At 71.5% G+C, this 56,775-nt stretch carries 48 protein-coding genes and 1 pseudogene (2 of these 49 only partly in view); 23 read left to right on the top strand and 26 right to left on the bottom strand.

Annotated elements, in window-relative coordinates; genetic code table 11:
• Positions 1–621 carry the 5' portion of an ANTAR domain-containing protein gene (locus ABZ906_RS03120; RefSeq protein ID WP_361198134.1) on the bottom strand. The gene continues 93 nt to the left of window position 1, outside the view, so the window shows 621 of its 714 coding nt (coding positions 1–621); its start codon is at positions 619–621; its stop codon lies beyond the left edge, outside the window.
• 75 nt (positions 622–696) lie between these two features.
• On the opposite strand from ABZ906_RS03120, the gene ABZ906_RS03115 reads away from it, so the two are divergent.
• The gene (locus ABZ906_RS03115; protein WP_361376643.1) at positions 697–1,875 is read left to right on the top strand and encodes a PAS domain protein; all 1,179 of its coding nucleotides are present in this window, start codon (positions 697–699) and stop codon (positions 1,873–1,875) included.
• On the opposite strand, the gene ABZ906_RS03110 is transcribed toward ABZ906_RS03115, so the two are convergent.
• The gene (locus ABZ906_RS03110; RefSeq protein WP_361376640.1) at positions 1,872–2,669 is read right to left on the bottom strand and encodes an RNA polymerase sigma factor SigF; all 798 of its coding nucleotides are present in this window, start codon (positions 2,667–2,669) and stop codon (positions 1,872–1,874) included. The two genes, ABZ906_RS03115 and ABZ906_RS03110, sit on opposite strands and share 4 nt — an antisense overlap.
• Before the next feature lie 354 nt (positions 2,670–3,023).
• On the opposite strand from ABZ906_RS03110, the gene ABZ906_RS03105 reads away from it, so the two are divergent.
• Positions 3,024–3,395: a CBS domain-containing protein gene (locus ABZ906_RS03105; RefSeq protein ID WP_361198125.1), complete on the top strand. Its 372-nt coding sequence runs from the start codon at positions 3,024–3,026 to the stop codon at positions 3,393–3,395.
• A gap of 380 nt (positions 3,396–3,775) precedes the next feature.
• On the opposite strand, the gene ABZ906_RS03100 is transcribed toward ABZ906_RS03105, so the two are convergent.
• The 3 genes from ABZ906_RS03100 to ABZ906_RS03090 all read right to left on the bottom strand — a co-directional run bounded on the left by ABZ906_RS03100 (position 3,776) and on the right by ABZ906_RS03090 (position 7,120).
• Complete coding sequence (locus tag ABZ906_RS03100) at positions 3,776–4,777, bottom strand: AraC family transcriptional regulator (RefSeq protein WP_361376637.1); 1,002 nt, start codon at positions 4,775–4,777, stop codon at positions 3,776–3,778.
• 45 nt (positions 4,778–4,822) lie between these two features.
• Positions 4,823–5,434, bottom strand: a complete 612-nt coding sequence (locus ABZ906_RS03095; RefSeq protein ID WP_361376634.1) for a TIGR03086 family metal-binding protein — start codon at positions 5,432–5,434, stop codon at positions 4,823–4,825.
• A 66-nt stretch (positions 5,435–5,500) separates the two neighbouring features.
• On the bottom strand, positions 5,501–7,120 hold the full coding sequence (locus ABZ906_RS03090) for an ATP-binding cassette domain-containing protein (RefSeq protein ID WP_361376631.1): 1,620 nt from the start codon (positions 7,118–7,120) through the stop codon (positions 5,501–5,503).
• Positions 7,121–7,306: 186 nt separating this feature from the next.
• Between ABZ906_RS03090 and ABZ906_RS03085 the strand changes: the two genes are divergently transcribed.
• The 3 genes from ABZ906_RS03085 to ABZ906_RS03075 all read left to right on the top strand — a co-directional run bounded on the left by ABZ906_RS03085 (position 7,307) and on the right by ABZ906_RS03075 (position 9,991).
• Positions 7,307–8,764: a phosphatase PAP2 family protein gene (locus ABZ906_RS03085; protein WP_361376628.1), complete on the top strand. Its 1,458-nt coding sequence runs from the start codon at positions 7,307–7,309 to the stop codon at positions 8,762–8,764.
• A gap of 107 nt (positions 8,765–8,871) precedes the next feature.
• Positions 8,872–9,687 carry a class I SAM-dependent methyltransferase gene (locus tag ABZ906_RS03080; protein WP_361376625.1) on the top strand — a complete coding sequence of 272 codons (816 nt, stop codon included), beginning with the start codon at positions 8,872–8,874 and terminating at the stop codon, positions 9,685–9,687.
• Between the two features lie 133 nt (positions 9,688–9,820).
• Positions 9,821–9,991, top strand: a complete 171-nt coding sequence (locus ABZ906_RS03075) for a hydrophobic protein (RefSeq protein WP_361198108.1) — start codon at positions 9,821–9,823, stop codon at positions 9,989–9,991.
• Between the two features lie 71 nt (positions 9,992–10,062).
• On the opposite strand, the gene ABZ906_RS03070 is transcribed toward ABZ906_RS03075, so the two are convergent.
• Together ABZ906_RS03070 and ligD are read right to left on the bottom strand one after the other, a co-directional pair.
• A complete protein-coding gene (locus ABZ906_RS03070) occupies positions 10,063–10,815 on the bottom strand; it encodes a GvpL/GvpF family gas vesicle protein (protein WP_361376622.1) in 753 nt (250 codons plus the stop codon).
• A gap of 61 nt (positions 10,816–10,876) precedes the next feature.
• A complete protein-coding gene (ligD, locus tag ABZ906_RS03065; RefSeq protein ID WP_361376619.1) occupies positions 10,877–11,809 on the bottom strand; it encodes a non-homologous end-joining DNA ligase in 933 nt (310 codons plus the stop codon).
• Positions 11,810–11,971: 162 nt separating this feature from the next.
• Here ligD and ABZ906_RS03060 point away from each other — a divergent pair, with 162 nt between their 5' ends.
• On the top strand, positions 11,972–12,463 hold the full coding sequence (locus ABZ906_RS03060; protein ID WP_361376616.1) for a hypothetical protein: 492 nt from the start codon (positions 11,972–11,974) through the stop codon (positions 12,461–12,463).
• A 12-nt stretch (positions 12,464–12,475) separates the two neighbouring features.
• Here ABZ906_RS03060 and ABZ906_RS03055 read toward each other — a convergent pair whose 3' ends face one another.
• Positions 12,476–14,323 carry a transketolase gene (locus tag ABZ906_RS03055; RefSeq protein WP_361376613.1) on the bottom strand — a complete coding sequence of 616 codons (1,848 nt, stop codon included), beginning with the start codon at positions 14,321–14,323 and terminating at the stop codon, positions 12,476–12,478.
• 307 nt (positions 14,324–14,630) lie between these two features.
• On the opposite strand from ABZ906_RS03055, the gene ABZ906_RS03050 reads away from it, so the two are divergent.
• The 6 genes from ABZ906_RS03050 to ABZ906_RS03025 all read left to right on the top strand — a co-directional run bounded on the left by ABZ906_RS03050 (position 14,631) and on the right by ABZ906_RS03025 (position 20,252).
• Complete coding sequence (locus ABZ906_RS03050; protein WP_361198093.1) at positions 14,631–15,731, top strand: enolase C-terminal domain-like protein; 1,101 nt, start codon at positions 14,631–14,633, stop codon at positions 15,729–15,731.
• A 28-nt stretch (positions 15,732–15,759) separates the two neighbouring features.
• Complete coding sequence (locus ABZ906_RS03045; protein ID WP_361376610.1) at positions 15,760–16,332, top strand: hypothetical protein; 573 nt, start codon at positions 15,760–15,762, stop codon at positions 16,330–16,332.
• A gap of 10 nt (positions 16,333–16,342) precedes the next feature.
• Positions 16,343–16,696, top strand: a complete 354-nt coding sequence (locus tag ABZ906_RS03040; RefSeq protein ID WP_361198087.1) for a VOC family protein — start codon at positions 16,343–16,345, stop codon at positions 16,694–16,696.
• Positions 16,697–16,764: 68 nt separating this feature from the next.
• On the top strand, positions 16,765–17,472 hold the full coding sequence (locus tag ABZ906_RS03035; protein ID WP_361376607.1) for a GntR family transcriptional regulator: 708 nt from the start codon (positions 16,765–16,767) through the stop codon (positions 17,470–17,472).
• A 162-nt stretch (positions 17,473–17,634) separates the two neighbouring features.
• The gene (locus ABZ906_RS03030; RefSeq protein WP_361198081.1) at positions 17,635–18,918 is read left to right on the top strand and encodes an amidohydrolase family protein; all 1,284 of its coding nucleotides are present in this window, start codon (positions 17,635–17,637) and stop codon (positions 18,916–18,918) included.
• Between the two features lie 35 nt (positions 18,919–18,953).
• A complete protein-coding gene (locus ABZ906_RS03025) occupies positions 18,954–20,252 on the top strand; it encodes an amidohydrolase family protein (protein ID WP_361198078.1) in 1,299 nt (432 codons plus the stop codon).
• A gap of 38 nt (positions 20,253–20,290) precedes the next feature.
• Here ABZ906_RS03025 and ABZ906_RS03020 read toward each other — a convergent pair whose 3' ends face one another.
• From ABZ906_RS03020 to ABZ906_RS02980, 9 genes are all read right to left on the bottom strand, one after another.
• Positions 20,291–22,270: a DUF5107 domain-containing protein gene (locus ABZ906_RS03020; RefSeq protein ID WP_361198075.1), complete on the bottom strand. Its 1,980-nt coding sequence runs from the start codon at positions 22,268–22,270 to the stop codon at positions 20,291–20,293.
• Between the two features lie 80 nt (positions 22,271–22,350).
• On the bottom strand, positions 22,351–22,914 hold the full coding sequence (locus ABZ906_RS03015) for a GNAT family protein (RefSeq protein WP_361376604.1): 564 nt from the start codon (positions 22,912–22,914) through the stop codon (positions 22,351–22,353).
• 68 nt (positions 22,915–22,982) lie between these two features.
• Positions 22,983–23,234 carry a LapA family protein gene (locus ABZ906_RS03010; protein WP_361198069.1) on the bottom strand — a complete coding sequence of 84 codons (252 nt, stop codon included), beginning with the start codon at positions 23,232–23,234 and terminating at the stop codon, positions 22,983–22,985.
• Between the two features lie 131 nt (positions 23,235–23,365).
• Positions 23,366–25,111 carry an alpha/beta fold hydrolase gene (locus ABZ906_RS03005; protein ID WP_361378034.1) on the bottom strand — a complete coding sequence of 582 codons (1,746 nt, stop codon included), beginning with the start codon at positions 25,109–25,111 and terminating at the stop codon, positions 23,366–23,368.
• A 226-nt stretch (positions 25,112–25,337) separates the two neighbouring features.
• The gene (locus ABZ906_RS03000; RefSeq protein WP_361376601.1) at positions 25,338–26,261 is read right to left on the bottom strand and encodes an LD-carboxypeptidase; all 924 of its coding nucleotides are present in this window, start codon (positions 26,259–26,261) and stop codon (positions 25,338–25,340) included.
• Positions 26,258–28,264: a prolyl oligopeptidase family serine peptidase gene (locus ABZ906_RS02995; protein ID WP_361376598.1), complete on the bottom strand. Its 2,007-nt coding sequence runs from the start codon at positions 28,262–28,264 to the stop codon at positions 26,258–26,260. The genes ABZ906_RS03000 and ABZ906_RS02995 overlap by 4 nt, the downstream gene beginning before the upstream one ends.
• Before the next feature lie 15 nt (positions 28,265–28,279).
• Complete coding sequence (locus ABZ906_RS02990) at positions 28,280–29,668, bottom strand: M20/M25/M40 family metallo-hydrolase (protein ID WP_361376595.1); 1,389 nt, start codon at positions 29,666–29,668, stop codon at positions 28,280–28,282.
• Complete coding sequence (locus tag ABZ906_RS02985; RefSeq protein ID WP_361376592.1) at positions 29,661–30,494, bottom strand: M55 family metallopeptidase; 834 nt, start codon at positions 30,492–30,494, stop codon at positions 29,661–29,663. The genes ABZ906_RS02990 and ABZ906_RS02985 overlap by 8 nt, the downstream gene beginning before the upstream one ends.
• A 6-nt stretch (positions 30,495–30,500) precedes the next feature.
• On the bottom strand, positions 30,501–31,943 hold the full coding sequence (locus ABZ906_RS02980) for an MFS transporter (protein ID WP_361378031.1): 1,443 nt from the start codon (positions 31,941–31,943) through the stop codon (positions 30,501–30,503).
• 227 nt (positions 31,944–32,170) lie between these two features.
• Here ABZ906_RS02980 and ABZ906_RS02975 point away from each other — a divergent pair.
• A pseudogene (locus ABZ906_RS02975) lies at positions 32,171–33,034 on the top strand (LysR family transcriptional regulator); the annotation flags it as partial.
• 26 nt (positions 33,035–33,060) lie between these two features.
• Here the strand turns inward: ABZ906_RS02975 and ABZ906_RS02970 are convergent.
• From ABZ906_RS02970 to ABZ906_RS02950, 5 genes are all read right to left on the bottom strand, one after another.
• The gene (locus ABZ906_RS02970; RefSeq protein WP_361376589.1) at positions 33,061–33,999 is read right to left on the bottom strand and encodes a tellurite resistance/C4-dicarboxylate transporter family protein; all 939 of its coding nucleotides are present in this window, start codon (positions 33,997–33,999) and stop codon (positions 33,061–33,063) included.
• A 100-nt stretch (positions 34,000–34,099) separates the two neighbouring features.
• Entirely contained in the window at positions 34,100–34,819 is a 720-nt protein-coding gene (locus tag ABZ906_RS02965) for a class I SAM-dependent methyltransferase (protein WP_361198051.1), read from the bottom strand.
• A 149-nt stretch (positions 34,820–34,968) separates the two neighbouring features.
• Entirely contained in the window at positions 34,969–37,422 is a 2,454-nt protein-coding gene (locus ABZ906_RS02960; protein ID WP_361376586.1) for a SpoIIE family protein phosphatase, read from the bottom strand.
• Positions 37,423–37,597: 175 nt separating this feature from the next.
• Entirely contained in the window at positions 37,598–40,012 is a 2,415-nt protein-coding gene (locus ABZ906_RS02955) for an MFS transporter (protein ID WP_361376583.1), read from the bottom strand.
• Between the two features lie 242 nt (positions 40,013–40,254).
• Positions 40,255–40,698 (bottom strand): SRPBCC family protein, encoded by a 444-nt coding sequence (locus tag ABZ906_RS02950; RefSeq protein WP_361198041.1) that lies wholly within the window; start codon positions 40,696–40,698, stop codon positions 40,255–40,257.
• 156 nt (positions 40,699–40,854) lie between these two features.
• Between ABZ906_RS02950 and ABZ906_RS02945 the strand changes: the two genes are divergently transcribed.
• Positions 40,855–41,901: an Rv2578c family radical SAM protein gene (locus ABZ906_RS02945; protein WP_361376580.1), complete on the top strand. Its 1,047-nt coding sequence runs from the start codon at positions 40,855–40,857 to the stop codon at positions 41,899–41,901.
• Positions 41,902–41,913: 12 nt separating this feature from the next.
• Here the strand turns inward: ABZ906_RS02945 and ABZ906_RS02940 are convergent, their stop codons facing one another.
• Positions 41,914–42,483, bottom strand: coding sequence for an adenylosuccinate lyase (locus tag ABZ906_RS02940; RefSeq protein ID WP_361376577.1), 570 nt, complete (start codon positions 42,481–42,483; stop codon positions 41,914–41,916).
• 344 nt (positions 42,484–42,827) lie between these two features.
• On the opposite strand from ABZ906_RS02940, the gene ABZ906_RS02935 reads away from it, so the two are divergent.
• From ABZ906_RS02935 to pssA, 9 genes are all read left to right on the top strand, one after another.
• Positions 42,828–44,609, top strand: a complete 1,782-nt coding sequence (locus tag ABZ906_RS02935) for a 3-hydroxyacyl-CoA dehydrogenase family protein (RefSeq protein WP_361376574.1) — start codon at positions 42,828–42,830, stop codon at positions 44,607–44,609.
• Between the two features lie 124 nt (positions 44,610–44,733).
• A complete protein-coding gene (locus ABZ906_RS02930; protein ID WP_361376571.1) occupies positions 44,734–45,546 on the top strand; it encodes a TetR family transcriptional regulator in 813 nt (270 codons plus the stop codon).
• A 401-nt stretch (positions 45,547–45,947) separates the two neighbouring features.
• Positions 45,948–47,285, top strand: coding sequence for a crotonyl-CoA carboxylase/reductase (gene ccrA, locus ABZ906_RS02925; RefSeq protein WP_361198023.1), 1,338 nt, complete (start codon positions 45,948–45,950; stop codon positions 47,283–47,285).
• A gap of 17 nt (positions 47,286–47,302) precedes the next feature.
• Positions 47,303–49,330 (top strand): methylmalonyl-CoA mutase family protein, encoded by a 2,028-nt coding sequence (locus ABZ906_RS02920; protein ID WP_361198020.1) that lies wholly within the window; start codon positions 47,303–47,305, stop codon positions 49,328–49,330.
• A complete protein-coding gene (locus ABZ906_RS02915; protein ID WP_361198017.1) occupies positions 49,327–50,292 on the top strand; it encodes a CoA ester lyase in 966 nt (321 codons plus the stop codon). The genes ABZ906_RS02920 and ABZ906_RS02915 overlap by 4 nt, the downstream gene beginning before the upstream one ends.
• A 1-nt stretch (position 50,293) precedes the next feature.
• On the top strand, positions 50,294–50,806 hold the full coding sequence (locus ABZ906_RS02910; RefSeq protein ID WP_361376568.1) for a MaoC family dehydratase: 513 nt from the start codon (positions 50,294–50,296) through the stop codon (positions 50,804–50,806).
• Between the two features lie 2 nt (positions 50,807–50,808).
• A complete protein-coding gene (locus ABZ906_RS02905) occupies positions 50,809–52,014 on the top strand; it encodes an acyl-CoA dehydrogenase family protein (protein ID WP_361198011.1) in 1,206 nt (401 codons plus the stop codon).
• 170 nt (positions 52,015–52,184) lie between these two features.
• Entirely contained in the window at positions 52,185–52,850 is a 666-nt protein-coding gene (locus tag ABZ906_RS02900) for a phosphatidylserine decarboxylase (protein WP_361198008.1), read from the top strand.
• Complete coding sequence (gene pssA, locus ABZ906_RS02895) at positions 52,837–53,691, top strand: CDP-diacylglycerol--serine O-phosphatidyltransferase (RefSeq protein WP_190080876.1); 855 nt, start codon at positions 52,837–52,839, stop codon at positions 53,689–53,691. Before ABZ906_RS02900 ends, pssA begins: the two co-directional genes overlap by 14 nt.
• A 110-nt stretch (positions 53,692–53,801) precedes the next feature.
• Here the strand turns inward: pssA and ABZ906_RS02890 are convergent, their stop codons facing one another.
• The 3 genes in view from ABZ906_RS02890 to ABZ906_RS02880 are tightly spaced (at most 46 nt apart) and all read right to left on the bottom strand, a layout consistent with a single transcriptional unit that may run on beyond the window.
• Complete coding sequence (locus ABZ906_RS02890; RefSeq protein ID WP_361376565.1) at positions 53,802–55,052, bottom strand: ABC transporter substrate-binding protein; 1,251 nt, start codon at positions 55,050–55,052, stop codon at positions 53,802–53,804.
• Positions 55,053–55,081: 29 nt separating this feature from the next.
• Positions 55,082–56,143: a branched-chain amino acid ABC transporter permease gene (locus ABZ906_RS02885; RefSeq protein WP_361198307.1), complete on the bottom strand. Its 1,062-nt coding sequence runs from the start codon at positions 56,141–56,143 to the stop codon at positions 55,082–55,084.
• Positions 56,144–56,189: 46 nt separating this feature from the next.
• Positions 56,190–56,775, bottom strand: the 3' portion of a protein-coding gene (locus ABZ906_RS02880) for a branched-chain amino acid ABC transporter permease (protein WP_361198002.1). The gene runs 305 nt beyond the window's last position; only the last 586 of its 891 coding nucleotides appear in the window; its start codon lies off the right edge, out of view; it ends in the stop codon at positions 56,190–56,192.

The raw sequence follows: 56,775 nt of genomic DNA, 5'->3' as shown, positions 1-56,775 counted from the left end.
GGTGGTCTGGGAGATGCGGCGCAGCATCGTGAAGGCCTTGTCCGCGTCGCAGGCCAGGGCGTGCATGATGATGCCGCAGGCCTGGTCGATCACGGGGCGGGTGCGCAGGGCCGTGCCGAGGTGGTCCAGTTCGGTGAGGGCCGCGCGGTAGCGGCGGTCGCGGACCAGGCCCGTCGTGGCGAGGTCGCCGAGCGCCTGAGCGGGGCCGTGCCGGACGTCGTCCAGGGCGCCGGGGCGGAAGCTGAACAGGGACAGGGTGACCGTGAGCCCGGCGCGCTGGAAGGGGAGCGTGATGCTGGAGCGCACGCCCGAGTCGAGCGCCATGGCGCGGTATTCAGGCCACCGTTCGTCCCGCAGCAGGTCGCCGGTCTGCACCGGCGCACCCCGCTCCTGCGCGGCCGGTATGGGCCCGTCGCCGGAGCGCAGCTGCACGGAGACGAGCCCCGCCAGGTCGGGATGGGTCACCGCCGCGGGGTGCTCGCTGCCGCCTTCCGATACGGTCGTGCCGGCGCCGCAGCATGCGCTGGTGCAGCGCACGGCCTGTTCGGCCAGTTCGGAGAGCCTGCGTCCCGGCATCGCTGATTCCGGTCCCGCCAGGTCCGGTTCGGGTACGAGGGCCATGATGGTTTCCTCCTCCTTAGCACCGCGTTCCCGTGACGCCCTCCGGAAAACGGCCCCAGCGGATACGTTCGGCACATGGCCAAAACGGAGGAGTTCGGTGAAGACATCGCCGATTTCGTGCGCCGCGTCACCGAGTTGAAATCAGCTCGTTCCGTGCCGACGGACGATCTCGGCACGGTCCTCGACGCGGCGATCTTCGAACTCGACCATGTCGCCGAGCACTTGATGCCCCTCTACGAACAACTCGCCGCCGAAGGGCATCTGGGCGGCAGTGTGCCCGACCGGGACGAGCAGCGGCTCCTGCGGGCCATTTTCCAGCGCCTCCCCCTGCCCGTCGTCCTGGTCGACCGGGAGTCGGTGGTCCGGCGGATGAACGTCGCGGCGACCGGCTTCACGGGCGCGCGCTCCGGCTATGCGACCGGCAGACCCCTGACCGGGTTCCTGCTGCACGCGGACCGGGTCGCGTTCCGCTCGCAGACCGCCGCGGTCGCACGCGGCGACGGCGACCGCAGCCTCACCGTCCATCTCCAGCGCGCACCGCATCTCCCGGTCCGTGTGACGCTCACCGCGCTGCGGCCGGGCGCGGAGCCGCGTACGGCGGTGCTCGTGGTGTTGCAGCCGGGCGTGCGGCCCAGCGGCGCGCGCGGGGCGCCGCAGGAGACCTTCCGGGCCCACGCGCCCGCCCCCGACCTCGGCGAGGCGACCCGGCACGCGGCCCGTCTCGACCTCTCGGACGCCATGACCACCGCCCTGCTCACCGCTCCCGCCGGGGATGGTGCGGCCGTGCTCGATCGCGCGGCCGGTGTGCTGCATCCCCGGTTCGCGGACTGGGTGATAGCCGACGAAGGGGCCGCGCGGCAGCGGCGTACGACCGTCCTCGGACCGAAGGACGCACCGGTCGGCGACGTCCTCGCACAGGACCCCGCCGCGTGCCCCCTCGTCGCCGAGGCGGCACGCGGCGGAGCGCCCGCGCTCCAGGTCCGTCCGGAGGACCCGGAGTCCTTCGGCCGGGACGCCTCCGGCGCCCCCGTGCTCGTACGGGCGCAGGTGACGTCCCTGCTGTGCGTGCCGCTGAGGGAACGTCCGGACGCTCCGGTGCGGGGTGTCCTCACGCTGTTCAGGAGCGGGGCGCGGCTGGCCTTCTCGATGGCCGAGGCGCAGGCGGTCGACGTGATGTCCCGCCACATCGCGCTGGCCATGACCCGGCGTGCGGGGCGCCGGGCCGCCGACCGGGGCAAGTCGGCCGCGAATTAGGCCGCGTCCTGCATGACCTGGTCGCGCAGGCGGTCGCAGCAGCGGCTGATGAGCCGCGAGACGTGCATCTGGGAGATGCCGAGCTGCTCGGCGATGCGGCTCTGGGTCATGTCGCCGAAGAAGCGCATGTAGAGGATGTCGCGTTCCCGCTCCGGCAGCGCGGCGATGCGCGGCTTGACGGCCTCGCGGTCGATGACGACGTCGAGGGCGGGGTCGGGCGCGCCGATCGCGTCCCGCAGCGCGTATCCGTCCTCGCTGCCCGGCAGTTCGGCGTCCAGGGAGAGCGCGGTGAAGCTGTCGAGGGCTTCGAGTCCGGCGGCCGCGTCCTCCTCGGACAGCTGCGCCTTCTCGGCGACCTCGACGAGGGTCGGCGCGCGGCCGGGGACGGTCTGGGCCAGCTCCTGGCGGGCGAACCGCACCCGGTTGCGCAGGTCCTGTACGCGGCGCGGCACGTGCAGGGTCCACATGTGGTCACGGAAGTGGCGCTTGATCTCGCCGGTGACGGTCGGCACGGCGTAGCTCTCGAAGGCGCTGCCGCGCTCGGGGTCGTACCGGTCGACGGCCTTGACCAGGCCGAGCGCCGCGACCTGGCGCAGGTCGTCGAGGGGTTCGCCGCGGTTGCGGAACCGGCCCGCGAGCCGTTCGGCCATCGGCAGCCAGGCCTTGACCAACTCCTGGCGCAGTGCGTCACGTTCGGGGCCGTGCGGCATCTCGGTCAGCCTGCGGAACGCGGCTGCCGTGTCGGGGGCGTCGTCGTGCGGACGGCGCTTCGTGTGTGGCGCGTCGGATCGCATGATGCGTCGCAACTCCCTTGTGGGGTGCCTTGGGTTGAAGGGTCACCGTGGGATGCGCGCGGGGCCGCGACGGGCACACCCGGGCGAGCGGAGCCGCTCCCACGGACGTGCCTCCGGTCCGAAGCACTGTCAAGTTCGCCTGCCCCGAGCCTCCGGGGACAAACACACGCGTGCCGCGCGGGCGGTGCCCGCCGGGAGCGGGCACCGCCGAGGCGCCGTCATGGGCAGTGCTCCGGCCGGGTCCCCCCGCCGCCCCGGGACAAACCCCGTGTTCCCCGGGAGATACCCCGCATGGACCCGCCGTACATGGGTACTGCGGCGGGACCCGGACACTCCCACAGAAAGGGCCCAGCCATGGCTGTTGTCGTAAGGGACGTCATGACACCGGGAATCGTGGCGGTCGGACCCGATGCCTCACTGGTGGAAGCGGCGCAGCTGATGCGCGCGCAGGGCACCGGCCATGTCCTGGTGGCCACGGCCGGCCGGGTGGTCGGGGTGCTCACCGACCGGGACATCGCGCTGCGGGCCGTCGCCGACGGGGCCGATCCCCTCACCGTCAGCGCGCAGGCCGTCTGTACGCCCGATCCCGTGACGGTGGCCCCGGATGACGCGGTGGCGTCGGCGGTCAGCCTGATGCTGCAGAACGCCGTGCGCAGGCTGCCCGTCGTCGAGGACGGTCAGCCGGTGGGCATGGTGACGCTCACGGATCTCGCCGCGTCGGCCTGAAGCCGGGCGGAGCCCGGTGAACCCCGGTGCCCCCGTGGAGCACGGGGGCACGGAGCACGGGCCCTGCCCTCGGACCGGGCGGGGTCCTGGCCCGGTCCGGAGGGAGCGGGTCCGGTTGCACGGGTGGTGCAGGGGGAGCGACCGGACCCGCGGCGCGGGCCCGGCCCGGCCTGAGGCCGGGCCGGATCGTCCCCGGAGGTTCCGTCACGGTCGTTGCCCCCGGGGCGGGTGATGGACCCACGGGCAGCGACCGGCCCAGCCGGTGACAGGTGAAACGATAAATCCCGCGCCCCCCGGGGCACGATCCGCTGAGCGCAGCCACTGTCCGCAGAGCGCACGGCCCCTGCGCCGCGCGCACGAACCCGCCCGTCACCGGAGGTTCAGCTCCGCAGCGTCTCCGACGGCAGCTCCCCGAACCGGGCGTGGTACTGCTCGGCGAACCTCCCCAGATGGCTGAAGCCCCACCGGTGCGCCACCTCGCTCACGCTGAGCGCGCCGGGCTCCGCCTCCCGCAGTTCGTCGCGCACGCGGGTCAGCCGCACGTCCCGTACGTACGCCATCGGCGACATGCCCACATAGCGGCGGAACGCCTCCTGGAGCCAGCGCACCCCGACCCGCGCCTCGGCGGCGAGCCCCGCGGGCGTGAAGGGATGCTCGGGCCGCTCGTGCACGGCGTCCATGGCACGTTTCACCGGCGTCGGGCGCAGTCTCCCGGCAGGAGCGGCGAGTTCGGCGCGGAAGGGATGTTCGACGGCGAGCAGCAGGCCGCTCAGGATCGCCTCCTGGAGGGGCGCCGCCACCAGCGGCGACGTGTAGAGCGACGGCTGGCCCCGCGCCCCGGCGGCCGGCTCCTCCAGCAGATCCTGCATGACCGTCGTGACGAGCCTGCTCCAGCCGCGGCCCGGGCCGCAGGTGGTGTCGAGTTCGGGGGCGAGCGTCAGCGGGGCGCGGACGGGCCTGCCGAGGAGCTGTTCGAGACGCTGCTCAAGGGCCTCGCGGCCCATCTTCACCGCGAGCACCCGGCAGTCTCCGGTCCACCGCTCCACCACCGTGTCGCCGACGGGCTGGAAGACCCCGGCCCGCTCGGCCGTCGCGACGGTGCCCGCGCCGCGGCCCTGCCGGAAACTCATGTGCCCGCCGAGCGGGATGTTCACGTGGTAGGCGCCCAGTTCGCCGAGCCGCATCCGCACGTCGGCGCCGCAGCTCAGCTCGCCGACGGTGAGCGCACCGAGCTGCCCGATGTCGAACTCGGCCCGGAAGGTCCGCGGACCCTCGATGACATCCATGTAATTGCTGTAGAACGCGGCACCGATCATCAGCCGTGCCTCGTTCACGTCCGCGGTCCTGAAGGACGTATTCACGTTCAATGCCTCAGCACTCACGCGTGACCCACCCGCTCCCCCGACGCCACTCGTGCTCCCCCGCGGCTACACCTCGCGCCCCAGCAGACTCAGCAGCTTCGTCTGCTCGTCGGCGCCCTGTGGTGGTTCCACCGCCGGGGCGAAGAGCCCGGTCTTCGCCAAGTCCGCAGCGTACGGCTTGATTTCCCGCAGCGAGAAGGAGACGAGGTCATCCGGAAGCTTTTCTTCCGCGCCGATCGCCCGGGAGAGGTCCCAGGCGTGCACGACGAGGTCGCTGATCATCTGCCCGCAGTAGAAGTCCGCGTCCGACGCGCCGGAGGAGAGATGGACCGTGCGGTCCAGGGCACCTGGCTCGCGAAACGCCTCGCGGGACGCCTCGGCCGCCGTGTCCCAGGAGGCCACCGGGTCGGGGCCGAGCATGTCGCCGTCGAAGGCGTCGCCGACCGAGTCGATGGTGGCGCCGTCACGAACGAGTGAAGGCACCCACAGCTGTTCGGTGGTGAGGTGGTTGACGAGGTCGTGCACGGACCAGTCGGTGCACGGCGTGTCCGCGTCCCACTGGTCGCCGCCGACCGCGTGCACGCGGTCGGTGAACAGGTCGAGGGCGGCCGCGTGCCGGGCGAGGAGCGAGTGGCCCGCCTGGTCGGGCGGGCCCGGTGTGCCAGTCGTGTCTGCCATACCCGCCATTGTCCTCCCGGCGCCGGGAGGCGCTACCGCTTGCCGTCCCGCCGCAGCCGGATGGCGCTACCGCGCGCGCTCCACCCGCCGCTCGTCCCACACCGGCTCCTGCGTCTCGCGCACGAGACCGTCGCTGCCGAAGACGAGATAGCGGTCGAACGAGCGGGCGAACCAGCGGTCGTGCGTCACGGCGAGCACCGTGCCCTCGTACGCCTCGAGGCCGTCCTGGAGCGCCTCGGCCGATTCCAGGTCGAGGTTGTCCGTGGGCTCGTCGAGCAGCAGGGCCGTGGAGCCCTCGAGCTCCAGGAGCAGGATCTGGAAGCGCGCCTGCTGGCCGCCCGAGAGCCGCTCGAAACGCTGCTCGGCCTGCCCGGTGAGCTCGTAGCGGCGCAGGCGCGCCATGGCGGGCCCCTTGGCCTGGGCGTGCTCGCGCCACAGGATGTCGAGCAGCGTGCGGCCGAAGAGCTCCGGGTGGGCGTGGGTCTGCGCGAAGTGGCCCGCCACGACCCGCGCGCCGAGCTTCCACTCGCCGGTGTGCGCGACGTCGCCGCCCGCCAGAAGGCGCAGGAAGTGCGATTTGCCCGAGCCGTTCGAGCCGAGGACGGCGACCCGCTCGCCGTAGAAGACCTCCAGGTCGAACGGCTTCATCAGGCCGGTCAGCTCAAGGCCCTTGCAGGTGATCGCCCGGATGCCCGTGCGTCCGCCGTGCAGGCGCATGGTGATGTCCTGCTCGCGCGGCGGCTCGGGCGGCGGCCCCGCCTCCTCGAACTTGCGCAGGCGGGTCTGCGCGGCGGCGTACCGCGAGGCGAGCTCATGGCTGACGGACGCGGCCTGGCGCAGGCTGAGCACCAGCTTCTTCAGCTGGGCGTGCTTCTCGTCCCAGCGCCTGCGCAGCTCCTCGAAGCGCGCGAACCGCTCCTTGCGCGCCTCGTGGAAGGTGGAGAAGCCGCCGCCGTGCACCCAGGCGTCGGCGCCCGCGGGCCCCGGCTCGACGCTGACGATCTTCTCGGCGGCGCGGGAGAGGAGTTCGCGGTCGTGCGAGACGAAGAGGACGGTCTTGCGCGTCTCCTTCAGCTTCTCCTCGAGCCAGCGCTTTCCCGGTACGTCGAGATAGTTGTCCGGCTCGTCCAGGAGCAGCACCTCGTCGCCGCCGCGCAGCAGGGCTTCGAGCACCAGGCGCTTCTGCTCGCCGCCGGAGAGCGTGCGGACCTCGCGGAACTGCGCCTTGTCGTACGGGATGCCGAGCGCGGCGGTGGTGCACATGTCCCAGAGCGTCTCGGCCTCGTAGCCGTGCGCCTCGGCCCAGTCGGAGAGCGCCTGGGCGTACTGGAGCTGGGCGGCCTCGTCGTCGACGGTCATGATCAGGTGCTCGGCGACGTCCACGGCCTTCGCGGTCTCGCGGATACGGGTGTTGGACACGGAGACGAGCAGGTCGCGCACGGTCGTCTCGTCGCGTACGGAGCCCACGAACTGCGGCATGACGCCGAGGCCGCCGCTGACGGTGACGGTGCCGCCGTGCGGCTGGATCTCGCCGGAGATGAGGCGGAGCAGCGTGGTCTTGCCCGCGCCGTTGGCCCCGACCAGGGCGACGACGGCGCCCTCGCCGACCCGGAAGGAGACATCGCCGAGCAGGGCTCGGCCGTCCGGCAGGTAGTACTCGATGTGCGCGGCTTCCAGATGTCCCATGCGGGGATTGTCCGTGGGCGGTGCACGTTGCTGCAAATGCGTTTCGCCTCCCCTCTCCCTGGCCGGGTCCCGCTTTCCCGGCCCGCCGGACGCCGGGTGGGTCGGTTTTCCGACGTATCGGGCGGCGCTTTGCGACGTATCCGGCGGCGCGGGCGAGGAACCCGCCCTCCGGGGTACTCGCCGTCCATGCCTCTGCGAACCCGTCTCATCGCCCTGGACCACCGGACCTTCGACGCCGTCGCCACCCGGCACTGGCCGGGCGCCGACCGCTTCCTGCCCCGGCTCAGCCGCAGCGCGAACCACGGACTGCTCTGGTTCGGTGTGGCCGCCGGGATAGCGGCGACCGGCTCGCCCCGCGCCCGGCGTGCCGCGCTGCGCGGGAGCTCGTCCCTCGCGCTCGCCTCCGCCGCCGTCAACACCCTGGGCAAGCGCTCGGTGCGCCGGGCGAGGCCGCTGCTGGACGGGGTGCCGCTGATGCGTCAGCTCAAGCGCCAGCCGGTCACCACGTCCTTCCCCTCGGGGCACTCCGCGTCGGCCGCCGCCTTCGCCACCGGTGTCGCGCTGGAGTCGCGGGGGTGGGGCGCGGGCGTCGCTCCCGTCGCCGCCGCCGTCGCGCTGTCCCGCGTCTACACCGGCGTGCACTTCCCGAGCGACGTCCTCGCGGGGGCCGCGCTCGGCGCCGGTGCGGCCTTCGCGGTGCGCGGCATGGTGCCGACCAGGGATCTGCTGCCGCCGCCGGGCAGGCCCCGGGTCGACGCCCCCGCGCTGCGGGGCGGCGAAGGCCTGGTGCTCCTGGCCAACACCGCCGCCCGTGCCCCGGAACGCACCGAGGCGCTGCTGGAGGCGCTGCCGCTCGCCGAGGTCGTGCGGTGCGGGCCACAGGAGCTGGGGGCCGAGCTGGAGAAGGCCGCCGGGCGGGCACGCGTGCTCGGGGTGTGCGGCGGGGACGGCACCGTCAACGCCGCGGTGCCGGTGGCCCTGCGGCACGGGCTGCCGCTCGCGGTCCTGCCGGGCGGCACCCTCAACCACTTCGCGTACGACATCGGGGTCGAGGACCCGCGGGATCTGTGCCGGGCCGTCGAGGCGGGCGACGCGGTCGCCGTGGACGTGGGGCGCTTCAGCTCCGAGGGCGGCCCGCAGGGCTACTTCCTCAACACCTTCAGCCTGGGCGTCTACCCCGAGCTGGTGCGGCTGCGCGACCACTGGGCCCACCGCATCGGCAGCCGGGCCGCCGCGGTCCTCGCCGCCGCCCGGCTCCTGCACTCCGACCGGCAGCCGCTGAGCGCCGAATTCCGCGGCAGGCAGCGGGCGTTGTGGCTGCTCTTCGCCGGTAACTGCACCTATCACCGGCTCGGCTTCACCCCGGGTCGCAGGCTCGACCTGGCCGACGGGCTGCTCGATGTACGCATCGTGCACGGCGGCCGCAAGCCGGGCACGCGACTGCTCGCCGCGGCGCTCGCGGGGCCGCTCAGGCGCTCGCCCGCGCAGGCCGCCGCGCGGCTGTCCGGGCTGCGCGTCGACGGCCTGGAGGAGGGGACCGTGGCGACGTACGACGGTGAAGTGACCGCCGTACGCGACGGGTTGCTCATCGACAAGCTGCCCGAGGCGCTGACCGTGTACCGACCCCTCCCCGCAGGGCGGTGAACACAGGGCGTTGACCACATATTGATACACGGGTCTCATTATTCGACATGGCGGCGTAGCGTTCGGTGCACCGCAGCGAGCGGCAGCGAACGCGAAGGAGTCCCGCCATGCCGGAGGAGACCGCCGTATACACGCACGGACACCACGAGTCCGTGCTGCGCTCCCACACCTGGCGGACCGCCGCCAATTCGGCCGCCTATCTCGTCGGATCGGTGAAGCCGCACATGCGGATCCTGGACATCGGCTGCGGCCCCGGCACCATCACCGCCGACCTGGCCGAGCTGGTCCCCGACGGCCATGTCACGGGCGTCGACCACGCACCCGGCATCCTGGACCGAGCCCGCGCGACGGCGGCCGAACGTGGCCTGGAGAACGTGGAGTTCGCGGTCGCCGACGTACACGCCCTGGACTATCCGGACGACACGTTCTGCGTCGTCCATGCCCATCAGGTGCTCCAGCACGTCGGCGACCCGGTGCGCGCCCTGAGCGAGATGCGGCGGGTCTGCGCGCCGGGCGGCATCATCGCGGCCCGCGACGCGGACTACTCGGCGATGACCTGGTACCCCTCCTCCCCCGTCATGGACGACTGGCTGGAGCTGTATCTGCGGGTGGCCCGCGCCAACGGCGGCGAGCCGGACGCGGGTCGCCGTCTCAAGTCCTGGGCGCTCAAGGCCGGTTTCGGGGCCGGGGACATCACCGCGAGCGCGGACACCTGGTGCTACGCGTCGCAGGAGGAGCGCGCCTGGTGGAGCGGCCTGTGGGCGGACCGCACGGTCGCCTCCTCGTACGCCGCGCGCGCCGTCGAGGGCGGGCATGCCGACGCCGGTGAACTGCGGGCCATCGCCGACGCGTGGCGGGAGTGGGGAGAGCGCGAGGGCGGCTGGTTCGCCGTGCTGCACGGGGAGATTCTCTGCCGCAAGTGACGCGCGAGGACGGCTGAGGACGGCTGAGGACGGCTGAGGACGCCCGAGAACGCGTGAGGGCACTCACAGGTTGTCAATTACCTGCGTAGAGCGGGCAGTTGGGGATACTCGGGTCGGCAGGAGGTAAGACACTATGGTTCCCATCCTGCTCGTCCTGCTGCTTGCCCTGCTCCTCTTCGGCGCGGGGTTCGCCGTGAAGGTTCTCTGGTGGATCGCCGTCGCCGTGCTCGTGATCTGGCTGGTCGGATTCCTGATGCGCAGCACGACGGCCTCCGGGACGAGGTCCCGCTGGTACCGGTGGTAGCCGGCCGGCGTGCGCGGTCACACTCGTCCGGCAGGTCACACTCATCCGGCAGGTCCAGGAGCCCGCGGGCCTCAGCCCGCGGGCTCCTCCGGTCCCGCCACGGCTCCCGGATCGACGAAGCTGTACGGGGGCAGCGGGCCCCGCACCCGCAGGTCCAAGTGGGGCTGGTCCGCGCGGAGTTCGTCCACCGCGCAGAGGAAGCCGCCGGCCGAGTCGCGGTGCACGAGGAAGGAGAGGTCGGTGAGCCAGCCCGGCCCCTCGGGTCCCGCACAGACCGCTTCGGTGGTCGGTTCGAGAGCGCGCCGCACGTGGTCGGCGTCGCTCGCCTCCCGCGCCCGCACGGTCGCCGCGACCTTCTCCCCGAGGTCCAGTTTCTGCTCGTGACTGCCGCCCCCGAGCAGCTGGTTGGCCTCGACCATGGCCCGTAGTTCCGGGTTCTCGCCCAGGACCTGATGCAGGACGGCCCGTTCGTTGTGGGAGGCCTTCACGTTGTACTCGACCCTGCTGTCCAGGGCGTGCAGCCGCTCCGTGTAGTGCCCGTACCGCCGCGCGAGGACCGTACGGACCGCCTCGTCGTCGGGCGCGAGACTGCCGAAGCGCAGCGGGAGCACGGCGCCCGGAGCACCTGCCTCGAACAGGACGCGGTGGTGCGCCTCCAGGTCGCGCCGCCCGGGCCGCAGATCTTCGGGAACATCGCTGACCAGCGCGGCGAGCTGCCCGCACCGCACCATCCGGACGGGGAGAGGCGGTGTGCCGATGCCGCCCGTGCCGTCCGGCAGATCCGGGTGCGGTCCGGCGACGATGCCGTAAATGTAGGTGCTCACTGATCTCGCTCCTCACTCCACCGCAAGGATTCCGAGTGACCCCGCCCGCCGGTGCCAAACCTCAGCCGCGCAGCGCGCGCAGTTTGCGGCGGGCCGGGCCCAGGGCGCGCCCCGAGCGCAGGAGGCCCGCCCACGGGTCGGTGCGCGCCTGCTCGACGGCGTCCGCGATGGTCCAGCGGCGGGCCGAGAGCGCGGGATCGTCGATGGCGTCCCAGGCCACGGGCGCGGCCACCGGGGCGCCCGGTTTGGCGCGGACCGAGTAGGGGGCGACGGCGGTCTGCGCGTAGCCGTTGCGCTGGACGTCGAGGTAGAGACGGTCGCCGCGGTCCTTCTTGCGGGCGGCCGTGGTGAGCTGCTCGGGGTGGGCCAGGGCGAGGGTTTCGGCGACGTCCTTGGCGAAGTCGCGTACTTCGTCGAAGTCGTGGCGGCCGTTGAGGGGCACGATGACGTGCAGTCCGCGCGAGCCCGTGGTCATCAGGGCGGACGGAAGGCCGATGTGGTCGAGCAGTTCGCCGGTGAGCCGTGCCGCCTCGCGCACCGGCCCGAAGTCGTCCTTGGCCGGGTCGAGGTCGAAGACCAGCCGGTCGGGGTGGTCGACACCGCCGCCGCCGACCCGGGACATCCAGCGGTGCAGGGTGAGACAGGCCTGGTCGGCGAGGTAGAGGAGGGTGGCGGTGTCGTCGCACACGGTGTGCGTGACGGTGCCGCCCTCCTTGGCGACCTCGGCGCGGGTGATCCAGTCCGGGTAGTGGTCGGGGGTGTCCTTCTGCATGAAGCGGGGCCCGTCGACGCCGTCCGGGTGCCGTTCCAGCATCAGGGGACGGCCGCGCAGGTGGGGCAGCATGAATGGAGCGACGGCCCGGTAGTAGTCGGCGAGGTCGCTCTTGGTGTACCTCGGGTGGTCCTCCTTGTCGCCGGGCGGGAAGAGGACCTTGTCGGGGCGGTGCAGCTGTACGGTGCGGCGTCCCGCCCGCAGCGTTCGCGCGCTGGTCATGTGGGGTTCCTTTCATGCTGCGCCGGGGTGCTGACAACACCTGAGGACGGGGGCCGGCAGGCGTGCCACGGGCTTCGTGCCCCGCAAGGATTCGGGGGAACGGTTCAGGTCGGACCGTAGTGAGCGAGGCACGCCATGGTGAACGGAACGCGGAGAAATCCGGTGCAGCCGCGACGGGAGCGGACGGGCGGCGCGCTGCCGTCCGCTCCCCCGCCCGTCCACGCCGCTTTCGCGCTCTGGATCACCGCGGTCATGGCGGGCTTCTTCGAGACGGTGCTCATGACGGGCAGGCTGATCGCCGACGGCGACGCGTCCGCCGGGGAGCTCTCGGGCGGCCTGCTGCTGCGGATGGCCGTGTTCTCGGCGGCGGTCCTGGTCGCCGTCCAGCTGCGCCGCGGCCACCACTGGGCCCGCCTGACGCTCGCCGCGGGGCTCGGCGTCCTCGGCACGCTGTCCCTGGTCGTCGAGCCCGTCGGATGGCTGGCCGACCACCCGCTGAGTGACGCCTTCCGGGACGCGGGTGCGGTGGACGTCCTGTTCGGCGCGAGCCGCGTGCTGCATCTCAGCGCGGTGCTCACGGCGATGGTCCTGATGTTCCGGCCCACGGCCAACGCCTGGTTCAGGGCGCGGGCCGCGGCGCCGGACAGGCGCTGACGTGGACCGGGCTCACCGCACGACCGCCTGCTCCACGAGCAGCCGCGCCGCCGCCGCGATGGACTCGGCGTCGATGCCGGCCGCGTGCAGTTGCTCCTCGGGGGACGCCGAGCCGGGCATCGTGTTCACCGCGAGCCGCACGAGCCGCGGCACCGGGCCCCCGTCGGCGAAGGCCTCCGCGACGGCGTCGCCGATGCCGCCCTCGGGCCGGTGGTCCTCGACGGTGAGCAGGCAGCCGGTGCGCTCCGCCGCCTCGCGCAGGGTCGCCCGGTCGACCGGTTTGACGGAGTACAGGTCGATGACGCGCACCTGGATGCCCTCGCGGTCCAGGTGTTCGGCCGCGGTCAGCGCCTCGTGCACGGTCACGCCCGCGGCGACCAGCGTGAGCCGGTCGGCGTCGGACGAGCGCAGGACCTTCGAGCCGCCGATCGGGAACTCCTCGCCGGGTCCGTAGATGACGGGGGTGTCCCCGCGCGACGTACGCAGGTACCGCACGCCGTCCAGGTCCGCCATCTGCGCGATGAGCCGTCCCGTCTGGTGGGCGTCGCACGGATACAGGACCGTCGAGCCGTGCACGGCGCGGAGCATCGCCAGGTCTTCGAGGCCCATCTGGGACGGCCCGTCCTGACCGATGGCCACACCCGCGTGGGAGCCGACGAGATTGATGCCGGCGCCGCTGACCGCCGCCATCCGGATGAAGTCGTGGGCGCGGGTGAAGAAGGCGGCGAACGTGGCCGCGTAGGGGACCCAGCCGCGTACCGCGAGGCCCACGGCGGAGGCGACGAGTTGCTGCTCGGCGATGTAGCACTCGAAGTACCGGTCGGGGTGCTCCTTGGCGAAGTACTCGGTGCGTGTGGAGTCGCCGACCTCGCCGTCCAGGGCCACGATGTCGCCGCGCGCGGTCCCGAGCGCGGTGAGCGCCTGGCCGTAGGCGTCGCGGGTGGCGACGGCGTCGCCCACCTCGTGGCGCGGCAGTTCCAGGTGACCGGTGCGGGTGGCGTGCAGGGCCCGCGCGGCGGCGGGCTTGCGCACCTCGACGTGCACGTCCTGTACGCCGCCCAGCTCCTCGATCGCCGCTTCGGCGTCCGGCAGCGGCTTGCCGTGCATGCCCTCGTGGTCCTCCACGGAGGCGACGCCCTTGCCCTTGAGCGTGCGGGCGAGGATGACCGTGGGCTGCCCCTTGGTGGAGGCGGCTTCGCCGAAGGCGCGCTCGACGTCGTCCAGGTCGTGGCCGTCGATCTCGACGACGTGCCAGCCGAAGGCGGCGAAGCGGCGGGCGTAGGCGTCCAGGTCCCACGCGTGCCGGGTCGGGCCGCGCTGCCCGAGGCGGTTCACGTCGACGACGGCGGTCAGATTGTCCAGGTGCTCGTACCCCGCGTGCTCCGCGGCCTCCCACACCGAGCCCTCCGCCAGCTCGCTGTCACCGCACAGCACCCAGACCCGGTAGGGAATCCGGTCGAGCCGCTTGCCGGAGAGAGCCATGCCGACGCCGATGGGGAGCCCCTGCCCGAGGGACCCGGTGGCGACCTCGACCCAGGGAACGCGGCGCGGCGTCGGATGCCCTTCCAGGCGGCTGCCCTGCTTGCGGAAGGTCAGCAGCTCGCTGTCGGTGATCACGCCCGCCGCCTTGTACGCCGCGTACATCAGGGGCGATGCGTGGCCCTTGGAGAGGATGAAGCGGTCGTTGCCGGGATGGTCGGGCCGGTCGAAGTCGTAGTGCAGATGACCCGCAAGGAGTACCGCCATCAGGTCGGCGGCGGACATCGAGGAGGTGGGGTGCCCCGATCCGGCGGCGTCCGCGGCCCGGACGGAGTCGACCCGCAGCTGCTGGGCGAGCCGGGCGAGTTCACTGGTGGTCATGGCGGGTCCTCCTGGGGGTGGGCTGTCGGATCCGGCGGTCCGTCGGTGGCACGGCCGCCGGTCGCGCCGGCCGTCGTTCACCGGCTCGCGCGGCCTCCCGACGACCCCGGCACGCGGGACCCTCGGTTCCCCCTGCGAACCGCCGCCAAACTCGGCCGGACACCGGCACCGGAGGGCGCGCGGACTCCGTTTGTGCACCGGGCAGAGGGATACCCGTACGACGCGCCGCCGCAGGTGCCGGGGCCCTGGCCCGCTTCCACCGCCTCCCGCGGCCCCCCACTTCCGCATGTGATCCAGGACGGTCCCCATGAAGGACGCAGTGCCCGTCGAAAGCCTCGCCATGTCCGCCTATCTGGTGCCCGCCGACGCCCCCGAGGCGGACGGCACCTTCGCGTGGGAGAGCACGACCGTCGTGTTCGTCGAGCTGACCGCGGGCCCCGCCACGGGCACGGGCTGGACCTACGCTCCCGCGTCGACCGTGGCCCTGATGGCCGAGCGGCTGGCCCCGGCCGTCACGGGCCTGGACGCGCTCGACATTCCCGCCGCGCACGCCGCGATGACGAAGGCGGTCCGCGACACCGGCCGTGCGGGCGCCGCCGCCGGCGCCGTCTCGGCGATCGACATCGCCCTGTGGGACCTGAAGGCGCGCCTCCTGGAGATTCCGCTCGTACGTCTCCTGGGCGCGGCCCGCGACGAGGTGCCCGTCTACGGCAGCGGCGGCTTCACGACGTACCACGACACCCATCTGGCGGCGCAGCTGAACGGCTGGGTGCACGGCCAGCGCATACCCCGCGTGAAGATCAGGATCGGTGAGGCGTGGGGGCGTGCGGTCACCCGTGACCTGCTGCGGGTGCGCACCGCGCGTGAGGTCATCGGCGCGCACGCCGAGCTGTACGTCGACGCGAGCGGCGGCTACACCCGCAAGCAGGCGGTCCGGGTGGGGCGGGTCCTGGCGGAGCACGGGGTGGGCTGGTTCGAGGAGCCGGTGCCCGAGGAGGACCTGCGGGGGCTCGCGCTGGTGCGGGACGCGCTGGTCTGCGACGTGGCGGCGGGCGGGTACGGCCACGAGCTGGCGTACTTCGCCCGGATGGTCCCTTCCGTGGACTGCCTCCAGCTGGACGCGACGCGCTGCGGCGGCCTGACCGAGTGGCTGCGCGCGGCGGCCCTCGCGCAGGCGCACGGGATCGAGGTCTCGGCCCGCTGTGCCCCGCACGCGCATGCCGCGGTCGCCGCCTGCGTGCCGAATCTGCGGCACATCGAGTGGTTCCACGACCATGTGCGGATCGAGTCGATGTTCTTCGACGGCGCCCTCGACCCGACGGGCGGCACCGTCCGCCCCGAAGGCGGCGTCGGCCACGGCCTGGAGCTGCGGCGCACGGAGGAGGTCGAGGAATACCGGGTCGCGTGAGGAGCCGCCGGCCTGACACGCTCGGCCGATGCGCACAACGGAAGCACTGCTCGTCGGAGGCCGCTCAGGTGCGGGCAAGTCCTCGGTGGGCCTGGAGGTCGCCGCGCTGCTGCGGGCGGCCGACGTGGGGCACGCGTACATCGAGGGCGATGCCCTGGACGCGGTCCACCCGGCGCCCGAGGGCGACCCCGACCGTTCCCTGATCACCGAGCGCAACCTCGCGGCGCTCTGGGCGAACTACACGGATCTCGGCTGCCGCCGTCTCGTCTACACGAACACGGCGAGCGTCCTCGGCAGCGAGGAGCGGCTGTTCGCCCGTGCGTTGCGCGGACCGCGCGTCATCCGGGTGCTCCTGACGGCGTCGGACGCCACGGTCGAGGAGCGTCTGACGGCCCGCGAGCTGGGCTCGGAGCTGCAACAGCAGCTGCGCAGAAGCGCGTTCATGGCCCGGCATCTGGAGGAGCACGCGGCCGAGGGCACACTGCGCGTCGCGACGGACGGGCGGCAGATCAAGGACATCGCGGCCGATGTGGTGGCCGCCACGGGATGGAACTCCCGGAAGTCGCCCGAAACGATCACGGAGGGCGGCCGGGCCAACTAGGCTCGCCCGTATGGAGATCCTGGGAGCCACGCTGCGTATCTGCGTCGAGGACCTGGAGTCCTCGGTCGCCTTCTACGAACGCCTTGCGGGCCATACCGCGCAGCGCTTCGAGCGGGAGGGCGTGTCCGTCGCGGCGGTCGGCTGCTTCCTGTTGATGAGCGGGCCCGAGCGTGAGCTGGAGATCCTGCGGAAAGTCTCGGCGACGATCGCGGTACCGGACGTCGACGAGGCGTACTCCGTCCTGAACGCGTCCGGCGCCCGGGTCATCGCGGGCCCCGTGCCGACGCCGGTGGGCCGCAATCTCATCGCGGTGCACCCGGACGGCACGGTCTTCGAGTACGCGGACCGGCGCCCGGCGACCTGACCGGTCTGCCCGTATCCTCCTCTGCCCGTATCCTCCACGGCAGGCAGGCCGAACGGAGGACGGTGCACGTGGCGGGCAGTACGGCGGACGGTACGGCGGGCGGTACGGAACGGGTGTCGCTGAGCGCTCAGGCGCGCGAGGCCGTCCGGCAGCGCATCGTGGACCGCCGCTATCCGCTGGGCGCGCGCCTGGTCGAGCGTGAGGTCGCCGAGGAGCTGCGGATGTCGCGGGTCCCGGTCCGCGAGGCGCTGCGCGCGCTGGTCGCCGAGGGGCTGCTCGAACTCCTGCCGCACAGCGGGGTGCGGGTGCGCCGCCTGGAGCGTTCCGACGTACGGCACTTGTACGAGGTGTGGGAGCCGCTCGCCGTCCAGGCGTCCCGGCTCTCCGCGCGCCGGGTGGCGGCGAGCGCGCCGGACGAGCCGCCGGAGCTCGCCGCGCTGCGGGCGACGCTCGGCCAGGCCGAGCGGGCGTCGGACGTGGACGACGGGCCGCGCGAGGTCGCCGCGCACACGGCCTTCCACGAGGGCATCGTGACCCTTTCCGGCAATCCCCTCCTGGCCCGCACGATGGAGCAGCTGAGCTGGCAGCTCCAGCTCCTGTTCGGCATGCGCGCGGAGCCCGATCACATGCGGGCCCAGCACGACCTCATCTACCGCCTGATCGCCTCCGGCGACGAGGAGACGGCCGCGGCGAGCACGCTGCTGCATGTGCGGGACAGCCAGGCCGTCGCGCTGCGGGCACTGTTCGAGGAGAGCGGCGACGCCCGACAGCGATAACGCTGTATACCAACCCCCTCAAACTTCACCACCGCTCTGACTTACATCGGCCATAAACCGGCACATAGCTGCGCATTCATCCTGCCCATCCTTGCGGGCCACTCCAGCTTGGTATACAAACTGCGGACGCGTTCCCTCCGCAACCCGTCCTGGAGCAGCCCCATGTGCGTCGAGTCCATCCCTCCGCCCTCCTCCCGGCTCACCCGGCGCGGCGTCCTCGCGGGTGCGGCGGCGCTCGCCGGGACGACGGCCGCGCTGACCGCCGCCGCACCCCGGGCGAGCGCGAGCACCGCCGCACGGCGCGAGGGGGCGCGGACCGGCGGCGATCTCGTCGTCGAGGGCGGCACGCTCCTCGATCCCGCGACCGGCGAGGTGACCGAGGACGCGGTGGTCGTCATCGCGGACGGCGTCGTCCGCTCGGCGGGCAGGCGCGGCAGGACCGAGGTGCCCGAAGGGGCCGAGGTGCTGAACGCGCACGGCCGCTGGATCCTGCCGGGGCTCGTCGAGGCGCACATCCACCTGAACACCGCCGCCGAGGCGCAGGACGCCGTGCGGCTCGGCGCGACCAGCGCCCGCAGCGGCTCGACCAACTTCTACCAGGACATCGCCGTACGCGAACTGGCCCGCCAGGCGCCCGGCCGGGCACCCCGCCTGCGCGCCGCCGGAATCTTCGTCACGCCCGACCTCGGCGACACGATCCTCGCCGACCCGGAGCTGACCCCGCTGGCCAGGCTGCGTGAGGGCGTGCGCTCCCCCGAGGCGCTGCGCCGCGTCGTCGAGGTCAACCTCGCCCGTGGCGCCGACGTCATCAAGACCCGCGTCAACGAGCGCGCGGGCCTGCCCGAGCAGGACCCGCTGGCCCAGGTGTACGACCGCGAGCAGCTGTCGGCCGTGGTCGCGGCGGCCCGGCGCGGCGGCAAGGGCGTGCTCTGCCACAGCTACAGCGAGAAGGGCTGCCACGACGCCGTCATGGCGGGCATCCGCTCCCTGGAGCACGGCGCGTTCGTCGGCGAGCACACCCTGCACGAGATGCGGCGCAGGGGCACGTACTTCACGCCGACCCTCACCGCGATCGCCGGTCTCGCCGAGTCGTCGGACCCCGTGCTCGCCGAGCGCGGCCGTCAGTACCTGCCGGTCCTGAAGCGGGCCGTGCTCGCCGCGCACGAGATGGGCGTGCCGCTCGCGGCGGGCACCGACTCCTCCGGCGGCAAGATCAAGCCCATCGGCCGCGAGGTGGAGCTGATGCACGCGGCCGGGCTCTCCGCGCTCGACGCGATCCGCACGGCCACCACCGGTGCCGCGAAGCTGCTCGGCCTGGAGCGCACGGCGGGCCGTCTGGCGCGCGGCTTCGCCGGTGACGTGCTCCTCGTGGACGGCGATCCGCTGTCCGACGTGACGGTTCTCAAGAAGCCCGTACGCGTGGTGCGTTCGGGCGTCGCGCTCTGAACCCCGCCGAGTTCACACCCCTGAAGGAGACCTCCATGACGCCTCTCTCCCGTCGCGGCATACTCGCCGGCGCCGCCGCCCTCGCGGGCACCGGAGCAGCCCTTTCGGCCGCGTCCCCGGCCTCCGCCGCTTCCGGCGGCGGCAACGGCAAGCACCCCCGGGCCGTGGTGTTCCGCAACGTCCGTCCCTTCGGCGCGAAGACCCCCGTGGACCTCACGGTGGTCGACGGCCGGATCACGGAAGGCCGGGCGCCCAAGGGCGCCGAGGTGATCGACGGCGGCGGTCGTGTCGCCCTGCCCTCGCTCGTGGACGCCCACATCCACCCGGACAAGACGACGTGGGGCAGCTCCTGGGTGACGCGGAAGCCGGCGAGCGGCATCGCCGACTACTGCGAGCAGGACGTGGAGATCTTCAAGAGCCAGAAGCGGCCGGTCGGCGAGCGGGCGTACGGCCTGATGTCGCACGCCGTCACGCGCGGCACCCGCGCGATGCGCGCCCATGTGGACGTGGCACCCGCCTACGACCTCGCCGGGGTCGAGGGCGTGAACGCGGCCCGAAAGCGCCTCGGGCACGCCCTCGACGTGCAGATCGTGGCCTTCCCGCAGCACGGCGTGATCCGCACCCCCGGCACGGCGGAGCTTCTGGAGGAAGCGGCGCGTTCCGGCGCGATCGACCTGGTCGGCGGCATCGACCCGATCAGCTTCGACAACGCCATGGACGAGCAGCTCGACCTGGTCTTCGGTCTCGCGGACCGTCACGGCGTCGGCGTGGACATCCATCTGCACGACCGCGACGAGAAGGGCACGAAGGTCCTGCGGGCCATCATCGAGCGCACCAAGGCGCTCTCCCTGCGCGGCAAGGTCACGGTCAGCCACGTCTTCTGCCTGCCGAACCTCTCCGACGGCGACCTGGGCGAGATGGCGGCCGACCTGGGCGAGCAGGACATCTCCCTGACGACGGTCGCGCCGAACGAGTCCCTCGTCCTGCCGATCGCGAAGCTGCGCGAGCACGGGGTGCGGGTCGGGCTCGGCTCGGACGGGGTGCGCGACGCGTGGAGCCCGTTCGGCAACGCGGACATGCTGCACCGCGCGCACATCCTCGGCTGGGTCACCGACGTCCGCCTCGACGACGAACTGGCCGCTTGCTACGACGTGGGCGCGCACGGCGGCGCGGACGTGATGGGCCTGGACCACGCGGACCTGAAGCCCGGCGCCCCCGCCGACTTCGTCCTCGTCCGCGGCGAGGGCGTGCCGCAGGTCCTGGTGGACATGCCGCAGCGGGACATGGTGGTGCACGGCGGCCGTGTCGTGGCCAGGAACGGCGAGCTGGCGTAACGACCACCCGGGGGCGGCTGCCCCGCCCCCGGGTACCCTCACTCCTCCGGCGCCGCCCGCATCCGGTAGTCGTACCTGGCGGGCACTTCCTCGTCGGTCGTCTCGCGCCACAGTTCGCCGAGCACTTCGGCGCCCTCGCGCAGGTCGGGCACTTCGAAGCCCTCGTCGAAGATCGCACGGGCCGCGTCCCGCTCCCCCTGCGCGAGGAGCAGCTGGACCTCGACGAGGCGGAAGCGGCCCTCCGCGCGCGTGGACGGCGGCAGGCGGTCCCACACGCCGCGCGCCGCGTCCTGCCGGCCGGCCGCGAGGAGGACGGCTATCGCCTCCCTGCCGAGGGCCGCGCTCGCCGACGTCCACAGGACACCGTCGTCGCGCCGCTCCTGGCACAGGTCGTCGAAGGCTTCCGCGTACCGGTCGGCGGCGCGCTCGATGTGGCCCGAGTCCTGGTCGGCGACGGCGAGGCACCGCAGCAACGGCCAGCGCGACGGGGCGAGTTCGAGGCCGCGCTCCCAGCTGCGCACCGCCTGCGCCCGGTCCCCCGCATGCCACTGGGCCACGCCCAGGTGGTACTCGGCGACCGGCCGCGCGGGCGCCGTCTCCAGCATGTCCCGCCAGTGCGGGGCCACCAGGGTCGGCCCCGGCGGCGCGACACGGCGCGGCTCCGGGACGGCCCCGGAGTGCAACAGCTCGAGCCACGGCTCCTGTTCGGGGCCCAGCGTGGACTCGGGGAACGGCGTGCCCGGCACCTTGTACGCGGCGCGCAGGACTTCGAGCGCGCCCCAGCCGGACCCGGTGGCGAGCACTTCTCCGGGCTCGGTGTCCGCGCACGGCCGCCACGCGTCGTACGCCTCCTCCACGGCCACCCGCGGCAGCGCGTCCGCGAGCCGGGCCCGCACCTCCTCGCGCGCGGCCCGCCAGTCGCCGCCGTGCACGGGACCCGGCTCAGCGGACAGCGGCCCGTACGACTCCAGCCACGCGAACTCACTCTCGGCGTCCAGGCGTACGTGCTCCAGCTGGGTCCGCGCCAGGCCCGCCTGGATCTCCGCGTACCCGCCGGTGCCCGGCTCCGTCAGCCACTCCTGCCAGCGCTGTCCGCCCGTGCCCGACCCCCACACGAAGAGCTTGCGGCCGCGCAGCAGGTCGGTGGAAGTCTGGACGAGGCCGTGCCCGTCGTCGTCGAGCGCGGCGATCCAGCGGCGTGCCCGGTCGGGTACGTCGTAGAAGTAGTCGGCGGCGTACTCGCTGCGCGGCGGGTACGTCCGGTCGACCCCGTCGGTCACCGGCACCGGCACCTTGCGCAGGCCCCCCGCGTACCCGAAGTGCCAGGCCTCGTCGGCCGGGACGATGACGCGGCGCTCCTGGGGCACCGCGATGTTGGACCACCAGTAGACCGGCACCGCCTTCTCGTGCGGGTTGCGGACGCGCACCCCGACGTGGAGGAAGTCGGAGCCTTCGGGCAGCCACAGGTCGACCTGGAACGGCACGTCGCGCAGCCGCTCCCACTCCCAGAGCCGCAGCATCTCGCCGCCGTCGGGCGCCGTCACGCGCGCGGCGTGCAGCGGGGCGCAGGAGAGGGTCGTATGGCCGGTGGCGCCGATGTTCCATTCGATGCCGCCGGAGAACCAGGCGCCGTTGAGCGCGAAGGCGGCGGGCTGCAACACCGGGTTGCGGTAGAGGAGTTCGCGCCCTGTCGGCTTGTGGAAGAGGGAGTGGACACGGCCGCCGAAGCCCGGCAGGACGGTGGCGCGCAGCCGGTCGTTCTCGATGACCAGCGTGTCGATCGCCGTGTCGGTCCGCTCGCGCCCGTACCCATCCAGGACCCGCGTCGGCAGGACACCACGCAGCGGCTCGTACCCCAACTGCCGGGCCATGTCACGCGGCAGCCCTTCTCTGCCGCGCTCGTCCAGGGTGTGCACTTCGCGCAGCGGCCGCAGCGGCGGCAGGGGGTTCTCGGGGCCCAACGGGGCTGCGGGCAGCGTCAGTACGTCACGTCGCACGGTGGTCGTCACGATCACCATGGAACACGGTCGGCGCCGTCCCGACCAGGGGCTATCCAAGTCAGGATTACGCAAAAGCGCGCGGGGCGGCCCCGGCGCGGCTACTCCGTGGCGGTCAGCGCCCATCGTTCGTGGTCGCGCCAGGCCCCGTCGATGTGGAGGAAGTCCGGCGAGAAGCCTTCGAGGCGGTAGCCGCAGCGGCGGGCGAGGGCGATCGAGGCGGTGTTGCCGGGCTGGACGTTGATCTCCAGGCGATGGAGCTTCAGGACGTCGAAGGCGTACCGCGTGACGAGTCCGACCCCCTCGCTCATCAGACCGCGGCCCGCGGCGTGCGCGAAGGCGCCGTATCCCAGTGCCCCGCACAGGAAGGCGCCCTCGACGATGTTGTTGATGTTGACGAACCCGGCGATGGCGCCGCCGGTCGTGCTCCCGCGGCCCCGCTCACCGCCCCGCTCGCAGACCAGGAACCCCACCCTGCCCCGGCCCTCGATCAGCGCGCCCGCGTACGCCTGGTACGCCTTGTCCGTGGTGGGCGGGAAGAGCCAGGGGCTGTGCAGCTCCCGGCTCTCGCGCGCGCGTGCGGTGAACTCGGGGCCGTCGGCGTAGGTGTAGGGACGTATGACCGTGTGGGGTCCCTCGGCCAGGGGGCGGGTGGTGTCGGGCATCGGGCCACGCTACTCGCTGCCCGGCCGGAACCCCGCCCCCACCAGCCCCGCTCTCACCTGCGCCGCTCTCACCTGCGCCGCCGGACGAAGTACGCCCCGCACAGCGCGCCGATCAGGCCGGTGCCCAGCAGCGCCACCCACAGCGGCATGGTCACCTCGGGGATCAGCAGTCTGATCTTGGTGTGGCCAGTGTTCTCGAAGATGAAGACCAGCGTGAGGACGGCGACCACCAGGACGACGATCCTGCCGGGCGTCAGGAAACCGCCGACGCCGCCCTTGGAATCGCCCTTGGAGCCGCCCGAGGAGGTGTTGGGGCTCATGCGTGGTCCTTCCGTCGGAGCTTCGACCGGCCTCCCCCGGTCACCAGCATGGGCGGCTGGGCCGGGTTCGCGCGCGGTGGATGCCCCTGCGGGGCGCCGGTGTGGGCCGTACGGGTGAGTCCCGGGCAGCGTCAGCGGACGACGGGCAGCTTCAGCACGCCGGTGTCCCCGGGAGCGCTGGTGACGGTCACCGGCTTCACGCCCCGGTTCCCGCCGTACGCGTCGTCGCTCGCCGCCACCACGAACCGGAGCTTGTGCCCCGCCTCGTACCGGTGCACGATCCCCGGCAACGACACCGTGAACGGCTTCGTCACGTCCGGCACCCGCACGGGCGAGACGAGCCGGTGCACGAGCGTCTTCCTGCCGTCGGGGGCGACGTCGTACAGCTTGGCGAAGAGGACCAGCTTGTCGGCCGCGTCGCCGGAGTTCTGCACCTTCTCGGTCCGGGGCGAGACGACCTTGAGGGTGGCCTTCGCGGAGCCGACGACGTCCACGGCGGCGGGCAGCGGCTCGGTCGTCCAGTCGAGGTAGGTGCCCTTGGTGTCGTGCGGCGCGGGGTCGGGCAGGCCGATGAGTCCGGCGAGGGAGCTCTCGGAGTGGCTCGTGGGGATCAGCCAGTTCCGGTACTCGCGGCTGCCGCGGGCGACCTTCTTGCGGTGGTCGACGAGCTTGCCGTCGCCGGACAGATACAGCTTCTGGCTCAGGGCGGGCACCTGCGCGGCGGTCGCGTAGGAGCCGTTCGGGCCGCTGTCGGCGGGGACCCAGTCCCGGTGGTAGGCGAAGGCGGGTCCGGTGTCGGCGGCCTTGTTCTGGCGGAGGTAGCGGTCGAACCACGCGAGGACGCGCTTGCCGACGTAGCTCGTCTCCAGGTTGCCCTCGGAGAGGTTGAGCTCACCGGACGCCGGGTCGGTGAGCCCGCCGCTGTGGCCCGCGGACTGCCAGATCATCTTGGCGGTGGTGCCCTGCGCCTTGAGCGTCTCGTACGTCGCCTGCGCCTCGTTGAGGTTGAAGAGGCTGTCGGCCTGGCCCTGGATCAGCAGCGTCGGCGCCTTGACCCGCGGCAGATAGGAGACGGGCGAGACGCTGCGCGCATACTCCTGCAAGGCCTCGGTCTTGTCGGCGGGGTAGCGCCCGGAGTTGAGCGTACGGATCGTCTCGCAGGCCTGCGTGGCGAAGTGCAGGCAGGTGAGGGAGTTGATGCGGGAGGGGTCCAGGCTCGGTTCGAGGAGCGGCTGGCCCTCGCCGATGAGGTAGAAGCCGTTCATCCACTGCCACTTGGACGCGCCCGGAACGCTGCGGTCGGAGGCGTTGTTCGGGTCGAGCGAGTAGCTCAGGTCGTTCCAGGTGATCATCGGTACGAGGGCGTCGACCCGGCGGTCCACGGCGGCCGTCGCCATCTGGATCGCCCCGCCGTACGAACCGCCGATCATGCCGACGCGCGGGTCGGCCCCGGCGTCCCTGGTGACGTAGTCGACCGTCGTGCCGTCGTCGGCCGCGCGCTTGCCCGCGAGGAAGTCGACGAGCCCGGAGGCCGCCCTGCCGTCGGTCTCCGGGTCGTCGAGGGAGATCAGGCAGCCGGACTTGCCGAAGCCGAGCCCGGAGTAGACGAGCCCGACATAGCCGCGCTCGGCGAAGGCCTTGCCGGTGGCCGCGGTCCCGCCATCCGATTTGCTGCCGCCGAAGCCGTTGGTGGTCAGGACGGCGGGGGCGGGGTGCGCGGCGTCCACCCCGGCGGGGCGGTAGAGGTCGGCGTCGACGGTGCACTTCCTGCCGCCCGCGTCGAGCGTGAACTTCAGCGCGGTGACCGTGTACCGGCCCGTGGCGCTCGCGGGCCCCGGAGCGGCGAGCGCGAGGGGCGCGGCCAGGGCGGCGCCCACGGCGAGGGCGAGCGGGGCGCGGGCGCGGGAGAGGGCACGACGGGATGCGGTACGACGGGACACGAGACCTCCACGCTGAGGACAACCGACTACCGACCGGTAAGTAACCGGCCAGGGTCATGTTGTGACACGTGTCAGGTGCGGGTCAACGCTCGTGACAGGAGTTTCCCGTCGGGAATTGACGGAGATTCAGTGAGGACGGAGCCCCGTCGTGACCAGGTGGCCCCTACGCCAGCGCGGGCACGTCAAGCGTCAACGTCGCCGCGTCCGCGTCCAGTTCGGCCGCCGCCCCGAACGGAATCGTCAGCGCCCCGTCGCAGTGCCCGAACCCGAACTCCTCGACGACCGGCACCCCGAGACCGCCGAGCCGGTCGAGCAGCATGGCCCGCACGGTGTCGTACGGATCGCAGTCCACCCACGAGCCGAGCGCGACCCCGCGCACCCCCTCCAGCCAGCCGGCGCGCGCGAGTTGGGTGACATAGCGGTCGAGGCGGTACGTCTCCTCGCCGATGTCCTCCAGGAAGAGCAGCCCGCCCCGCGCCGACGCGCGCACCCCGGGCGCTCCGATGTCCGCGGCGAGCAGCGAGAGGCAGCCGCCGAGCGTGACGCCCCGCGCGCGGCCCGGCACGAGCGCCCTGCCGCCCGTGGCGATCGCCTGGACCTGCTCCGGCGCGAAGAGCGTGGCCCTCAGGTGCTCCTGCGCGCGGGTGTTCTTGAGGAAGTCCAGGGCCGCGGTCATCGGGCCGTGCAGCGTGGCCAGGCCCATCCGTGCCGCGAACGCCTCGTGCAGCGTGGTGATGTCGCTGTAGCCGACGAACACCTTGGGTCCTGCCGCCCGCATCGCCGTCCAGTCGAGCAGTTCCGCCATCCGCAGCGCGCCGTAACCGCCGCGCGCGCAGAGCACCGCGGAGACGGTCGGGTCGCACCACGCCTCCTGGAGGTCGCGGGCGCGGTCCGCGTCCGTGCCCGCGAGGTAGTCGAAGCGCGGGTGCCGGGCAAGGACGTGCGGGGCGACGACGGGTTCGAGGTCCCAGCCGCGCAGGATGTCCAGGCCCGCCTGGAGCCGCTCCTCGGGGATGGGGCCGCTGGGCGCGACGACGGCGACCCGCGCGCCGGGGACCAGCCGCGCGGGGCGTATGAGGGGGTTCACTTGGAGAGCTCCAGGACAGGGGTGGCGCCGGCCAGGTTCAGCCGGAACACCTGGGCGTACAGGGAGAGTTCGGCCTCCAGTGCGCGGATCAGCGTGTCCACGCGACGGAATCCGTGCCCCTCGCCCTCGAAGGCGATGTAGGCGTACGGCACGTCCCGCCCCTCCAGATCGGAGACGAACCTCTCGGCCTGTTCGGGCGGGCAGACCACGTCGTCAAGGCCCTGGAGCAGCAGGAAGGGCACGCTCACCCGGTCGGCGTGCTCCGCGGGCGAGCGCTCCACGTACCGCGTGGGCACCTCGTCGAACGGACCGATCAGCGAGTCCAGGTACCGCGACTCGAAGTCGTGGGTGCCGCCCGCGGCCCATTCCGTGAGGTCGAGGACGGGGTAGATGATGGTGGCGCAGGCGTACACGTCCGTCGTGGTCAGCGAGGCCGCCGCGGTCCAGCCGCCCGCGCTGCCGCCCCGGATCGCGAGCCGGTCGCGGTCGGCGGTGCCCTCGTCGGCCAGGGCGAGGGCGACGGCCGCGCAGTCCTCGACGTCGACGATGCCCCACTGCTCGCGCAGGCGGTTGCGGTACGCGCGGCCGTAGCCGGTCGAGCCGCCGTAGTTCACCTCGGCGACGCCGATGCCGCGCGAGGTGAAGTAGGCGATCTCCAGGTCGAGCACGAGCGGGGAGCGGCTGGTGGGGCCGCCGTGCACCCACACGACGTACGGCGCCAGTTCGTCGTCGGGGGCGACGCGGGTCGGGTGGTGCGGGGGGTAGACGTGCGCGTGGATCTCACGCCCTGCCGGGCCGCTGAAGGTGCGGATGCGCGGTTCGGGGTAGTAGGCGGTGTCCACGGGGTCGTCGTGCGCGGCGCCGATCACGCGGGCCCGGCCTGTGCTGGTGTCCAGTTCCACGACCTCGTACGCGCTGCGGGGGCTGGCCGCGACGCCGACGGCGCGGGTGCCGTTCACGGCGACGGTCGCCGACCACTCCGTCCAGGGGCCCGCCGCGTCGACGACCTCGCCGGTCTCCGGGTCGAGCACGCCGAGCGCGGTGGCGCCCTTGCCGTGCACGACGGCGACGAGGCCGCTGGCCAGGGGCGCGAACCAACCGGAGCCGAGCTGCCACAGGGGGCCGCCGAACTCCTCGTCGCGCGGACAGAGCGGCGCTCCGTTCCCGCCGTCCGCGGGGTCCGTGCGGTAGAGGTTCCACCAGCCCGTGCGGTCGCTGACGTACAGGAGCCGTCCGTCGGGCGCCCACTCCACCTGCGCGACGGACTCCTCCGGGCCGCCCGCGAAGACCCGCGGCGCACCGAACGTGCCGTCGTCGCGGACCGCGGCGACGAGGAGTTCCGTGCCGTCCCAGGGCATCCGGGGGTGGTCCCAGGCGATCCACGCCACGCGGGCGCCGTCCGGCGAGAGCCGGGGCCCGGTGATGAAGCGGTGCCGGTCGTCGGAGAGTTCACGCAAGCCCGAGCGGTCGTCGGCCGCGGAGCCGTCGAGCGGCACGGCGACCGCGACCCGCCGTACGTCGGTGGACGCCTCGCCGGTGAACTCCTCCAGGACGCACCACACCTCGCCCCGGTCCGGGTGCACGCACGGATCGACGAACCGCAGGCCGCCGCCCACACCGGAGAGCGGGGTCAGCGGGCGCGGCGCGGCCCCTGGCGTGTCGGGCTCGTACGCGTACAGGCGCTGGTCGGCGAAGTTCGCGAACACGACGAGAGGACCGCCGGGCCCCTCGGCCCCGGCCCAGGAACGGCCCCCGTACTCGATGACCCGGCTGCGCACGTTCCACGGCTCGGGCAGCACGGACTCCTCCGCGCCGTCCGGGCGCCGCCGCACCAGGGCGCGCCTGCCTCCTTCGGCGGGCCTCGGCTCGGTCCACCACGCCTCGTCCCCCACGAAGCCCACGTGACCCGGCAAGCCGTCGTGGGCCGCGGCGAGCGCCGCGTCGATGGGCGACGGCCATGATCCGTAAGCCTGGGTCTCCATCATGTCCTTCTCTTCCCCCATGATCGGTTGTGTTCCCTAGGCCGTTCTCAGGTAGCGGTCGAGTACCCGGACCCCGAAGTGCAGCGCGTCGACCGGCACGCGCTCGTCGACGCCGTGGAAGAGCTTTTGGTAGTCGAAGCCCTCCGGTGTCTTCAGCGGCGTGAAGCCGTAGCCCGTGATGCCCAGTCGTGAGAACTGCTTGGCGTCCGTGCCGCCGGACATGCAGTACGGCACGACGTGCCCCTCCGGCGCGAACTCCTCGACTGCCGCGCGCATCTTCGCGTACGTCGAGGAGTGGACCGGCGCCTGCAGCGCCACCTCGCGGTGGTGGAACTCCCAGTCGACGTCGACTCCGGTGAGCCGGTCAAGGGTGGCGGCGAACTCTTCCTCGCCGCCGGGCAGAAAGCGGCCGTCCACATGGGCGACGGCCTCTCCGGGGATCACATTGATCTTGTATCCGGCCTGCAGCATCGTCGGGTTGGCGCTGTTGCGCACGGTCGCCTCGACGAGGGACGCGGCCGGGCCGAGCTTCTCCAGGAGCGCGTCCACGTCGAATGCGGGGTCGTCCAGGTCGGCCTGTTCCCCGTACAGCGCGGCGAGTTCCGTCAGGGCCGCCCGGACCGTCGGGGTCAGGCGCACCGGCCAGCGGTGCTCGCCGATGCGGGTGATCGCGGACGCAAGGCGGGTGAGGGCGTTCTCGTGGTTCACCTTCGAGCCGTGGCCCGCCCTGCCGCGCGCGGTCAGCTTGAGCCAGCCGGTGCCGCGTTCCCCCGCGGCGATGCCGTAGAGCTGATTGCCCCGCCCGTCGTGGAAGGTGAAGGCGCCGGACTCGCTGACGCCTTCCGTGCACCCCGCGAAGAGCGACGCGTGCCGGTCGGCGAGGAACCCGGACCCGTCCTCGGCGCTGGCCTCCTCGTCGGCGGTGAACGCGATCACGATGTCCCGCCGGGGCCGCACTCCCTGGCGCGCCCAGCCACGCACCACGGAGAGGATCATCGCGTCCATGTTCTTCATGTCGACGGCGCCGCGGCCCCATACCTCGCCGTCGCGGATCTCCCCCGAGAACGGGTCCACGGTCCAGTCGGCTGCCTCGGCCGGAACGACGTCCAGATGGCCGTGGAGGAGCAGCGCGTCGGCCGAGGGGTCGGTGCCCTCGATGCGTGCCACAACGTTCGTGCGCCCTGGTGTGCGCTCCAGGAGCGTCGGTTCGAGCCCGGCTTCGGCGAGGCGCTCGGCGGCGTACTCGGCGGCGGGCCGCTCGTGGCAGTCGCCGCCGCCGCGGTTCGTGGTGTCGATGCGGATCAGTTCGGAGGTGAACCGGACGACCTCGTCGAGCGCCTGCTCGTCGACGTGTCCGGATGCCGGTGCGCCGGCCTGCCCGGGGACCTGGCCGGCGCCCTGATGCGTCAGCTGCTCCTCAGCCATACTGTTCCTCCACCGCCGCAGATGCGATCGTCGTGACCGCCTTGAACGTACGAATCCCCTCGTACATGGTGTCGCTGGTGTACGCGATCTTCCGTTCGCCGGTGCGCCGCACGCCCGGCACGACGGTGGACGCCATGGAAAGATGCTCGGCGTCGAATTCCAGTTCCACCGTGAAGGGGCCGCCCCGGACCGGGTCGTGCCGTACGGCGAGCGACGCCGCCTCCCGGGCCGCGGCCCTGATGTCCGCTGCGGTCCGCCGCGGAGTGCGGCAGACCGCCGCGTAGCGCGACACGTGGTCCTTGACGGCGACCTTCAGCGCGCCGGGCGCGTAGCCGAGCGCGTCCTCGCAGGCCAGGTCGTCGCCGGTGACGAGGACGACGGGCACTCCGTACTCGGCGACGACGTGCGCGTTGAGCAGCCCCTCGCTCGCCCGGTCGCCGTTGACCCACACCCCGGTGATCGAGTTGGCGAGGTAGGTGTGCGCGAGCACACCCTCCATGCCGGCGCCCGCGTGATAGCCGATGAACGCGATGCCGTCCACGTCGTCGTGCTGGACGCCCTCGACCATGGAGAGCGACTTGTGCCGCCCGGTGAGCATCTCGGCCCGCTCGTCGAGGTTCTCCAGGAGCAGGTTGCGCATGGTCCAGTGGGCTTCGTTGACGAGCACCTCGTCGGCGCCCCCGTCGAAGAAGCCGAGCACGGCGGCGTTGACGTCCGAGGTGAACATCGAACGGCACCGCTCCCACTGCGGCGTACCGGGCAGCACGTCGGCGGGCCAGGTGACACCAGTGGCCCCCTCCATGTCTGCGCTGATCAGGATCTTCATGCCGCCTCACGCTACGCGTTCGCCCACTCCTGGACCAGATCCGCCTGCCATCGCGTCGCGTGCCGCCGCGTCCCCCTCTCCCGTCGTCCCGGCGCCGGACGCCGCCACCGTGCCGCGCCTCGAACGGAGCCCGACGGCGCTGATCCCGGCGGCGAGCAGGGCCGCCGCGAGCGGGACCCACAGGGCCGCGCGGTAGCCGTCGAGGAGGTCCGCCGGTGAACTCGACGCGGTGGCCCAGACGTTGACGGCGGACGCCGCGGAGAGACCGAGTGCCGCGCCGAACTGGAAGGCGGTGTAGAGCAGCCCGCCGGCCAGTCCCTGCTCCTCCTCCTTGACGCCCTCGGTGGCGACGATGGTGAGGGGTCCGTAGGTGAGGGCGAAGGCGAGGCCGAGGATGATCAGGCTCGGGAACATGGCCGGATACGTCCAGTCGGAGCCGACCGGCAGGAACAGGGCGTAGGAGAGCGCGGCGAGCAGCAGACCGCCGAAGATCGCCCTGGCGTTGCCGAGGCGCCGCACGATCCAGGGCGTGACGGTGGGCGAGAGGACCGCGTCGATCCCGATGACGATCATCGCGAGGCTGGTCTGGAGGGTGGACCAGCCGCGCAGCTCCTGGAGGTAGAGAACGACCAGGAACTGGAACCCGAAGAAGCTGCCCGCGAAGAACAGTCCCGCGAGGTTGGCGCGGACCAGGGCTCCGCTGCGGAAGATCCCCGGGCGTACGAGGGGCGAGGCGGCGCGGCGCTCGACGGTGACGAAGACGGCGAGCAGGGCGAGGCCCGCGGCCAGGGTGCCGGTGGTGGCGGCGGCGCTCGCGTGGGAGGCGCGTTCCACGCCGAGGACGAGCAGCACGATCGCGGCGGTGACCGACACGGCGCCCGTCAGGTCGACGCTCTGCCCGGTGCGGTCGGGGCGCGGGGAGCGGGGCACAAAGGCGAGCGCGGCGGCCAGGATCAGGGCGGAGAGCACGACGGGCACGAAGAAGACCCAGCGCCAGCCGAACGCGGTGAGCAGACCGCCCACGACCAGGCCGATCGAGAAGCCGCCCGCCGCGGTGCCGGAGTAGATGAGCAGCGCCTTGTTGCGGCGCGGGCCCTCTTCGAAGCCGGTGGTGATGATGGAGAGGCCCGCGGGGGTCATGAAGGCCGCGGCGACGCCGGTGACGAAGCGGGCGACGATCAGCGTCCAGCCCTCGGTGGCGAAGCCGCCGAGACCGGAGAAGACCAGAAAGACGGAGAGCCAGAAGACGAACATCCGGCGGCGCCCGAAGAGGTCGGCGGCACGGCCGCCGAGCAGCATGAAGCCCCCGTATCCGAGGACGTAGGCGCTCATGACCCACTGCAGGGACCCGGTGGAAAGACCGAGGTCGGCGCGGATGGCCGGCATCGCCACGTTGAGCATGGCCACGTCGATGCCTTCGAGGAAGATCGCGCCGCACAGGACGAGCAGGACGCCCCACTCGCGGGGCTTGAAGGAGACCGGAGAGGCGCTCCGCGCCCCGGCCGATGATTCTGTCTGCGCACTCGAACTCACGTCAGTTCTCCGCCTGTTGACCGAAACGGCCGGGGATTTCCCGGCTCACTCACCCTCGATCAGGGCGCGGGGACGGAACAACGGCGAAGATCGCAACGTTCGTTCAACCAGGTTTACCGATCCGAGCAGGCCGGGGGACGTCGATGGAACGCGATGAACTGGAGTGCTTTCTGCTGCTCGCCGAGGAGCTGCACTTCGGCCGCACGGCCGAGCGCATGCGGCTGTCCCGTGCCAGGGTGAGCCAGCTCATCCAGCGCACGGAGCGCCGCGTCGGCGCCCCGCTCTTCGTCCGTACGAGCCGCCGGGTCGACCTCACCGCGCTCGGCCGTCAGCTCCGCGCCGACCTGGAACCGCACCACCGGGCCATCGACGCCGCGGTCGAGCGGGCCGCGGCCACCGCGCGCGGCATCGACGGCGTGCTGCACGTCGGCTTCGGCAATCCGCTGGCGGGCGAGATCGTGCTGCGGGCGACGGAGGCACTGCGCGTCAGCCATCCGGGGCTCGCGGTGGAGATCTGCGAGGTGCCGCTGGGTGATCCGTACGGGCAGTTGCGCAAGGGCGAGTTCGACGTGCAGCTCACGGAGTTCCCGGTGCGCGAGGAGGATCTCGGGGGCGGGCCCGAGCTCCTCGCGGAGCCACGCGTGCTCGCGATCGCCTCGTCGCATCCGCTGGCCGTACGGGACGCGGTGTCGCTCGATGATCTGGCCGATGTGCCGCTCCTGCCGATCGAGGGGCAGGTGCCCGACTACTGGCTGGAGCACCACGCCCCGTCCCGCACCCCGTCCGGCAGGCCGATCGGCCGCGGTCCCGCGGTGACGAACATGCAGGAGGCGCTGATGCTGGTGGCGGGCGGCAGGGGCGCGTTCCTGGCTCCCGCGCACACAGGGACGTACTTCGCCAGGCCCGGCGTCGCGTACGTCCCCTTCACCGACGCCGAGCCGGTGGGCTACGGCCTGGTGTGGCGGGCCGGCCACGGCACCGGGGCCGTGCGGACCTTCGCGCGGACCGCCGGTGAGGCGGCCCGTGACGTGGCTCAGGGGGACGCGCGGCGAGCGGCGCCCGCCGCGACCACCACCCAGACCGCGAGCGCGGGCCACAGCAGCACCTTCCCGCAGGTCCAGAGGGCGGGGACGGCCGCGGCCGTGGAGACGGAGAGCGCGGCGACCGCGGTCATGCCGAGGGGGAAGACGGTGGCCCAGCGGCGGACGTCGTAGCGCGGGCGCGGCCATCGCACTTCGCAGCCGACGAGCACCGCGTACCAGGCGAAGGCGAGGCCGAGCGCGGCCAGGGTGACGATCCGCAGGGCGTCGTGGGCCGGGGTGGCCCACCGCAGCGGACCGTCCGGCACCGCGGCGGCGACCAGCTTCGATCCGGCCAGGGCGGAGATGGCCATGGCCCCGGCGATGATCCAGTGGTCGCCCCGCCCGGTGGCGAGCTGACGGAAGTCGAAGCGGCTGAGCACGACGGCGTACAGGACGAGACCCACGAAGAAGAAGACCAGGGCAGGCCACATCAGCCACGCCTGCCGGTCCGCGACGGCCACGGTGGAGGCCAGGACGACGACGGCCTGGGTGGCCACGCACACCAGATAGGCGGCGCCCGGCACCTTGCTCTGCCAGTGGCGGATCACGTGGGACATCAGCAGCGGCCAGAGCAGCGCGCTGAGGCAGAGCAGGGCCACGGACACGGCCTGGTGCCCGAGCAGGGAGAGCCGGGTGCCGAGTACCGCCGTGGCGGCGACGGCGGTCAGGGCGGGCGGGGTGTCGATCTCACGCAGCCAGCGGTCCCGTTCGGCCAGCAGATGCCGTACGAAAACGGCGGCGAGGAACACCCAGGCCAGCAGCGCGAGGCCGAGCAGCGCCAGCGACGCCCGCTCCGCGCCGGTCAGATGCAGGCCGACGGAGAGCACGGTGGTGGCCATGACCACGGACCCCGCGGCAGGCGGCACCGCATCCGCCCAGCTCATCCGCATGGCGCGACTCCATCGGCGTACAGACCCCTGCCCGAGATCCTGACACGACGCACTGCTCCCGGCATGTCGGTCACGAAGGGCCGGCGTCGTGATCGTCACGTCACCGGCCCAGTACCAGCCACTTCGACGGGAGTTCGATGCGGCTGCCGTCGGGGGTGAACTCGGTGGTGATGAGGGGTAGTTCGCCCGCGGCGACGATCGTGAGCCCGGCCGCCGCCACGTACCGCGGTACCGCCGCGTCCGCGACCTCGCCCGGCGCGATGCCGTGCGCGAAGACGGGCGCCAGCTTCGGCGGCGGGCCCTGCGGGCTGCGGGCAAGGCCCCGTAAGACCGTCCCCGCGGCCTCGGCGAGCTCGACGACGAATGCTCTGCCGCGCTCGCCGACCAGCGCCGCGATGCCCTCGACGAGCGGCCCGCGGTCGTCGGGATCGCACTGGTGGAGCACCCCGCGCATATAGACGTTCACGTCGCCGAGTTCCGCGTGCAGTTGCTCGGCCTCGGATCTCTCCGCGGCGTCGACCTGCCGGAACTCGACCTGCTCCGCCGGATCGGCGCGGCGCGCGTGCGCGAGGGCGGCGGCGGACAGGTCGACGCCCAGGACGCGCAGATAGCGGTCGGCGAGGAACCGGGTCTGGGTGCCGTTGCCGCAGCCGACGTCCACGACGGGGAGCCCGGCGGCCGTCATGTGCGGTTCGAAGAGGGCGAGATGGATGCCGACGGTGAGCGCGGGCTCGGCGTCCCAGAAGACGGCCCCCGGTTCCTCCGGGGCTTCCCGCCAGAACCCTTCCCACGCCTCCTTGTACCGACTCGTGACGCTCATGCCCAGCTCCCCAGGGTGCGACGACGACCGCCGCCGAAGCCGACGGCAAGATCGGTCTACCGCGCGCGGGGTGCACGGACAAGTCACCGGCGCGAGCATTCACCGCGACTTCCGCGCGCGCCCGCCCGGCGCGCGCACCCCGAGCCCCCTCAGACCCTCCCCGCGCGGGACGGCGCGAGTTCGAACCACACGGTCTTGCCCGAGGACGTACGGCTGGTCCCCCACTCCTTGGCGAGCACGCTGACGATCCGCAGGCCGCGCCCGAACTCGTCGCCGGGACCCGCGTTCAGGAGCGTCGGCAGGGTGTGGTCCTCGTCCTCGACCTCGCAGATCAGCGTGGCCCCGGAGCGGACCATACGGAGCCCGACGCCGCCCCCGCGCGAGTGCCGTACGGCATTGGTGACGAGCTCGCCGACCAGGAGCTCGGCGGTCTCGGACCGGTCCTCGCGCGACCAGGCGATCAGCTGGCCGCGCACCAGGTCGCGGGCCCTGCTCACCTCGCTCGGATCGAGCGCGAGCCGCCAGGTCGCGACGTCCTCCTGTGCCACGCCGTTCAGGCGTGCCATCAGGAGCGCCACGTCGTCCTTGCGTCCGCCGCGCCCCGCGTCAGCAAATGTCACGGCGAGCGCCCGGATGATGGTGTCGCAGGCGTGGTCCATGGAGGCCGCGGGGTGCGCCGCGGACTCGGTGAGCGTGGCGAGGCCGACGCCGATGTCCTCGCCGCGCACCTCGACCAGGCCGTCGGTGCACATCAGGAGCCGGTCGCCGGGCGCCACACGGACGGTGACCGCCTCGAAGGGCACACCTCCGACGCCGATCGGCGCCCCGGTCGGCAGGTCCAGGAGCTCGCTGCGGCCGTCGTCGGCGCGGACCAGGACGGGCGGGATGTGTCCCGCGTTGGCCAGGTGCAGCTCGTTCGCGATGGGGTCGTAGACCGCGTAGAGGCAGGTCGCCAGGTAGTGCTCGCCGAGCCGCTGCGCCAGGTCGTCGAGGTTGCGCAGGAGCTGCGCGGGCGGCAGGTCGAGGGCCGCCATGGTCTGCACGGCAGTGCGCAACTGGCCCATCATGGCTGCGGAGTTGAGGCCGTGTCCCATCACGTCGCCGACGACGAGCGCCGTGCGCGATCCGGGCAGCTTCACGGAGTCGAACCAGTCGCCGCCGACCCGGCCGAGCAGCGTGCCCGGCAGATAGCGCGTGGCGATGTCGCAGCCGGTCATGCGGGGTTCGATGTGCGGCAGCATGCTGTCCTGGAGGGTGTCGGCGACACTCTCCTGGTAGGTGTACATGCGGGCGTTGTCGAGCACGAGGCCCGCGCGTGCGGCCAGTTCGGCGCCGGTGACGCGGTCCATGTCGTTGAAGACGGCCCGCTCCCGGTGGCGCAGCAGGATCATGAATCCGAGCACCACATTGCGGGCCTTCAGGGGCACGACGAGCATCGAGCGGTGGTTGATGAGCGGGCGGATGTCGCGCTTCTCGAACTGCGAGGCGATCGCGTTGCCCATCTCCTCGGTGATGCGCGGCACGAGGACCGGATCGCCCGAGGTCATGCACTGGAAGAACGGCGTGTGCGACGGGAACGGCATGGATTCGCCGACGGGCACGACGTCGTCCCAGCGGCCCGGCTCGTCCGTGTGCTCCACGGCGACCCGGTGCCACATCGTCGTCTCGTCCGGCGGGCCCTCGGGGAAACCCTCCCCCGCGATGACCTGTTCGCGCAGATAGGTGCCCGCCACGTCGGTGAAGCGCGGCACCACGGCCCTGCTGACCTCGACGATCGTCCGGGAGAGGTCGAGCGAGGAGCCGATGCGCCCGCTGACCTCGTTCAGGAACTCCAGGTGTTCGCGGACCGCCGCGTATTCGAGGTCCTGGCCCTCGTCGTGCGCGTCCGGTTCGGGCGTGCCGCCTTCGGCGGCGGCCTGCTCGGCGCGCAGCCTGCGGGCCTTGCGCTCGGCGCGCCGGGGCACGCCCCAGTCGGGGGTGACGGGCACGCGGTCGTACTTGCTGAACTCCATGACGGGGTAGCCCAGTTCGAGGATCTGCGCCACGATGCGGGAGCTCTCGCCCACGCTCATGCTGGGCAGGATCTCGGGAAGCCGGCGCGCCAACTCGTCCGCTCCGGGGAAGTCCGTGTGCAGGGCGAACCCCGGTGTGATGCGCTCGACCCGGCCCGGATCCCGGCCCTCCTCGTCGGCGAGGTGTTCGGCGTCGGCCGCGAGCACGAGCAGCCGCTCGGGTCCGGGGCCGACGAGCGGATACGCCCACCACAGGACGTCCACGCGGTGCTGGTCGCCGCCGGGCACGGAGAGCCGCGCGCGCCCGGCCGCGGGGTACGAGATGCCTCCGTCGAGGGAGGTCTCCAGGTCGGGCCCCAAGCCGTCGTACACACCGAAGTTCGTGTGGTCCTCGGGGATCGCGCCGGAGACCGGGAGCAGGTCGGCCGCCGGGCTTCCGACGGCTTCTTCCCTGGAGTACCCGAAGAGTTTCCGTGCGCCGGTGCTCCAGTGCGAGACGGAACCCGCCCCGTCGACGACGACCACGGCGAGCGGGATCCGGCCGGCCATGGCAGGCTGCGCCACCGGCCCGCCCGGGCTGCCGTATTCCATGGCGAACGCTCCTTCCGGCGGCGCCGCGAACGCCCTGCGCCGCCCCCGACCACCGTACGACCGGCGCAGGTTGCCGTGCGGTGCAATAAGGGAATTGAACGGCACGGGAGCGCTTCCGGCCGGTATCTTGCGCTGCCCCGCCGCACCACGCCCCCGCCGCCCGTCACACGGGGCTCTAGTCCTCGTGCCCCAGCTGGAGATCCCGCTCCGTGCGCCCGCCGCCCGCGACCTGGAGCACGGTGGCGACCGGCGGGTAGCCCGCGGCGATGACCGTGTACTCGCCGGACGACAGGTCGATGAACCGGAAGGTGCCGTCCTGACCGGTGGTGAGGGTGTCCACGACGTTGCCCGCAGCGTCGAGCAGCGTCACGCGCGCGTCCTCCACGGGGCGCCCGCCGCTGGCCCGCACGGTCCCGCGCAGGACGGCGCCGCCCGCGAGCTCGACGTCCTGGCGGGTCTCGCGGGACGCCTGCACCGAGACGGGCAGGGCGGCGGGGCGGAAGGCGGGGGCGCTGGCGGCGAGGGTGTACTCGCCGGCCACCAGCTCGGTGATGACGTAGCCGCCCTCGCGCCCGCTGCGGGTGCTCGCGACGACCTCGCCGCGTACGTCGGTGAGGGTCACCGCGGCGTCCCTGACCGGGGTCCCGTCGGCGGTGACCACGCTGCCCGCAAGGCGCCCGGCGCCGCCGAGCACCACGTCGAGCTCGACCGGCCGCTCCCCGACGGTGACGGTGACCGCCTGCGGCTGGTGGCCGCCCGCGGCCGCGATCAGGACGAACGATCCCGAGCCCGGCGTGGAGAGCGCGTACCGCCCGTCGTCGCCGCTCGCGCCGCGGCCGATCTGCTGCCCGCCGACATCGATGAGGGTCAGTGCGGCGCGGGGCACCACGGTGCCGTCGGGGTGCTGCACGGTGCCGCACACGGGCACCCCGGCTGCGTACGAGGCACGGGCCTGCGGGACGGTCGCGGGCTCGGCCGTGGGGGCGTCCTGGGACGCTGCTGCACTGGACAACAGGGGTGTCTCCTTGAGGAAGAAGGTGATCAGCATGCCGAGCACGAGCACCGGCACCAGGTAGAGGAAGATGCGCGGCATCGCGTCGGCGTACGCCTGGATGTAGCCGTCGCGCAGCGGTGCGGGCATCGCGTGGACGAGCTGCGGGGTGATGGCCTCGGGGTCGGGGAGGCCCGCCGAGGCCGGGATGCGGTCGGTGAGCGAGTCCGCGAGCCGGTCGGCGAAGAGCGTGCCGAAGATCGCGGCGCCGACGCTGCCGCCGATCTGCCGGAAGTAGTTGTTGGCGCTGGTGGCGGTGCCGAGGTCGGCGGGGCGCACCGCGTTCTGCACGGCGAGGATCAGCACCGGCATGACGAGGCCGACGCCCGCGCCGAGTACGGCCATCCAGATGCTGTAGTGCAGCCGGGGTGTGTCGACTTCGAGCCGGGAGAGCAGGTACATGCCGATGACGGAGAGGATGCCGCCGATGACCGGGTAGATCTTGTAGCGCCCGGTGTGGCTGATGAGCTGCCCGGAGAGGATCGAGGCGCCGACGACGCCGCCCATCATCGGCAGCATGAGCAGTCCGGACTCGGTGGCGCTCGCCCCGTCGACCATCTGGAGGAAGGTCGGCAGATAGCTGGCGGCCCCGAAGAGCGCGACCCCGACGACCATGCCCACGACGGCGGTGACGTTGAAGACCGAGTCGCGGAACAGGCGCAGCGGGATGATCGGTTCTGCGGCGAAGCGTTCGGCGACGACGAAGAGCACGACGGAGACGACGGCCCCGGCCGCGAGCCCCAGGATGACGCGCGAGCCCCACGCGTACTCGGTCCCGCCCCAACTGGTCAGCAGGACCAGGCAGGTGGACGCGGAAGTGAGCAACAGCGCGCCGATGACGTCGAGTCGGGCCTTGGCGGTGGGCTTGGGCAGCTTGAGAACGAAGCTGACGACGGCGAGGGTGACGAGCCCGAAGGGCACGTTGAAGTAGAAGCACCAGCGCCAGGTCACGTGGTCGGTGAAGAACCCGCCGAGCAGGGGTCCCGCGACCGACGCGAGGCCGAAGGCGGCACCGATGAGGCCCATGTAGCGGCCGCGTTCCCGGGGCGGCACGATGTCCGCGATGATCGCCTGTACGCCGATCATGAGGCCGCCCGCGCCGATGCCCTGGATGGCGCGGAAGGCGATGAGCTGGTCCATCGTCCGCGACCAACCGGCAAGCGCGGAGCCGACGATGAAGATGATGATCGCGAACTGGAAGACGCCCTTGCGCCCGAAGAGGTCGCCGAGCTTGCCGTAGATGGGCAGGCCGACCGTGGACGTCAGGAGGTAGGCGGTGATCGCCCAGGACATCTTGTCCAGGCCGTGCAGCTCACCGACGATCTTCGGGAGCGCGGTGGCGACGATCATCTGCTCGAGGGCGGCGAGCAGCAGCGCGAGCATGAGCCCGACGAAGACCATCCGGACGCGGGCGGGACTGAGTCCCTCGGTCGCCGATCCGTGCTGCCCGGGCGGTGGCGGCTCACGGGGGCCGTCGGGCGCCACGACCGCCACCGGATCCCCCAGTTCGGCGTCCTTCACCAGCGTCGTACCGCCCACGTCCTGCTCCCCTCGTCGCACCTGCGCCGCACATTTCTCGCATTACGCGACAACTGCGAGCAAGCGCGACGAGTCGCCCCTGCGCGGGGTCCGGCACACGTATGCGCCGGTGGGAGCCCTACGCCGTACAACTGGCCCGAACAGAAAACCACTCGAAACGGTGAGCGTGACAACAACCCTGTTGGGCTACCGGAGTTGAGGGCCGGTCAGGTACGGCCCTGCTTCGCCGGTCAGGCGCGGTCCTACTTCTCGACCTGCCCCGCGAGCTTGCCGAGCACCTCGTCGTAGATGCGCCCGAGGCCCTTGGGGGCGAAGGTCTTCTCGAAGAAGCCGCCGATGCCGCCCGCGCCGTTCCACACGGTGGAGACGACCACGCGCGCCTTGCCCTCACCGGCCGGGGTCACGGTCCAGGTGGTGACCATGGAGGAGTTGCGGTCCTTCTCGACGAGCTGTCCGTCGGTCGGCTCGGTGACCTCGAGGAGGCAGTCGCGGATGCGCTTGCTGGTCGCCTGGAGCTTCCAGTGGACGAGCGTCCCGTCGCCGTCGCCGCCCTCGCGCACCTCGTACTCGCTGAAGTGCTCCGACAGGATCTTCGGGCGCACGTTCGCGTAGTCGGCGAGTGCGTCGAAGACGTCCTCCGGCCGCGCCGCGATGATCCGCTCCGTGGTCGCCTCGACCTGCGCCATGGCACTTCCTCCAGCACTCGGTTGTTCGGGGTGTGGTTCGCGGAAAGCCAACCACCCTGCGTACCGGGCCCTCAAATCGGGGTCACCGGGGTACCGGGTCGCGCGATCAAGGGAACGTATGTTCTATTCTGTGGTCAGTGCTACCGAGGAGGCGTCATGCGCTGGGAGAACCTCGCCGACGGTCCGGCACGGGGTGTCGCGGATGCCGCGCTGTTCGGCGCGGACGCGGTCACGACCCGGACCTTCGACACACCCGAATTCGCGGGAATCACCTTCCACGAGATCCGGGCGAGAACGATCGTGAACCGGGTGCCGGGAGCGTCGCGCATGCCGTTCGAGTGGACGGTCAATCCCTATCGGGGCTGCTCGCACGCGTGCGTCTACTGCTTCGCGCGCAAGACGCACAGCTATCTGGACCTGGACACGGGGCTGGGCTTCGACAGCCAGATCGTGGTCAAGGTCAACGCCCCCGATCTGCTGCGCCGCCAACTCGCCTCGCCCCGCTGGCACGGCGAGCACATCGCGATGGGCACGAACGTCGACTGCTATCAGCGGGCCGAGGGGCGCTACCGCCTGATGCCCGGCATCATCGCCGCCCTGCGCGATCACGCGAACCCCTTCTCCATCCTCACCAAGGGCACGCTGATCCTGCGCGACCTCGACCTGCTCAAACAGGCAGCCGCCGTCACGGACGTCGGGATCTCCGTGTCCGTCGGCTTCGTCGACCAGGAGCTGTGGCGCACCGTGGAGCCGGGCACGCCCGCTCCGGAACGGCGCCTCGACGCCGTACGGACACTGACCGAGCACGGCATCGGGTGCGGTGTGCTGATGGCGCCCGTGATCCCGTTCCTCGGGGACAGGCCCGAGCAGCTGCGGGCGACCGTGCGGGCCGTCGCCGCCTCGGGGGCCACCTCCGTGACACCCCTCGTGCTGCATCTGCGGCCCGGCGCGCGCGAGTGGTTCATGGCCTGGCTGGAGCGGCACCACCCGTATCTGGTGCGGCGCTACGAGCGGCTGTACGCGGAAGGGGCCTACGCGCCCAAGTGGTACCAGCGCCGCATCACCCGGCAAGTCCACGAACTGGCCGAGGAGTTCGGCATCGGGCCCGCACGCGCGGGCGCCTCCCGCCGCATCCGCGTACCGGAGCAGGCCGGGCCTGCCGCAACCGCCGCACCGGGCGGCACCCAGCTCACCCTGCTGTGAAGGGCCGCGAGGTCAGGCGGGCAGCCGGGCCAGGGCCGCGGACGCCGCCGCCGCGAACCGCGGGAAACCGCACGCCTGCGTCAGGACGGGCCTGGCCCGCGGGTCCCCCAGCGCCCCCAGGCCCTCCACACAGGCCAGCGCGATCTTCCCGTACGGATCGTGCGGGGCGAGCCTGCGCCCCAGCGTGGTGATGAGCGCGGGCGCCGATTCGGGCGCGCGCAGTTCGGTGAGCAGACGCACCGGGTGCAGGGCGTAGGCAATCCGCAGCTCATTGGTGGCCAGGGCGGCTGCCGCGCGTGCCGTACGCGGGTCGCGCAGCCTGGCCAGGGCGTAGGCGGCGGCAGCGCACCGCGAGGGATCCCGGTGGTTCAGAAGCAGCACCAGGGCCTCGAAGGCCCGGCGGTCCCCCGCAGTGCCGAGCCTGACCGCCGCCAGTTCCCGGGCCCACAGAGGCTGGCCCGCACCGACGAGCACCTCCGCGAGTTCCTCCACATCGCCGGTCGCGACCAGCCTCTCGTAACTCTCCGAGACCCCTGCCTCGCGGCGTAAGCGTTCCGTCACCGTGCGCAACTCCACGTCCATGCGGGGAGCCTATCCGCGATGCAGATCACAAACCCCGGGGACTGGCGCGCTCGTTACTCGCCGGTTAATCTCATGTGAGCGGGGCACACTCCTCGTCAGCAGTTTTCTACCTCGCAGCGGCCTGGTGACGCAGCCGGTGCGAGTGCTTGTCGGTTCGGTGCTCCGAGCACCTCAGCTCCACCCAGTACGACGCGGCTTCGGGACAGAGCCGGTCGACTCCTCACGGGCGTGCGCCTTCCGCCGCCCGGTCACGACACGCAGCAGCTCCCCCTCCGTACGCCGCGCCGCCGTCGCCGCGCACCGCGTGCGCCCCTCAGTCGTCACTCACTTCCTGGAGTCCACCCATGGACACTCCCTTGAACACCGTCGCCGTGATCGGTCTCGGCACGATGGGCACCGGCATCGCCGAGGTCCTGGCCCGCGCGGGACGCGAGGTCATCGGCATCGACATCAGCGAGGCCGCGGGCGCCCAGGCGGTGTCGGCCATCGAGTCGTCGACCGCGCGAGCCGTGCGCCGTGCGCAGCTCACCGAGGACGAGCGGCGTGACGCGCTCGCCCGCATCCGTACGTTCACCGACCTCCAGGCCGCGGCCGACGCCGACCTGGTGATCGAGGTCGCCCCGGAGTCGTACGAGATCAAGCAGCAGCTCATCCGCGAACTCGACGCCGTCGTGCGCCCCGAGACGATCATCGCGACCGGCACGAACGCGCTGTCCGTGACCCGGCTGGCCGCCGAGTCTGCGCGCCCCGAGCGGGTGCTCGGCCTGCACTTCTTCAACCCGGCACCCGCGATGAAGCTGGTCGAGGTGGTCTCCTCCGTGCTGACCGCCCCCGCGGCGGTCGCCTCCGTCACCGACCTGGCGTACGCGCTCGGCAAGGAGCCCGTCGCGGTCGGCGACCGGCCCGGCTTCGTCGCCGACGGCCTGCTCTTCGGCTACCTCAACCAGGCAGCGGCGATGTACGAGGCGAAGTACGCGTCCCGCGAGGACATCGACGCCGCGATGCGACTGGGCTGCGGTCTGCCGATGGGCCCGCTCGCCCTGCTCGACCTGATCGGCGTCGACACCGCCCGCACGGTCCTGGACGCGATGTACTCCGAGTCGCACGACCGGCTTCACGCGCCCGCCCCGATCCTCAAGCAGCTCAGCGAGGCGGGCCTGACCGGCCGCAAGTCGGGGCGCGGCTTCTACTCGTACGAGCAGCCGGGCAGTTCGACCGTCGTGCGCGATGCGCTGACCCCGCCGCAGGACGGCCGGCAGAACGGCGGGCGCACGATCCGCTCGGTCGGTGTGGCGGGCTCCGGGACCATGGCGTCGGGCATCGCCGAGGTGTTCGCCAAGGCCGGTTACGACGTGGTGCTCGCCGCGCGCAGCGAGGAGAAGGCCGAGAAGGCCAAGTCCCGTATCGGCAAGTCGCTTTCGCGCTCCGTCGACAAGGGGCGGATGACGGCGGAGACCGCGGCCAAGACCCTGGACCGGATCACTCCGGCGGGCACGTACGACGCGTTCGCCGACGTCGATCTGGCCCTGGAGGCGGTCGCCGAGGACCTGGAGATCAAGCAGCAGCTGTTCGCGGCCTTCGACAAGGTGTGCAAGCCGGGCGCGATCCTGGCGACCACCACCTCGTCGCTGCCGGTCGTCGCCTGCGCCCGCGCCACCTCGCGTCCCGGTGACGTGATCGGCATGCACTTCTTCAATCCGGCGCCGGCCATGAAGCTGGTCGAGGTGGTCCGCACGGTCCTCACGGACGACGACGTGCACGCGACGGTGCGTCAGGTCTGCGCGACCATCAAGAAGCACCCGGTGGACTGCGGCGACCGCGCGGGCTTCATCGTGAACGCGCTCCTGTTCCCCTACCTCAACAACGCGGTCAAGATGGTCCAGGAGCACTACGCGACGCTCGACGACATCGACGCCGCGATGAAGCTCGGCGGCGGCTACCCCATGGGCCCCTTCGAGCTCCTGGACGTCGTCGGCCTGGATGTCTCGCTCGCCATCGAGAAGGTCCTGCACCGCGAGTTCCGCGACCCGGGCCTCGCCCCCGCACCGCTGCTCGAACACCTGGTGGCCGCGGGCTGCCTCGGCCGCAAGACCGGCCGCGGCTTCCGCGAATATGCGCGGCGGTAGGCCGGAATCGGACGGCGGCGCACCTGAGGAAAGACCGCGCGCGTACTGGGGCGGGCTGCTCGAACCATCGGGCGGCCCCGTCCCGCGGGAGCACTCGGCTGCGCATATGCAGTACGTTCGGGTCATGCCCAAGGCCGCCAAGTCCTCACGTACGCCCGCTACGCCCGCTACGCCCGACGCTCCCGAGAGCGCGGCCGGCAGCCGCGCCGCCGCCCAACGGCTCAAGATGCGCCGGGAACTGGCGGCGGCCGCGATGGAGCTCTTCGCGTCCAAGGGGTACGAGGCGACGACGGTCGACGAGATCGCCGCGCAGGCCGGCGTCGCCCGCCGGACCTTCTTCCGGCACTTCCGCTCCAAGGAAGAGGCGATCTTCCCGGACCACGACGACACGCTGATCCGGGCGGAGGCGGTCCTGAACGCGGCGCCGCCGCACGAGCACCCGCTGGACACGGTGTGCCGGGGCATCAAGGAAGTCATGAAGATGTACGCGGCATCGCCCGCCGTGTCCGTCGAGCGCTACCGCCTGACGCGCGAGGTGCCCACACTGCGCGAGCGCGAGATCGCCTCGGTGGCCCGCTATGAGCGGCTCTTCACGCGCTATCTCCTGGGCCACTTCGACGAGCAGGCCCACCACGACGGCAACGACGACCCGCTGCTCGCCGAGGTCGCGGCGTCGGCGGTGGTGACCGCGCACAACCACGTGCTGCGGCGCTGGCTGCGTGCGGGCGGCCAGGGCGACGTGGAGGCCCAATTGGACCATGCCTTCGCCATCGTCCGCAGGACCTTCGGTTCGGGCATCGGGGCGGGCCGTGACACCACGACGGCTCCGGCCGCGTCGGTGAGCACGGGTGGCGATGTGCTGGTCACCGTGGCCCGTACGGACGCACCGCTGGACGAGATCATGCGGACGATCGAGAAGGCGTTGCGGGAGCAGTAGATTCCGTTTTCGCCACTTTCGTCCTGGGCTTTTGAGGGGGCGCTACCCACGGGTAGCGCCCCCTCTAGCATGCCGCCACACCCCCTGACCTGCACTGATCGATCATCCATCAAAAATTCATGGCACTCAGTGTCTTGCTCACTGGCACGCGGTGTCATACGTTGATGTTGTCCGGGCGGCCGGCGTGCAGAGAACCTTCGTACGCCGGCTGTCCCCGCAAGCCACGGCTCGTGTGCCCGGACGCCTGCGTCACAGGCAACCTCCCGCGCCACACCAAGCGCTGCCGAGCAACACCCTTCGCCGAACCGACGGCACACCCTCACAAGCACCAGCAGCACCCGACGTAACCCTCAAGAGCGTGATCCCCTCAAAGGGGGCCGCACTTCGCCGGAGGCAAAACCGTGAAGGAAATCCTGGACGCGATCCAGTCGCCGGACTCCACGTCCGCCGACTTCGCCGCTCTCCCCCTGCCCGACTCGTACCGCGCGATCACCGTGCACAAGGACGAGGCGGAGATGTTCGCGGGCCTGGAGACCCGCGACAAGGACCCCCGCAAGTCGATCCACCTGGACGACGTGCCGGTCCCCGAACTCGGCCCTGGCGAGGCCCTGGTGGCCGTGATGGCCTCCTCGGTCAACTACAACTCCGTGTGGACCTCGATCTTCGAGCCGGTCTCCACCTTCAGCTTCCTGGAGCGCTACGGCCGGCTGAGCGAGCTCACCAAGCGCCACGACCTGCCGTACCACATCATCGGCTCCGACCTCGCGGGCGTCGTGCTGCGCACCGGCCCCGGCGTGAACGCCTGGAACCCCGGTGACGAGGTCGTCGCGCACTGTCTCTCGGTCGAGCTGGAGTCCTCGGACGGCCACAACGACACGATGCTCGACCCCGAGCAGCGCATCTGGGGCTTCGAGACCAACTTCGGCGGCCTCGCCGAGATCGCCCTGGTCAAGTCCAACCAGCTCATGCCCAAGCCGGACCACCTGAGCTGGGAGGAGGCCGCTTCGCCCGGCCTGGTGAACTCCACCGCCTACCGCCAGCTCGTCTCGCGCAACGGCGCCGGCATGAAGCAGGGCGACAACGTCCTGATCTGGGGCGCGAGCGGCGGGCTCGGCAGTTACGCCACCCAGTTCGCCCTGGCCGGCGGCGCCAACCCCATCTGTGTCGTCTCCAGCCCGGAGAAGGCCGCCATCTGCGAGGCCATGGGCGCCGAGGCGGTCATCGACCGCAACGCCGAGGGCTACAAGTTCTGGAAGAACGAGCACGAGCAGGACCCCCGCGAGTGGAAGCGCTTCGGCAAGCGCATCCGCGAGCTGACCGGCGGCGAGGACGTCGACATCGTCTTCGAGCACCCGGGCCGCGAGACCTTCGGCGCCTCGGTCTACGTCACCCGCAAGGGCGGCACGATCGTCACCTGTGCCTCGACCTCGGGCTACCACCACGAGTACGACAACCGCTACCTGTGGATGTCCCTGAAGCGGATCGTGGGCTCGCACTTCGCCAACTACCGCGAAGCCTGGGAGGCCAACCGGCTGATCGCCAAGGGCAAGATCCACCCCACCCTCTCCCGGGTCTACTCCCTGGAGGACACCGGCCAGGCCGCCTACGACGTGCACCGCAACCTCCACCAGGGCAAGGTCGGCGTCCTCGCCCTCGCGCCCCGGGAAGGCCTGGGCGTGCGCGACCCGGAGATGCGGGCCAAGCACGTCGACGCGATCAACCGCTTCCGGAACGTCTGAGGACTGAGGGTTCGCACATGACAGAGCGTCAGAAGGACCGGCCGTGGCTCATGCGGACCTATGCCGGTCACTCCACGGCCGAGGCGTCCAACGAGCTGTACCGTCGCAACCTCGCCAAGGGTCAGACGGGCCTCTCGGTCGCGTTCGACCTGCCCACGCAGACGGGCTACGACCCGGACCACATCCTCGCCCGCGGCGAGGTCGGCCGGGTCGGGGTCCCCGTCTCGCACGTCGGCGACATGCGGCGTCTTTTCCAGGACATCCCCCTGGACCAGATGAACACCTCGATGACGATCAACGCCACGGCCATGTGGCTCCTGGCGCTCTATCAGGTGGTCGCGGAGGAGCAGGGCGTGGACATCACGCGGCTCCAGGGGACGACGCAGAACGACATCGTCAAGGAGTACCTCTCGCGCGGGACGCACGTCTTCCCGCCGGGGCCCTCCCTCCGCCTGACCACCGACATGATCACGTACACGGTGGCGAACATCCCCAAGTGGAACCCCATCAACATCTGCAGCTACCACCTGCAGGAGGCCGGGGCCACTCCGGTGCAGGAGATCGCCTACGCGATGTCCACCGCCGTCGCCGTGCTCGACGCCGTGCGCGACTCGGGGCAGGTGCCCCCGGAGAAGTTCGGTGACGTCGTCGCCCGCATCTCCTTCTTCGTGAACGCGGGCGTCCGCTTCATCGAGGAGATGTGCAAGATGCGGGCGTTCGGCCGCATCTGGGACCGCATCACGCGCGAGCGGTACGGCATCACCGACCCCAAGCAGCGCCGCTTCCGCTACGGCGTGCAGGTCAACTCGCTGGGCCTGACCGAGGCGCAGCCCGAGAACAACGTCCAGCGCATCGTCCTGGAGATGCTGGCCGTCACGCTCTCCAAGGACGCACGCGCGCGTGCCGTGCAGCTGCCCGCCTGGAACGAGGCCCTGGGGCTGCCCCGGCCGTGGGACCAGCAGTGGTCGCTGCGCATCCAGCAGGTGCTCGCCCTGGAGAGCGATCTCCTGGAGTACGAGGACATCTTCGCGGGCTCGCACGTCATCGAGGCCAAGGTGGACTCCCTCGTCGAGGAGTCGCTCGCCGAGATCGACCGCATCGAACAGATGGGCGGCGCGATGGCCGCCGTCGAGTCCGGCTACCTGAAGTCGCAGCTGGTCTCCTCGCACGCCGAGCGCAGGGCACGCATCGAGTCGGGCGACGAGAAGATCGTCGGCGTCAACGCCTACGAGTCCACCGAGCCGAACCCGCTCACCGCCGACCTGGACACCGCGATCATGACGGTCGACCCGGCCGTGGAGAACCGCGTCGTGAAGGCCCTGGGGACCTGGCGCGACACGCGCTACCAGCCGCCGTTCAACCACCCGCGGCCCTGCAAGGCCCTGGAGAAGCTCAAGGAGGTCGCCGCGGGCACCGGCAACCTCATGGAAGCCACCCTGGAGTGCGCACGCGCCGGTGTGACGACCGGAGAGTGGGCCGGGGCCCTGCGGGAGGTCTTCGGGGAGTTCCGGGCACCCACGGGCGTCTCCAGCGCCCCGGTGGCCGTCACCGCGGAAGCGGGCACGCCGCTCGCCCTGGTCCGGGACAAGGTCGCACGGACCGCCGCCGACCTCGGCACCGGAAAGCTGCGCTTCCTGGTCGGCAAGCCGGGCCTGGACGGGCACTCCAACGGGGCCGAGCAGATCGCGGTGCGTGCGCGTGACGCCGGCTTCGAGGTGGTCTACCAGGGCATCAGGCTCACCCCCGAGCAGATCGTCGACGCCGCCCTGGCCGAGGACGTGCACGCCGTGGGCCTCTCGATCCTCTCCGGCTCCCACGCGCAGCTCGTGCCCGACGTGCTCGTGCGGCTGCGTGAGGCGGGCGCGCCCGACATCCCCGTCATCGCGGGCGGCATCATCCCCAACAGCGACGCCGAGGACCTGAAGGCGGCGGGTGTCGCCGCCGTTTTCACCCCCAAGGACTTCGGTATCACCGAGATCATCGGCCGTATCGTCGACGAGATCCGGAAAGCGAACAAGCTCGACCCTCTGGAGGTCCCCGCATGACCGCGCCCATCAACCGCCTTCGTCCGCGCCGCTCCTGTCTCGCGGTACCGGGTTCGAACCCGCGCTTCCTGGAGAAGGCCCAGGGCCTGCCCGCCGACCAGGTCTTCCTGGACCTGGAGGACGCCTGCGCGCCGCTGGCCAAGCCGGAGGCCAGGCACACCATCGTCAAGTTCCTCAACGAGGGCGACTGGACGGGCAAGACGCGGGTCGTGCGCGTCAACGACTGGACGACCGAGTGGACGTACCGCGACGTCGTCACGGTCGTCGAGGGCGCGGGCCAGAACCTCGACTGCATCATGCTGCCGAAGGTGCAGAGCGCCGACCAGGTCGTCGCTCTCGACTTCCTGCTCACGCAGATCGAGAAGACGATGGGCTTCGAGGTCGGCAAGATCGGCATCGAGGCGCAGATCGAGAACGCGCAGGGCCTCAACAACGTCAACGCGATCGCCGAGGCATCGCCGCGCGTGGAGACCATCATCTTCGGCCCGGCCGACTTCATGGCGTCCATCAACATGAAGTCCCTGGTCGTCGGCGAGCAGCCGCCCGGCTACCCGGCCGACGCCTACCACTTCATCCTGATGAAGATCCTGATGGCGGCGCGCGCCAACAACCTCCAGGCGATCGACGGCCCCTACCTCCAGATCAAGAACGTCGACGGCTACCGCGAGGTCGCGAACCGTGCCGCGGCCCTCGGCTTCGACGGCAAGTGGGTGCTGCACCCCGGCCAGGTCGAGGCGGCCAACGAGGTCTTCTCGCCCTCCCAGGAGGACTTCGACCACGCCGAGCTGATCCTGGACGCGTACGACTACTGCACCTCCGAGGCGGGCGGCAAGAAGGGCTCCGCGATGCTGGGCGACGAGATGATCGACGAGGCCAGCCGCAAGATGGCGCTCGTCATCTCGGGCAAGGGCCGGGCCGCGGGCATGACCCGTACCTCCAAGTTCGAGATCCCGGAGGCCTGACATGCAGTTCGGCCGCACCTACGAAGAGTTCACCGTCGGGGACGTCTACAAGCACTGGCCCGGAAAGACGGTCACCGAGTACGACGACCACCTCTTCTGCCTCCTGACGATGAACCACCACCCCCTCCACATGGACAGCAACTATGCGGAGAAGACGACGGACTTCGGGAAGAACGTCGTCGTGGGGAACTACATCTACTCGCTGCTTCTGGGCATGTCCGTGCCGGACGTCTCGGGCAAGGCGATCGCCAACCTGGAGGTGGAGTCGCTCAAGCACGTGGCGCCGACCTTCCACGGCGACACGATCTACGGCGAGACCACGGTCCTGGACAAGAAGCCGTCGAAGTCCAAGTCGGACCGCGGGATCGTCCACGTGGAGACCAAGGGCTACAAGCAGGACGGCACGCTGGTCTGCGTGTTCCGCCGCAAGGTGATGGTCCCCACCGAGACGTACATCAAGGAGCGCGGCGGCGAGCAGCCCGGCCGCCCGGAACTCGAGCAGCAGGAGAAGTAGCCATGAGCCGACTCGCGCAGACCGCAGGTCTCACGGACATCCAGCAGGAGATCCTCTCCACCGTCCGGGACTTCGTCGACAAGGAGATCATCCCTGTCGCCACGGAGCTCGAGCACCGCGACGAGTACCCGCAAGCGATCGTCGACGGTCTCAAGGAGTTGGGCCTCTTCGGACTGATGATCCCGGAGGAGTACGGCGGTCTGGGCGAGTCGCTGCTCACGTACGCCCTGTGCGTCGAGGAAATAGCGCGTGGCTGGATGTCGGTCTCCGGCATCATCAACACCCACTTCATCGTGGCCTACATGCTCAAGCAGCACGGGACACAGGAGCAGAAGGACACCTTCCTGCCGCGCATGGCGGCCGGCGAGGTGCGCGGCGCGTTCTCCATGTCGGAGCCGGGGCTCGGCTCGGACGTGTCGGCGATCACGTCCAAGGGCGTCAAGGACGGCGACGAGTACGTCCTCGACGGTCAGAAGATGTGGCTCACGAACGGCGGAACGTCGACGCTGGTCGCCGTCCTGTGCCGGAGTGACGAAGGACACCCCGAGGGCACGGCGCCCCACAAGTCGATGACGACCTTCCTCGTCGAGAAGGAGCCCGGTTTCGGTGAGGTCCGCCCCGGCCTCACCATCCCCGGCAAGATCGACAAGATGGGTTACAAGGGCGTCGACACGACCGAACTCGTCATGAACGGGCTACGAATTCCGGCCAATCGCGTGCTCGGCGGGGAAACCGGTCGCGGTTTTTACCAAATGATGGACGGCGTCGAAGTCGGTCGGGTAAATGTCGCGGCGCGTGGCTGCGGTGTCGCTCAGCGTGCATTTGAGCTCGGTGTCTCGTATGCCCAGCAACGTCACACTTTCGGCAAGGCGATCGCTCAGCACCAGGCGATCCAGTTCAAGCTGGCCGAGATGGCTACCAAGGTCGAGGCCGCACATGCGATGATGGTGAATGCAGCACGCAAAAAGGACTCCGGGGAACGAAACGACCTCGAAGCAGGGATGGCGAAGTACCTCGCCTCCGAATACTGCAAAGAAGTCGTAGAGGACGCGTTCCGGATTCATGGCGGTTACGGCTTCTCCAAGGAGTATGAGATCGAGCGCCTGTACCGTGAGGCTCCGATGCTGTTGATCGGCGAAGGTACCGCCGAGATCCAGAAGATGATCATTGGACGCCGACTGCTCGAAGAGTATCGACTCCAGGGCTAAATGCCCGCTTTGGGGCGGTTTCGTCGAGAAGAAGGTCACACCCTGTCAGCAGTCTTCGGCCGTCGACTCCGCTTCCTGGCTTGCCCAGTTGTGGCTCGCAACCGATACCATCCGGAAAAAGCCGCCGTCCCCCGTTAACTGCGCGGCATCATCCGCTACGAAGGTCATCCATGCCCCACAGCCAAACCTCTGCACCACGCGACAGCCTCGCTGGCGTACGCCTTGCGCGGGGAGCATCGCCGTGGCTCCTGCCGACTGTCGCCACCGCGGCACTCAGCCTCGTCCGCGCGCGTCGCGCGTCCAAGCCGGGCGTTGCTGCTGCCGTAGCCGTACCCGCCACCGCTCTGGCGGCGGGCATGCTGTGGTTCTTCCGCGACCCCGAGCGCGAGATCGCACAGGGCCGGGTCATCTCGCCCGCCGACGGCGTGGTGCAGAGCATCATGCCGTGGAAGGACGGGCGCACCCGCGTCGCGATCTTCATGAGCCCGCTGAACGTCCACGTCAACCGCGCGCCCCTCGCGGGCACGGTGACGTCCGTGGAGCACATCCCCGGTGGGTTCGTCCCGGCGTTCAACAAGGAGAGCGAGAACAACGAGCGCGTTGTCTGGCACTTCGACACCGAGCTCGGTGACATCGAGATGATTCAGATCGCGGGCGCGGTGGCGCGGCGCATCGTTCCTTACGTGCCGCAGGGCACGAAGGTGGAGCAAGGAGAACGGATCGGCCTGATCCGCTTCGGCTCCCGCGTGGACATCTATCTCCCCGAGGGTGTCGACGTGGACGTCGAGGTCGGTCAGAAGACCGTGGCTGGGGTGACTCGAATTGACCGTGGTTGATCCAGAGACACAAGCGGGCTGGGTGCCCGAGGCGGCCGAGGACGAGGCCGACGAGGAGATGCCTCTCTCACTCCGCCTCTCGATAGCGGACACCCTCACGCTCGGTAACGCCACGTGCGGGTTCATGGCGGTGTACTTCACCACCACCGGCATCCTCATCCCGCACCTCCAGGGCAGCAACGAGAGCGGCATGGCCCGGCACTCCGCCGCGACCGCCGTGATCCTGATGCTCTGCGCGGCCGTCTTCGACCTCTTCGACGGGCTCGTGGCGCGCAAGCTGCGGTCCTCGCCGATGGGCGCCGAGCTCGACAACCTGTCGGACCTGATCAGCTTCGGTCTGGCCCCCGCGTACTTCGTACTCGTGTACGGCATGGTCGCCGACGACGCGCACCAGAGAGTCGCCGCGGTGGGGGCGATCGTGGTGCTCCTGGCGGTGGTGCTGCGGCTTGCGCGGTTCAGTTGCGTGACCGTGAAGGACGGCACCTTCCAGGGCATGCCCTCGCCCTTCGGCGCGCTCACGGTCGTCTCGATCGTGCTTCTGGAGCTGCCCTTCGTGGCGACGCTCCTTGCGATCATCGGCACGGCGTGGCTCATGGTCAGCCGGGTCGAGTACCCCAAGCCGCGTGGCCCGCTGGCGGTGGCGATGCTCGCGTGGATCGTCGCGGCCATGGGTCTGCTCGCGGCCTGGGCCTTCGAGGCACCGGGCGGACAGCTGCTGCTCCAGACCGGCTGCGCGCTCCAGCTGGTGCTCGGCGCGGTCATCCCGCTCTTCGCCACGGCCCGCCGCGTGAACAACTTCCGGGGCAACCGGCGTGAGGCGCGGGCGGCGCAGTTGCCGTAGCGGCGCTCGAACGGTTTCGAAGGGGGCCCGAACCAATTGGTTCGGGCCCCCTTCGCGTGCCGTCCATCGCCCTTCGGGCTCGTCCTCAGACGCCGGACGGGCTACACGTCTCAGCCGCCCGCCGTGTAGCCCTCCGTCGCGTCGGCGGCGCCCGGCTCGCGGACCACCTTCATGCCGCCCGTCGCGCTCTTGTCGGGGCGCAGGATGACGCTCTCCTTCGAGGAGGGCGCCTTGGGGTCGCTGAAGTCCTGCGAGACGCCGAAACCCGTGTCGTAGTCGCTGATGGTCAAGAGCGCCTTGTCGACGCCCTCACGCGTGAGGTCCTTGCTCTCGCACGCCTTCTTCAGCGCCTCGCCAAAGATGGACGCCGCGGTCCAGCCGGCGGTCACGCCGTTGTCCAGGGAGTCCTTCGGGTAGGCCGCCTTGTAGTCGGTGACCAGCTTCTTCGCCGCCGCGGTGTCGGCGCCGATCGGGAGGGTCGGCGAGGCCACGTAGTAGTTCTTGGCCAGGGCCGGGCCCGCCTGGGTGCCCAGGAGCTGGGGGGCGAACGCCGAGTTGTTGCCGATGATCGGCACATCGAACCTGCCCGCCGCGGCGACACCCACCAGCGAGGCCGCCTGCCGGGGCCCCGCGCTGATGACGATGCCCTTCACGCCCGCCTTCTTCAAGGCCGCGACCTGCGCCGTCATGTCGTTGTCGGTCGCCTTGATCTTCTGCTCGACGACGGTGAGGCCCGACTTCTTCGCCATGTACCGCGAGCCCTTGAGGGCGTTCTCGCCGTAGTCGCCCTCGAAGTAGACATGCCCGAGCTTGTTGCCCTTCTTGAGGCCCTTCTCCTTCATCAGGAAGTCGATCGCGTTGATCGTCTCCAGGTCGTACGTCGAGCCGACGACCCGGACGTACGAGCTGCCCAGGAGGTTCGCCGACCAGGCCTGCGGCAGGACGAGCGCCTTGTCGGCGTCGACCCGCTGCTCGACCGCGGCGACGAACGGGGAGCCGATGAACTGGGCGAAGCCGAGGACCTCGGGCTCCAGCTCGGTGTACGCGGCGACCGCCTTCTGGGGGTCGTAGGCGTGGTCGCGGACGGTCAGCTTCAGCTTGCGGCCGCAGATGCCGCCGTCGGCGTTGGTCTGCTTGACGTAGAGCTGCTGGGCCTGGGTGACGCTCTTGCCGAGGGTCGCGTAGACGCCGGTCATGTCGGTGAGCACACCGAGATCGATCGTCTTGGCGGAGACGCCGACGCCGGCCTTGACCCCGCCCGCGTCCTCCTTGGCGCCCTCGCCGTCCCCCGCCTTCGAGCTGCAGCCCGCCACCGCGAGCAGCGCGGCGAGCGCCGTCACCGTCGCGGCGGACCTTTTCACCCTTTTCGCCCTTTTCGATGTGCCTGAACTCAATGTTCCTCCCCTGGAGTGTGGCCGGACTTCGGCCTGGAGCGCCGGGCGGCGATGCTGGCCAGACCGCCGGGCAGGAAAAGGACCACCGCCACGACGGCGGCGCCGTACAGATACCGGGACGCCTCGCCCGGTGTGATCCCGCCGGTACCGGGGGCCGAGACCAGGGGCAGCGCGTCGCTGTACCGGGTCAGGAGCTGCGGCAGCAGGGAGACGGCGGCGGCACCGGCCACCGCGCCCGCCACCGAGCCGAGCCCGCCGATAACGATCATGGCGAGGTATTCGAGGGACAGCGTGATGCCGAAGTAGTCCGGCACGGTGCGCTGGAAGACGAGGGCGAGCAGGACACCGGCGAGGCCCGCGTACATCGACGACAGGACGAAGACGCCCGCGCGGTAGCGGGCCACGGGCACCCCGATGACGCCGGCGGCGATGCGGTGGTCGCGGATCGCGTTCATGGCGCGTCCCGGCCGCCCGCGCAGCACGCCGCGAGCGAAGAGCCCGCAGCCGAAGAGCAGGACGAGCCCGGCGTACCAGAGCTTCTCCGACGCCCCGAACGGCACGGCGGCCACGACGACCTCGCTGTCGTCGAAGGTGATGCCGAAGACGCTCAGGGGCGGTACGTCGCGTCCGTTGGAGCCGCCGGTCAGATCGTGGGCGTTGAAGAGCACGTGCTGCCCGATGAAGATCAGCGCGAGGGTCGCGATGCCGAGGTAGGCGCCGCGCAGGCGTCCCGCGATGGGGCTGAACAGGCCGCCCGCGATCCCCGCGACACCGACCGCGAGGGTGGCCGCGATCCAGGTGGGAAGACCGAGGCCGGTCAGGCCGCCCTCGCCGTCCCCCGCGAAGACGCAGTATCCGTACGCGCCGATCGCGAGGAAGAAGGCGTGCCCCATGGAGAGCTGGCCGGTCGCGCCGGTGAGGAGATTGAGGCCGATCGCGCCGATCGCGGCCGCCATGGCGAACAGGCCCGCCTGGAGCCAGAACCGGTCGAGGTAGAAGGGCAGGGCGAGCAGGAGCACGGTCCCCGCGATCCAGACGTACGTGCGCGGGCGGGTCAGCCTCGTGCGGTTGCGGGAGCGCAGCTCGCGTCCGCGGGCCAGGACTTCAGACACGGGTGAGCTCCTTCGTGCCGAAGAGTCCGGCGGGCCGGATGAGGAGGATGACGGTCATCACGAGGTAGGGCGCGAGATCGCCCAGGCCCCTTCCCAGGAACGTGAGCTCGCTCTGGTAGCCGGTGGCGAGCGACTCGGTGACGCCCACGACGAGCCCGCCGACGAGTGCGCCCGTGGTGGAGTCGAGCCCGCCGAGGATCGCGGCGGGGAAGGCCTTCAGGGCGGCCAGTGAGGTGGCCCGTTCGAGCCCCGGCGTCGGGAAGACGGTGAGGAAGAGCGCCGCGACGGCGGCGAGGCCTCCCGCGACCGCCCAGGCGCCGAGCGAGACCCGGCCCAGGCGCACGCCCATCAGGGCCGCGGTCTCCGGGCTCTCGGCGGCGGCCCGCATGGCCACGCCCCAGGAGGTGTAGCGGAAGGCGAGCAGGAAGACGGTGATGAGCAGCGCGGCGGCGACGAACGCGGCGATCCGCGTGTGGGCGATGGAGACCGAGCCGATGGTGAGCACGGAGTCGCCCCAGGGATCGCCGAGCGCGAGCACGTCGGTGCCCAGGCGCCGGGTGAGCTCGGTGGTGAGCAGG

It is taken from the genome of Streptomyces sp. NPDC046925 (genome assembly GCF_040644915.1).
GTDB lineage: Bacteria > Actinomycetota > Actinomycetes > Streptomycetales > Streptomycetaceae > Streptomyces.
Note: the sequence above shows the minus strand (reverse complement) of the source record. Positions and strands in the feature narration are given on the sequence as shown.

Bases quoted from the DNA above. Each gene is read 5' to 3' on its own strand.
- ABZ906_RS03115 (WP_361376643.1), top strand. From the start codon at position 697: ATGGCCAAAACGGAGGAGTTCGGTGAAGACATCGCCGATTTCGTGCGC.
- ABZ906_RS03110 (WP_361376640.1), bottom strand. From the start codon at position 2,669: ATGCGATCCGACGCGCCACACACGAAGCGCCGTCCGCACGACGACGCC.
- ABZ906_RS03105 (WP_361198125.1), top strand. From the start codon at position 3,024: ATGGCTGTTGTCGTAAGGGACGTCATGACACCGGGAATCGTGGCGGTC.
- ABZ906_RS03095 (WP_361376634.1), bottom strand. From the start codon at position 5,434: ATGGCAGACACGACTGGCACACCGGGCCCGCCCGACCAGGCGGGCCAC.
- ABZ906_RS03090 (WP_361376631.1), bottom strand. From the start codon at position 7,120: ATGGGACATCTGGAAGCCGCGCACATCGAGTACTACCTGCCGGACGGC.
- ABZ906_RS03085 (WP_361376628.1), top strand. From the start codon at position 7,307: ATGCCTCTGCGAACCCGTCTCATCGCCCTGGACCACCGGACCTTCGAC.
- ABZ906_RS03080 (WP_361376625.1), top strand. From the start codon at position 8,872: ATGCCGGAGGAGACCGCCGTATACACGCACGGACACCACGAGTCCGTG.
- ABZ906_RS03075 (WP_361198108.1), top strand. From the start codon at position 9,821: ATGGTTCCCATCCTGCTCGTCCTGCTGCTTGCCCTGCTCCTCTTCGGC.
- ligD (WP_361376619.1), bottom strand. From the start codon at position 11,809: ATGACCAGCGCGCGAACGCTGCGGGCGGGACGCCGCACCGTACAGCTG.
- ABZ906_RS03055 (WP_361376613.1), bottom strand. From the start codon at position 14,323: ATGACCACCAGTGAACTCGCCCGGCTCGCCCAGCAGCTGCGGGTCGAC.
- ABZ906_RS03050 (WP_361198093.1), top strand. From the start codon at position 14,631: ATGAAGGACGCAGTGCCCGTCGAAAGCCTCGCCATGTCCGCCTATCTG.
- ABZ906_RS03045 (WP_361376610.1), top strand. From the start codon at position 15,760: ATGCGCACAACGGAAGCACTGCTCGTCGGAGGCCGCTCAGGTGCGGGC.
- ABZ906_RS03040 (WP_361198087.1), top strand. From the start codon at position 16,343: ATGGAGATCCTGGGAGCCACGCTGCGTATCTGCGTCGAGGACCTGGAG.
- ABZ906_RS03030 (WP_361198081.1), top strand. From the start codon at position 17,635: ATGTGCGTCGAGTCCATCCCTCCGCCCTCCTCCCGGCTCACCCGGCGC.
- ABZ906_RS03025 (WP_361198078.1), top strand. From the start codon at position 18,954: ATGACGCCTCTCTCCCGTCGCGGCATACTCGCCGGCGCCGCCGCCCTC.
- ABZ906_RS03020 (WP_361198075.1), bottom strand. From the start codon at position 22,270: ATGGTGATCGTGACGACCACCGTGCGACGTGACGTACTGACGCTGCCC.
- ABZ906_RS03015 (WP_361376604.1), bottom strand. From the start codon at position 22,914: ATGCCCGACACCACCCGCCCCCTGGCCGAGGGACCCCACACGGTCATA.
- ABZ906_RS03010 (WP_361198069.1), bottom strand. From the start codon at position 23,234: ATGAGCCCCAACACCTCCTCGGGCGGCTCCAAGGGCGATTCCAAGGGC.
- ABZ906_RS02995 (WP_361376598.1), bottom strand. From the start codon at position 28,264: ATGGGGGAAGAGAAGGACATGATGGAGACCCAGGCTTACGGATCATGG.
- ABZ906_RS02990 (WP_361376595.1), bottom strand. From the start codon at position 29,668: ATGGCTGAGGAGCAGCTGACGCATCAGGGCGCCGGCCAGGTCCCCGGG.
- ABZ906_RS02985 (WP_361376592.1), bottom strand. From the start codon at position 30,494: ATGAAGATCCTGATCAGCGCAGACATGGAGGGGGCCACTGGTGTCACC.
- ABZ906_RS02970 (WP_361376589.1), bottom strand. From the start codon at position 33,999: ATGCGGATGAGCTGGGCGGATGCGGTGCCGCCTGCCGCGGGGTCCGTG.
- ABZ906_RS02965 (WP_361198051.1), bottom strand. From the start codon at position 34,819: ATGAGCGTCACGAGTCGGTACAAGGAGGCGTGGGAAGGGTTCTGGCGG.
- ABZ906_RS02960 (WP_361376586.1), bottom strand. From the start codon at position 37,422: ATGGAATACGGCAGCCCGGGCGGGCCGGTGGCGCAGCCTGCCATGGCC.
- ABZ906_RS02950 (WP_361198041.1), bottom strand. From the start codon at position 40,698: ATGGCGCAGGTCGAGGCGACCACGGAGCGGATCATCGCGGCGCGGCCG.
- ABZ906_RS02945 (WP_361376580.1), top strand. From the start codon at position 40,855: ATGCGCTGGGAGAACCTCGCCGACGGTCCGGCACGGGGTGTCGCGGAT.
- ABZ906_RS02940 (WP_361376577.1), bottom strand. From the start codon at position 42,483: ATGGACGTGGAGTTGCGCACGGTGACGGAACGCTTACGCCGCGAGGCA.
- ABZ906_RS02935 (WP_361376574.1), top strand. From the start codon at position 42,828: ATGGACACTCCCTTGAACACCGTCGCCGTGATCGGTCTCGGCACGATG.
- ABZ906_RS02930 (WP_361376571.1), top strand. From the start codon at position 44,734: ATGCCCAAGGCCGCCAAGTCCTCACGTACGCCCGCTACGCCCGCTACG.
- ABZ906_RS02920 (WP_361198020.1), top strand. From the start codon at position 47,303: ATGACAGAGCGTCAGAAGGACCGGCCGTGGCTCATGCGGACCTATGCC.
- ABZ906_RS02915 (WP_361198017.1), top strand. From the start codon at position 49,327: ATGACCGCGCCCATCAACCGCCTTCGTCCGCGCCGCTCCTGTCTCGCG.
- ABZ906_RS02910 (WP_361376568.1), top strand. From the start codon at position 50,294: ATGCAGTTCGGCCGCACCTACGAAGAGTTCACCGTCGGGGACGTCTAC.
- ABZ906_RS02905 (WP_361198011.1), top strand. From the start codon at position 50,809: ATGAGCCGACTCGCGCAGACCGCAGGTCTCACGGACATCCAGCAGGAG.
- ABZ906_RS02900 (WP_361198008.1), top strand. From the start codon at position 52,185: ATGCCCCACAGCCAAACCTCTGCACCACGCGACAGCCTCGCTGGCGTA.